Origin of the sequence: Clostridium sp. LS (genome assembly GCF_002760435.1) — a bacterium.
Classification (GTDB): domain Bacteria; phylum Bacillota; class Clostridia; order Clostridiales; family Clostridiaceae; genus Clostridium.
In genome coordinates this window covers 1-48358 of sequence record NZ_AUUU01000015.1, presented here as the reverse complement: position 1 = coordinate 48358, position 48358 = coordinate 1, and the positions used below count along the sequence as shown (strand labels likewise).

The window sequence follows — 48358 nt, the reverse complement described above, 5'->3', positions numbered from 1 at the left end:
TGTCTGATGAAAAATAATCATGGCATTTTGGACTTGTTATTTTCTTTCATGTGCCTAATATCTAGATTGGTTAGAACTCATATAAGATATTTATATTAAAACAATGAGGTGGCAGAATGAATTGGTTAAGAAAATTTATGTATGGAAGATATGGTGGGGACAATTTATCAAGAGCATTGGTTGCATTATCTTTTATTTTATTGCTGGTAGTAAACTTTTTACCAAGGTTCTTATCTAGTTTAATATTTATTGCATATATTCCTATGATTTTGTGTATCTATAGGATTTTTTCTAGAAATATATATAGGAGGCAGCAGGAAAATTATAAATATTTAAGAATGAGAAATTCGATAATGTCTTGGTTTAATCGTAAATTAAACAGAACAAAAGATTTAAAAACTCATAAGTACTTTACATGTCCAAATTGCAAACAAAAACTACGAGTACCAAGAAATCAAGGGAAAATTTCCGTAACATGTCCAAAGTGTAAAAACTCATTTAAAGGAAAATCATAAAATCTATAAATAGTTAAATTGGTATGTATTTATAGAACAAAAATATTATAAAGAATAAAGTGAAAATTTAATAGAATGTAGGATAAAAGGGCCTTCCATAATATTTAATTGTTGTATTATATTATGGGAGGTTTTTGGTTTTAGAATCATAATAAGGAGGATGGAGGAAAATTAACTATTAAGTAGATGGATTGATATTTGGAAATGTGAACAATAAATTTACATAATGTATTTAAATGTCTAAAGATAAAAATAAATGGTTCGATATTTAAAATGTGGTATATATAAACTTAATCATTAACTTAGTGAAAATTATTACAGCATATTAATTTATTAAATTATTCTCAAAGAGGTACATAAAATTCTTACAAAGCAGTTATGTCATATATTTGGTGGTTTGCACTTTTATATTAAGCACCTATTGACTCAAGAATACCAGTAAGAGTAAAAGTATGCAGAGCTAATATGATAATAGATTGATATGATAATATAAATAACAAAATGACCGTTTTTTTAATTTAAGGTTTAATTTTACAATATAGGAGGACGACAATAATGGAAAAGTTGAAAAACAGGTTTTTAGCATTATTAATAGCATTTACAAGTATTACATCATTTTTTCCTGCTAGTTTTATTGGCCAAGTAGCTAATGCAGCAACTATAGGCACGGATGCTAAAACAATACAAGTAAGTGCAGATGGAACAACGCTTACGTCTAGAACAGATGGGAATGAAATAATTTATTCCACTGCAAATGTAACAAATAAATTTGCAATAACACTTAATGCTAGTGATATAGTAACGTCTGACACACTTTATGATAATGCTATGTTAAATAATACAGCTACAAGTGGTATTACAGCAAAAAAAGTTGAAATAGTATCAATAAACGGAACAAGATGGGATACTTCTGATGGATATGGTATTTTACATGATCAAATGGGAATAGATGTTACTACATATAGTAATCCAAGTAGTTCGAGTTCAAACAGAACAGGTGTAGTAATAAGTAACCTGCCATTTGGTGTTAACAAGATAGAATATAAGATAACAATAACTACAGTGGATGTAAAATATACACCAGCATATACTGATCCTACGGATCATACAAAGGATACACCTGAAAGTGCAGTTATTCAAAGTCCTGTTGATACAGTATATGACAATGATGACATTACAATCGAGCATGGAACTCAATATGTTGTTGGTAAAATAGATAAAATGATCTTTAATGCGTACGTAGGTGATTCAACAGTTTTTGACCCTAACACAGGGCAAGTTCTAGATACTAAATTAAGTCAAAACAATACAGTACCATTTTTATATTCAACTGTTACAGCACCTGATAAAAGCATGCCACTACGATATAATTTCGATGTACCTGACTCTACTTCAACTTTGAAGTATAGCATGATGTTTGGTTCTCAAATGGTATTAACAGGTGCAAAGGTATATAAAAACGGAAAACCAGCGACAGAAGGTACAGAATATCAAATTGATGGTCATACATTAAATGGTAGCTTAGAAAGATTGGGGAAATCGGATTTAATTGTTGTTAAATTGGGGAATACTCAAGATAATATTCAAAAAGTTTATTCTATAGAAATTAAGTACAATAATTTAAATTCAGATTCTGACTATAGTTTGTATGACGCAGGAATAACAAAAGCTGATTATAATGATGATACAAGTGTATTAGCTTATATAGGAAAAAAATTTGATGTTACAACTGATACTAGTGGATTTAAGATATTTAGTGGAAATATCTATATAGATCCAAGAGCAAGACTAATAAGTATAGATCCTATCCTTACTAAGAATAAACAACAAGATAACGTGGCATATATAGTGACCAACAATTATGTGGATTCTACTGGATCAACAAGAGTTGCAAAATCTCAACTTAAAAATGGAAAGCAGTATATTGATTTTATGGCTGGATCTCAAAATACTATACAAGTCGATGTATATCCAGGACAAAATGGAAATGTAACAGATTCTTCGAAATTATTAGCTAGGTACCAATTAGCAGTTAATAAGTTGTCAGGTAGTTCGTTCAGCATGGATTTAGCTTTTGATGGCGATGTTGATGATGGAACTTATTTAACTCAACCAGGTGTAAAAGAAAATATTATTAGTAAATTTACTACAGATAGACGTACTTACGACTTATATACTAAAGATCCAGATGTAGTAAATGTAGCTTTCACTGGAGCAAGAAGCAATAAAAATGAATATATAAGAGTTTGGCTTGCAGATGGTGTTAATAGCACTAATTTAGTAGAAGCAGATGCTTCTGTTAAGAATACAATGGATAGCAATAACTTGAGACAAACTAGCCTTGATATTGCATTAAATAAGTCTCAAAAAATGGTGGTTCAAGCATACTATGATGATATTGACACAGCTAAGTCAACAACCTCAGGTGGAGTAGTATATACTAGCGAACCATTAGGAGATAAATACGTATTCTATTTACCAAGTAACTATACAGAAACTCCAACACCAAGTCAGGATTCAAATGAGGCTTCATTAAATTCTTTGAAAATAACAGGTTATACTTTAGAAGATAGTAATGGAAATAAAGGATTCTCAAGCGATACGTATGATTATACAGTTACTGTAAATAAAGAAGATACAACTGAAAAAATAACTGTAGTACCTCAAGACTCTACTGTTAAGTCTATTACTGGAGCTATTGCTGGAAGTGATGAATCTTATGATTTTGTTTCAGGTGAGGCAAGTGATATTACTTTAAGCAGCACTGGTAAGACAACTCTTAAGATAGTAGTTACCGCACAAGATGGAGTTACCACTAAAACTTATACAGTAACAATCAAAAACAATACTAAAGGCAGCAATGTTAATTTAAAGAATGTAATTCTTAGCACAGGAGATTATACTTTTGACCCTAAGGCAGACGTTACTAAGGTACGTGTAGACCAAAATGTAAATAGCATTAAAATAACCCCAGTATCAGAGGACTCTAAAGCAACAGTTACTGTAAACGGAGAAGTTTATACAAGTACTCCAATTACTGTAAGTCTTAAAGGCACACAAAAGACTGATATTCAAATAGAAGTTACATCAGAAGATGGTACTGAAAATAAGACTTATACTTTAGAAGTAAATAGAGTAGATGCATCTGATTGGGATAATAATGACAATGGTGACAAATATGATAATGATCAATTCTACGATGAATATAATGATTGTTGGGTAGATTTATCAAAATATGATGAATGGGGTACAGTAAACGGCAAGCCTGTTTATTTCGATAAAAAGGGTAGACAAGTTAAAGATGCTTGGATATCAACTGGAGGAAAGTATTATTATTTAAATAATTTAGGTTACAAAGCTTCAGGCTGGAAAGTTGATGATAAAACAGGACAAGCATACTACTTAGATCCAGCTACTGGAGAAATGAAAAAGGGTTGGATAAACCTAAATAATACATGGTATTACTTAGGTCAAAATGGAATAATGCATAAGGGATGGTTATACTTAAACGGTAAGTGGTATTATTTCACTCCAAATGGACAAATGGTAGTTAATCAATCTATGTATGTAGATGATAAAGTATATAATTTCGGACAAGATGGAGCTGTTCAGTCCTAAATAATATGAAGTTATTTGAATTTAATAGGATGAATAAATTAATTTCTTAGAAATAATTAGATGGCAGGTTGCATTGATTTTGCACAAACCTAGAAATAGTGTATGGCAAAATAGTGACCTGTCATTTATTTTATTTAGTGCATCTTATTGACATCCAGAATTTTCAGGAATATAATAAATTATAGTTCAAATTTCGAACAGTGAATAATTTTATTACTTAAAAAGGGGAGTTAAGAATAGCATGTTAGAAGATAGAATAGAAATTTTGAAAACATTAAATGATAATTTTAACATTAACCAAAGAGAATTATCAAAAAGGACAAACATATCTTTAGGTAAAGTTAATGCTGTTTTAAAGGAATTCACAGTAGATGGGTTTATAGATAGGATCACTACTAATAATAGAGGAACATTATATAAGGTAACAGAAAAGGGAATGAAATATTTAGAAGAAAATATAGCTTCAGCAAAAAGTACAAGGCTAAAGCTTCATGAAGAGGACAGAAAAATTGTAAAACAAGCTGTAATACTTGCCGCTGGAAGAGCAGAAGAATTTGGTAAGCCAGTAGGTATGCTTGAAATTGAAGATTTTAAGTTAGTAGATAGAACTTTAAATATACTAAAAGAAAATGGAATAACTAAGATTGTTATTGTTACTGGTTATGAAAGTCACCATTATGAGGAATGCTTTAAGAATAGTAAAAATATTATCTTAGTAAAAAGTGATACATATAAATGGACAGGGACTATGCATTCATTATCTTTAGCTAAAGACTATATTGATGATGATTTCTTACTTATTGAAAATGACCTGATATTTGAAAAGAGGGCAATTAGAGAATTAGCTGAAAGTCCAAATCGTGACTGTATACTTTTTACAAATGAAAGTGGATCAGGAGATGAAGCTTTCGTTGAAATTAGAGATAATCATTTATTTAAAATGTCTAAGGATATCCACCAATTTAACAGAATTGATGGGGAAATGATAGGATTAACTAAAATATCTTATAAATTGTATACAATGATGCTTGAAGAATTTAAGGGGAATGTTAATCCTTACTTAAATTATGAATATGTATTATTAGATGTGGCAAGAAATTATAATATAGGATTTGTCAAAATAGACGATCTTGCTTGGGGAGATGCAGATAGTACTAAAGAATATGAAAAGATTAAAAATTATCTCTACCCAACAATAAGAAGAAGAGAATTGAGCTATGAGATTAACAATATTAAGAATATTGTTCGTGAATCATTAAAGGTAAATGATGAAGACATTACAGAAGTTGAACCAGCAGGTGGTATGACAAATAAAAATTACAAAATATGTGTAAAAGGTAATAGATACATATTAAGAGTTGCAGGTGTTGGAACGGAGCAAATGATTAATAGAAGTACAGAAATGTTTAACTCTGCAATTGCTTCTGAAAAGGGGTATAATGTAGAAGTACCATATTTTAATCTTGAAACAGGAGTTAAAATATCTAAATTTATAGAAAATGCAGAAACATTAACGCATAGAAGTATTAAAAAAGAGGAAAATTTAAAACAGGTTACAGCAATATTAAGAGATTTGCATGAGTGCACTGATTTCCGTATGGACAATGAATTTAATATGTTCAGAGAACTTGAAAAATATGAAAATATTTTAAGAAAAGATGGTGGAGACTTCTTTGAGGACTATGATGAAGTAAGACCAAAGATAATGGCACTTGAAGAAGAATTAAAAGTTTGCAATAGAGTATTTATTCCATCTCATAATGATTTAGTTTCTGAAAACTTTGTTAAAGATACCGAAGGCAGAATTTATTTAATTGACTGGGAATATAGTGGTATTAACGATGACATGTGGGATCTAGCAGCTCTTTCTTTAGAAAATGAATTTTCGGAAGATGATATTGAGTTAATGTTTAGATTATACTTTAAAGGAAAAGAAGCAGACAAGGATTCAAGGAGAAGGCTGCTAATTCACCAAATTTGTCAAGATTTCTTATGGGCAGTTTGGACATTAATAAAAGAAGCTGAAGGAGATGACTTCGGTACCTACGGAATTGATAGATACAATAGAGCAAAGGAAAACCTTATACAGTTAACAGTTAACAGTTAACGGTTTACAGTTAAGGATAAAAATCCTTTGGGATTTTTTAAAATATATTTAGAGAAATTCTGAAAGAATTTCTTCCATAACTGTTAATTGAATTGTGAACTGAACAAGGATTGTAAAATAAAAAAAGATTATTAACAGTTGATAGTAGAAAATTAATAGTGTAAGGAAAAAATTTCAGGATTTTTTAAAATATATTTAAAGAAATTCTGGAGGAATTTCATCCATAACTGTTAACTGTGCACTGTCAACTGTTAACTGAACTAACGAGGTGTAATATGAGAGCAATTTTAATGGCAGCAGGAATGGGGACGAGGTTAAGACCATTAACAAATGACACTCCAAAGTCACTAATAGAAGTTAATGGAATGTCTCTACTTGAAAGACAAATTATAAATTTGAAAGAAATCGGAATTGATGAGATTATAGTGCTGACAGGTTATTTGCATGAAAAGTTTGATGACATAGTAAAAAAATATAATCTTATCAAAGTTATTAATAATAAATACGATGTTTACAATAACATTTATACTATGTACTTAGTTAGAGAATATCTTAAAGATGCATTTGTTATAGATGCAGATAATTATATTACTAGAAATTTTTTACCTAAAATTAAGCCTGAAACATCCATATATTATTCTGCTTGTAAAGAAAACATATCAGGAGAATGGATTTTAAAATATGATGAAGAGGGAAGAATATTTGGCGTTGATATCGGAAAAGAGGAAGATAAGTCAAGTTACATAATGTCTGGTGCATCTTTTTGGACAGCTAAAGACGGTGCTTTGATTGCTCAAAAAGTTGAAGAAGCAATAAATAAAGGTGATTTTAGAGATTTATACTGGGATAGTATTGCTGTAGATAACCTTAATCAGATGGATGTATATATTGAAAAAATACAGTCAAATGATATTTTTGAAATAGATTCACTTCAGGATTTAGAATATCTAAAAAATACACTAAAATTATAGATTGATTAGTTTAAAATGGATTTTTAAAAGTTGTTAATGGAAGATTGTCTACTTTGTTTGTTTTAATAAGTTTTTTGAGCAAGCACGAGTAAGATAATCTTCCATTTTGTGTTTTTATTCTAATTTTTATAGAGTAATAACAGCTATTGTAACTCAATTTAGTGTTATAAAATTTTTAAATATTTTTACCATGGTGATAGCATGTTTGTCTCTTCCAGCTATTTATATCAATAACATTATAGTTGCTGCTGGTTTTAAGAGCAGTATTGATTTTTGGAGAGACTATCTTACTTAAGAGTGATGATTTTAAAGGTCGAGGACTGAGATATAAATCTAATATTTTATATGAAAGTTTAGAAATTTGTTTACTTATCTTTTTTCTAGTTTTATAATTTACATTTTCTAAGTTAGATTCATAAAGGGTTTTATAAAATTTAAATGTATTGTTAATTCCTAAATGTTGCAAGCTTTTTTTTAGGGTTTTGGCGGTATAAGGCAGCCCAGCACCTGCTGAAGTTGAAATTACTAATCCGATTTTATTATTCATTAATGAATTTAAACTATTTTCCATTCGATGATTAGATAAATTATTTAAGAGGATCTTCATTTCAGAGCTTATATCACACATGAATACAGTAGAAGCTAGAATTATTAAATCAGAATTACCTAATGATTTGATAATTGAATCAGTAATTGTAGTATTAGAATATATATTTAAATAATTTTTGGTATATGTATAATAATTATTGTCAAAGTAGCTTTCTGGCAAAAAGAATTCATTAGTTTTTATCTTAATGTTTTTCTTAAGGGTATTTAGTAATAATTGTACACAATCATATGTATTAGTGTTCTTTATATTTCCATAAATTACAGTAACATTCACAAATTATCACCCTTTCGTTATATAAACATTCTTAAATTCTGAAATATGATTTTCTAAAGACATACGTTCTTTGCTAGTTATATTTTCTAGTTTATAAAATAGTAAAAAAACTGGAGAGTAAAATTGGAGAGCTAAAGTGTAAGGATCTCTTTTAACGAATATATTTGCATTCATAAGCTCAGTAAAAACTTTCATTTGAAAGTCCAAAACATCATTAATAAATATCTTATTATATAAATTGGCAAGCCTTAAATTACTATACTGCTCTATTGTCAGTAATCTTCTTAATTTAATCATGTATTCATCTTCCAAATAAAATTTAAAAATTTCTGAACTCCCTTTTATGAATTCTTCCCCAGAAGCTTGATTAGCTTTATCATTTGAACTTGAAAGCTTACTTAACGAATTGCTTTCTATACGTCTAAAAAACTTAGTTACCCGTTCTGAATATCTTTCAATTATTGTATCTAAAATATCTTGTTTATTCTTAAAATGATTGTAAATAGAACTAGCCCTAATTCCAACAGCCTTAGCAATATCTCTGACAGATATAGCATCAAAGCCTTTTTTTGAAAAAAGATTTAATGATTCGTAAATTATTTTTTCTCTTGTAGTCATAAACAACTCCTTACAAAGTTATATTTGTGATTTTTATATTCTGGATAACAAATAATTTCAAACACTAAAACCTATAATAATTCAAAGTGTTTGAAAAAACATATTAATATCTAAATAAATACATTATTATATTCAAACTAACAATTGTTAGTTTAATTATAAACCATAATGAGGAAAAAGTCCATTGAATTTCAATATTTTGCATGTATTTGGTACGTAAATTGACAATAGATTGAGTAAAATGTACAATTGAAAAAGTGAAAATTTTTGTTTTCCACAATATATCTTAAATCGCATGGAATATACAATATTAATTAAAATATATATTTATGGAGGCTAAATAATGGCTAAATCTATTTCTAAAAATGCAATTTTTAAAGCTATGCTTAATTTGTTTAATATAATTTTGCCTATACTGGTTATGCCGCTGGTAACCAGATCAGTTGGAAAAGAGCTATATGGATATATGGGATATGGTGATTCATTAACTGCATATTTTTTGATATTTGCTAGTTTTGGAATTTATCAATATGGTTTGAGAGAAATAAGCAAAGTTCGTGATAATAAAGTTAAACTAAAACAAACCTTTACAAGCTTATTTCTTTTTACGAGTGTTACTAATATAGTAGCGTCTGCTGCTTATATGGCATTTGTAGGCATTTATTATAGGAATGAACCATATTTTTATACATGTATAATTATGGGGTTTAGCGTGGTGGCTAATCTTTTTTATGTTGAATGGATTAATGAAGGTTTAGAAAACTATGATTTCATTGCTATTAAAACTATGGTTATAAGGATTGTATATTCGGTACTTATTTTGCTATTTGTAAGGGATCAGGGGGATTATTTATTTTATTTATATTTAGTTGTAGGGTTTAATTTTATAAATAATGTAATTAGTTTTATATATGTAAAGAAAAAGCTCAGTTTTGATTTTTCCAATTTAGAATTTTTTAGGCATATAAAGCCTATGATTTATGTTGTAATTCTCTCTAATACAAATATTTTATATACTCAACTTGATAAAATCATGTTAAAGGATAGTGTGGGCGGGACTACAGCAGTTGGATATTATTATATGGCTCAAAGAATAATGACTATAATAAATACATTGCTTCTTACAGTAATTCAGGTAACTATGCCTAGATTATCTAATTACCTGGGTAATGAATCTAAAGGGGAATACTTAGTATTACTAAAGCGGGTAATAAAGATTTATTTCTTATTCTTATTTCCAGCTTCTATAGGGTTATTATGTCTTTCAAAAGAAGCAATATACATATTTGGAGGAACAGAGTTCCTAGGAGTGGTTCCAGTAATGATAGTATTTTCTATATATATGCTGAGTATAGGTGTTGAAGGAGTAATAGCAAATCAGATGATATATCTTCATGGAAAAGAAAAAGATGATGCAATACTAGTACTTATAGGTGGGGTACTTAACCTAATATTTAATACGACTTTATTAGTTACAGGTACTTTTAATACGGTAACAGCTATAACAACAACACTTATAGCAAATTTAATAGTAATATGGTTAGAATATAGATTGGTCAAGAAAGTAATTAAGTTAGATATTCACCTATTCGCATTTGAAAATATGAAATATTTTTACTATTCACTTACTTTTATTCCAATAACACTAGGAATAAAATATTTTATATCGAATATCATAATTGGATTGCTGCTAGAAGTATTAGCATGTGGAATTGTATACTTAGGTATACTTGTACTAACTAAAGATCAAGTATTTTTTGAATTAGGTGATAAAATATTTGTAAAATTAAAATTGAAAAAATAGGTTCGAAAAAATTGTAGATATCTCTTAAGTAGAAGTTGTTTTATTTTTGTTTGCTCTGAGTCCGTATTTACGGCAGTCAGCAATAGGTACAACTTCTATTATTAGAAATCTACAATTTTTTTTGAAATAAATACGATAGTATAATCATTCTTTTGAGTATTCTTATAAAAATGAGAGGAAGAAGTTGCTTGATTTGCAAAATAATAATTTTTAAAATATTTTTTTGTCTGAACATATTGTCATGAACATTGAACAATGATAATATAAAGGTGTTCACAAAATGAACTTAACAAAATTGAACAAAAATAGCAAAATAACTATATAATAATTATTTTTAAGAATACATTAAAGAGGATAATTATCAAAAAATTATTAATAAGTATGTTATAGAAAATAAGGAATTATTATATGTGAAAGAATAATTAATTAAATTTAAGGGGGATTATTAAATGGAGAATAGAAAAAGCGACTATAAGGTAGGTGTATTGACTGGTATAGGTTCAGCAGTAACATGGGGAATAGATACTGTTTTAGTTGGATTAGTACTTGCTATGAGTCCATTTTCATCTGAGGGTGCAATAGTTTTAGCTCCAATTATAACAGCTTGCTTTCATGATGTATTTTCAGCAGTATGGACATTTATATATCTAGCGTTGAAGGGGCAATTAGGACCATTAGTTAAGGCTATGAAAACTAGGAGTGGATTAGTTGTTGCACTAGCAGCAATTATGGGTGGTCCTGTTGGGATGACAGGTTATGTAATGGCAATTCAATATATTGGACCATCTTATACATCTATAATATCTTCATTATATCCAGCAATTGGAGCAGTCTTAGCATATTTTATACTTAAGGAAAAAATAGGGAAAAAGGGATGGGCAGGATTGCTTGTTGCGATTTTTGGGATATGTTTAATTGGGTATTCACCAAATGAGGCAGGAATTAGTGTTGTTGGATTTATATGGGCTATAGTGTGCGCAATAGGATGGGGAAGTGAATCTGTTATATGTGCAATTGGAATGAAGGACGATGAAGTATCTGCAGAATCGGCACTTCAAATAAGACAATTAACATCAGGTCTTGTCTACGCAGTTTTAATAGTTCCTATAGTAGGTGGAATTGGAATAAGTTTTGAAGCTTTAAAAACAAATTCAGTTTGGTGGCTTATAGCAGTTGCTTTAGCAGGAACAGCATCATATTTATTCTATTATCAATCAATTGATAAAATTGGAGCAACAAAAGCTATGGGATTAAACGCAACAAATACTATTTTTGCAATAATATTCGATGTATTAATAAATGGAACTCAATTAAGTTTAAAAACAATTGTATGCAGTTTAATGGTTATGGGCGGAGTTTACTTTGTAGCTAAAGCATCTGCTGAAGTAGCAGTAGAAGAGGAAGAAATTTCTAGTCTTGTAGAAGCTGAATAATATAGAAATTAGTATAATTATATAAGGGTGTTAAATAGGTTAGATAAAAATAGCTTATTTAGCACTTTTTTTGTATAGGTATATACAATCTTCTAGGAAAAATATGATGAGAATCTTTCATTAGATAGAATTTTTTAATAAGGACAAATAATATAGAAATTTTTTGTATTTGTTGAAATTTGATTGCATGCTGATATACTAGTTATATAATTAAATATAAAATAATTATAACAATTAATTAAACTAATGAATAATTTGTCAATTGATGAGGTGAAAAAGTGAACATAAGAAAAAAATTCATTATTTTTTCTATTCTATGGGGGATAATCCCTATGATTATTTTGACAAGTATATATATTTCAAATTATAATACTAAGAATTTAGAAATGGTTAAGCAAAATTTGGTAACACTTGTAAACGATCAATCAATACATTTAGAATCTTTCTTCGATCAAAATATCAGTGAACTTAATATTGATTCTGGTATTCCTGCAATAAAGGATTTGTTAAATGATTCAAATCATGGAAGAGTTAGTGAAGATTCAAAGGAAAGTACTAAAGTATTGGGAGAAATTTTTAATAGCAGAAAAAACCAACAATTTTTTTTGAATACAGAATTGCTTATTAATAAAAGTGGAGCTATAATTGCATCTTGTGATAAAGAGTATATTAATAAAAAGGCTGCTCTTTCCGATGAAGAGACACGAAAGCTTGTATGTGGAGAAGTGGTTGTAACTAATATTATTCAGAGAGGCGATGTTAATAAAGGGATAAAAAGTGTAATAGTTGCAAGTCCGATATTTTTTGATAATGAGTATCAAGGGGCAATGGTTAGTGTAATAAATATGAATTATTTTGAAAAACTTGTAAATGAAGTTCATTCGTTTAGAACAAGGGAAATAATGGTTTTAGATAATAATGGTGTAGTTGCAGCTAGCAGTAGTGAATATGTAAAAGATAGTATTAGTAAAATTAATGTGCCAAATAACCTATATGAAGAATGGAAGAATGTTGATTTAAATAAAAATCCAAGTGGAACAATTGAATATAAAATAAATGGAGTAGAAAAAATAGGATATTACTCAAGAATTAGTAATTCTGGATGGGTAGTATTTAGTGGTGTCGAATGGAATGAATTAAAAACACCTATTAATAAAAGTATTAAGGATATAGTTATATTTTTAGTTCTTATTGTACTGCTAATAGTAAGCTCCTATGTTTTCACTATCAATTATTTTTCAAAGCCAATATATAAATTATTGCAAGTGATAAGAAAAATAAAGCAAGGTGATTATAAGGATAGATTTATATATAATGAAAATAATGAATTTGGAGAAATTGCTGAGGCATTTAATGATTTAATTGATAATATAGAAAAAAATAATAAATATCAGGAAGAGCTAAGGATAAGTGAAGAACGTTATGGTATAATTATATCCCAAACAGAGGATATAATTTTTGAATGGAATATAAATAAAGATACAATATACTTTTCAGAAAATTGGAAGAAGAAATTTGGTTATGAACCTATTACAAGCAGTATTAGTGAAAATATATCTAAGTCAAATAGTATTCATAAGGATGATGTTAAGCAATTAGGGAAAGTATTAAATGATATCATTAAAGGCAAAACTTATGCAGAAGCTGAGATTAGGATTAGAAAAGAAAAAATTGAATATATCTGGTGCAAAATAAGAATAACTGCAATGTTTGATGAGAACGGAAATATTTTTAAAGCTATTGGGATAATAATTGATATTGATAAAGAAAAAAAGGAAACTGAAGAATTACTATATAAAGCGCAAAGAGATAGTTTAACGAGTTTATATAATAAAGGAACTTCCCAAAGTATGATTGAAGAGTTTATTAAAGATAATAATAGTAGTGGAGCATTATTTGTGATAGATCTGGATAATTTTAAAGCTGTTAATGATAATTTAGGGCATTTGGCAGGAGATATTGTGTTGAATAATATTTCGCATATGATTTCCAAAAACTTTTATGATGATTCTATTGTAGGCAGAATAGGCGGAGATGAATTTATAGTATTTTTAAAGAATGTAGAATCAGAAGAACAAATTCGTGATAGAGCAGAAGAGTTATTAAATGTTTTTAGGAGAAATACGGCTAAAGAGATTTCGGATTATAATATTTCAGCAAGTATAGGAATTGCTAAGTATCCGGAGCATGGGGAAACTTATAAAGAATTATTTATTAGTGCAGATAAAGCAGTATATTTAGCAAAGAACAGAGGGAAGGATAATTATTGGATTTTTAAAAATTTATAATATAGTGGATATAGATTAAGTCAGTTAGTATCACAAATTTAGATAAATTTGAGCTTTATTTAGGGAAAGGATGCATATTTTAAGAGCTATTAATAGTCAGATAAGAGTACGATGGTATTTTTATCTGACTATTTTTAATTATAGAATTATTTTAAATGCAGATATTTTTTACTATTTTCTATAATTATTTGTATAAAAACTATAATTACTCGTGTTTTAAATTTTTTCATTAAGTTTTATCATAGAAATAAAATTATTATTTATTTTACTGTTTCTGGCACTGCAGATAAGATTAATTAATAAGGGATAGGTGATTTTATGAAAAAATTAAAAAGCGCAATTATACTTATGAATGTATTAATTGTGGGAGTTGTAACGTTGTTAGTCAGCATAATATCTATTAATCAATTGAGGCAAAGCAATCAAGAAGCTATTCACCAATATGAAGTTACCCTTAGAGATGGCTATGATAAAAACATAAAAAATCAAGTTGATAATGTAGTTACTCTGTTAAATGGAATAAATAAAATGCAAGCAGATGGAAAATTAACAGAAGATGAAGCAAAGAAACAAGCAAGAAATTTAATAAAAGATCTTCGATACGATGAAACAGGATATTTCTGGATAGATAATGTAAGTCCTTCTGTAAATGATAACTCAGAACTAAAAGCTGATGCTCAAAATACAAGTGAGTCAAATGGATCTTCAACTAATTTTAAGGAAAAAATAATGAGTGTTGTTCTTAAAGACGGTAGCGGGTTTACAAATTTTGATTTTCCGAAAGCAAATGGGCAGTCAGCAACAAAGAGGGCATATTCAGCATTATTTAAACCTTATAATTGGGTAGTAAGTACGGGTAATTACGTGGATAATATTGATGCTGAAGTAGCAGCAAAAACTTTCGAACTTAATAATATGCTAACAAGAACAATTATAGTATTAGTTATATCACTTGTAATATTGATAACCTTATCAATATTTATAGCAGTTAGAGTTTCTTCAAATGTTACAAGACCATTAACTAAGATTAAAGAATTAGCTGAGAGATTAGCTAAGTACGATTTTTCAGAGGATATAAACATAACCAGTAAGAATGAATTTGGACAAACAGCTAATGCATTAAATAAAGCTCAAAATAATGTTAAGAATTTAGTAAAAAATATAAGTAAACAAACTATGGAATTAACAGCTTCAACGGAAGAATTATCAGCTACAGCCCATCAAATTACTGATAGGGTTTTAAGTATAAATGATTCTACTAAAAATATTGTCAGCGATATGAATGAATCAATGGAATCAGCAAAGCAAGTAAACGAATCCATGAAAGAAATTAACGGAAGCATTACAGAATTATCTAAAAAATCAAGTAATGGAAGTGAAATATCATTAGGGTTTAAAGATAAATCTAAAAAAATTAAAAATGAAACAGGTGAAGCACTAGCGAATACTCAAAATATATATGAAGACAGAGAAAAGATGATTATAAGTGCAATTAAGGATGGAACTGTAGTGCAAGAGGTTTCAAAGATGGTAGAGGCAATATCTGCCATAGCTGAAGAAACTAATTTGTTAGCGCTTAATGCAGCAATAGAAGCCGCTAGAGCAGGTGAGCATGGAAAAGGTTTTGCTGTGGTATCTGATGAGGTTAGAAAACTAGCTGAACAATCGGCTAGTTCTGCAATGTCAATTCAAAATACAGTGGCAAAAGTTCAAGGAGCATTTAAGAGACTATCAGATAATAGTTATGAAGTCTTAAATTTCATTAATAACGATGTTACAAGACACTTTAACGAGTTTGTTTCATCTGGAGAATATTATTATGATAATGCTGATGAAATTAGCAAAATATCAGAGGATATAGCTGCAATGACAGAACAATTAACAGCATCAGTTCAGGAAGTAAATGCTATGGTTGACACTATGGCATCCAATTCTGAGAAAGTAACACAAAATTCAGCTGAAATATTGGATAGTATAGCTGATACAACTACAGGTGTTAAAGAAATTGCAGCTACAGTTAAAAGTCAAGCTGTGCTGGCACAAAAGCTTAATGAACTAGTTGATGAATTTAAAATATAAATATTTGATTAACAAGAAATAAAGAAGGTGGGTATTCTTTTATAAATTTGATTACTCGTCTTTTAAAATTTAGTATAAAAAGGAGAGTATAAATATGATAAATAAAAAAAGCAAAATGTATTCTTGTTGGCTTAGTCATACAGGAATTGGGAATAGCAATTATAAAGAATATCTTGGAAACATTGTGATTCCATATAAAAGCAGAATTGTTGAGTCTGCATTAACTGAATTTCAAAGAGCATTTGAAGAAATTTATAATGGGAAAGTAGAACAGAGCATATGGAGCAGAGAGGATGAGATTGAAAAAGATAAATATATAAAATTAGAGAAATGTGAAGATGAAAATTTAATTAGCGAAGGATACAAAATAAAGTATGAGACCACCTTAGAGAAAAAGCAGAGAATTACAATTTCAGCTAAAGATGATAATGGTATTCTTTATGGGGTATTTGCATTGCTACGTTTATTTGGGCAAAATAAACAACTTGAAGACAGAGAAATTATAGATAATCCAAAGAAGAGCATTAGAATGATAGATCATTGGGATAATCTTGATGGAACTGTTGAACGTGGTTTTGCAGGAAGTTCAATTTTGTTTGAAAGCTGCCGCAATAAAGATATAACGAAGTATATTATGGAGACCATAGGTATACCCGCTAGTAATGATTTAATAAGAAAGGCTTTTGATGATGAGTATAAAGCAGCTTCGGATTTAGATAGGATTAACGACTATGCAAGAATACTTTGCTCAGTTGGAATTAATGGAGTAGTTATAAATAACACTAATGTTCATGCCTTAGAAACTTATCTGATTGATAAAAGAATTAATATTGTAAAAACTATTAGTGATATATTCGATAAGTGGGGAATTAAAACATATTTAAGCATTAATTTTGCAGCACCAATTACATTAGGTGAATTAGAAACTTCTGATCCATTAGATGAAAAGGTAAAGGAATGGTGGAAGAAAAAAGCTCAATTTGTATATAATATAATTCCTAACTTAGGTGGTTTTATGGTAAAAGCAGATTCGGAAGGAAGACCTGGACCTTTTACCTATGGGCGTAATCACGCAGATGGTGCAAATATGCTTGCAAGTGCATTGGAGCCATATGGAGGAATATTAATATGGAGATGCTTTGTATATAACTGCAGGCAAGACTGGAGAGATCATACAATAGACAGAGCCAAAGCAGCTTTTGAATGTTTCGATCCTTTAGATGGACAATTCTTGGATAATGTGTACCTCCAAATAAAAAATGGTCCTATGGATTTTCAAGTTAGAGAACCTATTACCCCACTTTTTGGTTCAATGAATAAAACAAATAAATTAATGGAGTTTCAAATAACTCAGGAATATACAGGCCAACAAAGACATGTTTGCTTTTTAGTTCCTTGGTGGAAAGAGGTATTAAGCGCTCCAACTTATGCAAAATTTAATGATGAAGAGAACTTAAGTTGCTTATCACAAAGAATAGATGGAATTGCAGGAGTAGTTAATGTAGGAAATGATGAAAATTGGACGGGTCATTTCTTGGCTCAAGCTAATCTTTATGGTTATGGCCGTCTTACGTGGAATAGCGGCTTAAGCAGTGAAGAAATTGTAGAAGAATGGATTAAGCTTACATTAGGCGATAATCCGCTAGTTATGAAAAACGTAAGTGAAATATTAATGAATTCCTGGGAGACTTATGAGAAGTATACATCACCATTAGGTATAGGATGGATGGTATCACCAGGACATCATTACGGACCAGATATAGATGGGTATGAATTTTCTCCTTGGGGAACGTATCATAGAGCAGATTGCAGAGGCATTGGAATTGACCGTACGCTAGAAAGTGGGACATGTTATGTAGGGCAGTATAATGAACCGCTTAAAAGCCAGTATAATAATTTAGAAACTTGCCCGGATGAATTGCTATTATTTTTCCATCATGTGCCTTATACTCATGTATTGAAATCTGGAAAAACAGTAATTCAGCATATTTATGATACGCATTTTGAAGGTTTTGAGATAGTAGAAAAGTTCATTGATAATTGGAAAGGACTAGAAGGTATTATTGACAAAAATGTATATGAGCATGTACTTGAACGTCTTAATATACAATTAGATAGTGCTAGAGATTGGAGAGATCAGATTAATACGTATTTTTATAGAATGTCTGGAATAGAGGATGAAAAGGCAAGGAAAATATACTAGTTATTAAATGACATTTTTTAATAATTTTAAAATCTATAATTTCTAGTATTTTTTATATAATTTATTAGGTTGTTGGCTATATGCAATGATGATAAACTTTACATTGTAAGGACAAACGTTTACAAAGTATAAAAATGTGTAATTAGAATTAAGAATAGGGGGAAAATAAATGAAAAAAACTAAGTTAATTGTAAGTATGCTTTTGACAGGAACTTTAGCTCTGAGCTTACTTGCAGGTTGTGGCAGTAAAAGCCAAGAAACAAGTAATTCATCAGGTGATGGCAAAATTAAGGAATTCACAGCATTTTTCGCAACAGCAGGAAAGGAACTTCCGGAAAACAATAGGCTAAAAAATGTTATCGCTCAAAAATTTGGAGTAAAGATAAATGAGTCATGGCTTACAGGACAAACTGCTAAAGAAAGAATTGGAGTAATGATTGCAGGTGGCGAATATCCAGATATGATAGATGGAACAGATGGAACACAAGCATTAGTAGATGCAGGGGCTCTTATTCCATTAGAAGATAAAATTGATAAATATCCTAATATTAAAAATTTCTTAACGCCTGCTCAATGGGAAGCATTAAGAAAACCTGATGGACATATTTATTATATACAACAATTCGGAAATGTTAAAAATGAAGATACATCGACATTCTTTAATGATGAAGCTTTCTGGATTCAAAAAGATGTTTTAGCGTGGGCTAATTTTCCAAAGATTACAACTGTTGATGAATATTTTGATTTAATTGAAAAATATAAAGCTGCACATCCACAAATAGATGGACAACCAACTCAAGGGTTTGAAATTTTAAGCGATGACTGGAGATATTTCTGTTTAGAAAATCCTCCTCAATTCGTAGCAGGATATCCTAACGATGGAAGAGCGATTATAGATAAAGCTACATTAACAGCTCATAACTATAATACAATTCCAGAAGCACAAAAATACTTCAAGAAGATTAATGAAGAGTACAATAAAGGAATTGTAGATCCTGAAACATTTACAGCAAAATATGATCAATATATTGCAAAAATTTCTTCTGGTGCAGTACTTGGAATGGTTGATCAATATTGGGAGTTCAGAGATGCTGAATTAGCATTAAAGACAAGAAACTTAGACAATAGAACCTATATTCCACTCCCTTTAACTATTGACAAAAGCATAAAGCCAAATTATAGAATGAAACCAGCATTTAATTCAAGTGGTGGTCTAGGAATCACAACTAGCTGTAAAGATGTAGATGGTGCATTAAAAGCTATTAATGATTTATTATCAGAAGATTCATTAAAATTAAGATACTGGGGAGAAAAAGATAAAGACTATCAAGTAGATGATAAAGGCGTAATGTACAGAAATGAAGAACAAAGAGCAAATTCTAGAAACAAAGATTGGCAAAATGCTAATTTGTGCATGTACACATATTTACCTCAATATACTGCAGGCTACTTTGAAGATAAAATTAATACTATATTACCAGAACAACAATTAAGTGAGTTCCAAGCAACATTAACAGATATAGATAAAAAAGTTCTTGATGCATATGGACATAAGAAATGGTCAGACTTCTTAGATGATATGCCTGAAGAAAATGACCCTTGGTACCCAATTTATTCAGCAACGAATTCTTGGTCAGCAGATGAACCTGCAATGATGGCAATGACAAAGATGGATGATATTAAGAGACAATGGTTACCTAAAGTTATAATGACTACTCCAGATCAATTTGATTCCGTTTGGAATGAATATCAAAAAACACTTACAACTCAAGCTGACATAAAGGTATATGAAGATACACTTACTAAAGAAGTTAAGAAGAGAGTAGATATAGCTAATAAGGCAAAAAAATAGATATATAAGGAAGAATAAGGGATCTTTTTAGATCCCTATTCTTTAAAATTTATTATGTTAGATAAAGAAGGAGGAAGAACATGGAATTGGGAGTAAAAAATGCTGAAGGAAATGTAGAAATAAAAGTAAAAAAGAATATGCTAGAAAAGATGAAAAAACAAAAAGCCTTAATTATAATGTCTATTCCGTTTATCATATATACATTAATATTTAGCTATGCACCTCTTTTGGGATGGGTCATGGCATTTCAGAAATATAAGCCAGGAAAAGCTTTATTTAATCAAACTTGGGTTGGCTTAGATCAATTCAAGACACTATTTGCTGATCCGGTCTTTTTGGGTGTTATAAGAAACACTCTATGTATGAGTATAATTAATTTAGTTTTAGGAACTGTTTGTTCTATTGGTTTTGCTTTACTATTAAATGAAGTAAGGCAGTTGTTAGCCAAAAAATTTATACAAACAATTTCTTATTTACCTCATTTTCTTTCGTGGATAATTGTAACAGGAATTGTTGCAGATGTTCTTACAACAGATACAGGTATTGTTAATCAAGTTTTAATTGCACTACACATTATAAAGGAACCTATAAATTTTTTTGCTGAAACTAAATATTTTTGGGGAATTGTTGGGCTTACAAATGTTTGGAAAGAAGTTGGTTGGGGTAGTATCATTTACCTTGCTGCCATTACTGGTATCAATCCAGATTTATATGAGGCGGCAGAAATTGATGGTGCAGGAAGAGTAAAGAAAATTTTATATGTTACTTTACCTGGAATTAAATCAACAATATTTATACTATTAATAATGAACATTGGAAATATTGTTAACGCTGGTTTTGAACTACAATACTTACTTGGAAATGGCCTTGTTCAAAGTGTATCTCAAACAATAGATATCTTTGTATTAAGATATGGAATCAGTTTAAGTAACTATTCATTAGCTACAGCTGCAGGTATATTTAAGAGCGTAGTTAGTATTGCTTTAATATTTATTGCAAATCAATTTGCAAAAAGAGCTGGTGAAGAAAGGTTATTCTAGAGGAGGAGTATTAATGGCAGGATTAAAAAAGAGAAGTAAAAGTGATATTATTTTTGACAGTATTATAGGGATATTCATGGTATTATTCGTAATTGTTACCTTATATCCTATTTTAAATACATTAGCTGTTTCATTTAATGATGGTATTGATACAGTACGTGGTGGAATTTATCTATGGCCAAGAGTATTTTCCATGAAAAATTATCAAACAGTATTTAATAATCAGAACTTAATGCAAGGTGCATTTATATCAGTCTCAAGAACTGTAATTGCTACAGTGCTTAATGTGTTCTTATCAGCAATGCTTGCATATATACTAAGCAGAAAAGAGTTTATGTTTAAGAAACAGTTATCAATCTTTTATGTATTAACAATGTATGTTAATGGTGGAATGATTCCAATTTACGTTTTAATGAAAACCTTACATTTAACTAATAACTACTTAGTGTATATATTACCTGGTTTAGTTTATGTATTTAACATGATTGTAATCAGAACTTTTATAAATGGATTACCTGATAGTTTAGTTGAATCAGCTAAGATTGATGGTGCAGGAGAATTTAGAATTTTTGTTCAAATTATTTTGCCTTTATGTAAACCTGTACTTGCAACCGTTGCATTATTTGTAGCAGTAGATCAATGGAATTCATGGTTTGATGCAATGCTCTATAACTCACAAAATATAAATTTGACAACATTACAGTATGAACTTATGAAATTATTATCATCTGCAATGCAACAGGGAAATGGAGCAGGTGCAATAGATGCAGCTAAAAATGCAGGAAGCATGGTCACACCAAAATCTATTCGAGCAGCAGCTACAATCGTAACTGCATTGCCAATCGTTTGTCTATATCCATTCTTACAAAGATATTTTGTAACAGGGCTTACTATTGGAGGAGTAAAAGAATAAAGGAGACTAGACTTATGTGGTAGCTTACCAAATCATAAATATTTTTATTACGAAAAACTATAAAAATATTTATGATTTCTGGTGAAGATATACAAATAAGGTTTAGTGAATATACCATTGCATGCCTGTAATAAATCTATATGATAAATTAGATATTGAATAAAAGTTCAAGAAGAAATCAAATTTTCAATTATGTCACATGAGGAGTAGAAGTAGAATGAGTGCTTATGAAACAAATTCCTACCATAATGTCCTTAAAGAATATGGATATTCTGACGAGGAAATCGAAAAAAGATTAACTGACATTTATAATACTATTTTTTATGGAAATGAATCAGAAAGATTATATCATCCCGTTGGGGATGATATGGCTTACTTTGTTGATACAGGCAACAATGATGCTAGAACTGAAGGTATGTCTTATGCAATGATGATGTGTGTTCAAAGGAATATGAAAGAAGAATTTGACAGGCTTTGGAAATGGGCAAAAACTTATATGTATATGGATGAAGGCTGGAATAAAGGCTATTTTGCGTGGTCTGCTAAACTGAATGGAGAAAAGAATGCTTATGGGCCAGCACCTGATGGAGAAGAATATTTTGCAATGGCATTGTTTTTCGCCTCAAATAGATGGGGTGATGGAGAAGGAATTTTTAATTACTCAAAAGAGGCAAGAGAACTTCTTCATGAATGTATTCATAAAGGGGAAAAGGAACCAGGAACTCCAATGTGGGAACCAACAAATAAATTAATAAAATTTGTTCCAAACCTTGACTTTACTGATCCTTCATATCATTTACCACATTTCTATGAATTATTTTCTCTTTGGTGTAATGAAGAAGATCGTGAATTTTGGAAAGAAGCGGCTGAATGTAGCAGAGAATATCTGAAAAAAGCTTGTCATCCTATTACAGGTTTGGCACCAGAGTATTCGAAGTATGATGGAGTACCTTGCGATTCACCTTGGGCTAGGGAGTATCATGAAAGATATTATAGTGATGCATATAGAGTGCCAGCTAACCTAGGTTTATCTTATGAATGGTTTGGAAAATCAGAATGGGAATGTGTATGTGCAGATAAAATTCAGACTTTCTTCTGTGAAACAGTTAAAGGTAAGGCGGATTTAGTTTATGAGATAGATGGCACAATTATTGAAGAAAAAGCCCTGCACCCGGTGGCAATTATAGCAACTAATGCAATGGCTTCTTTAGCTAGTAAAGGAAAGTATAGAAAAGAATGCGTTGACTTATTTTGGAATACACAACTTAGAACAGGTGAAAGAAGATATTATGATAATTGTTTATATTTATTCGCATTCTTGGCACTGAGCGGAAATTATAGAATTTGGAAGTAGGGAAGTAAAAATGAATAAAATAAAAAATCCAATTTTATCTGGATTTTATCCAGATCCATCAATATGTGCGGTAGGAGAGGACTTTTATTTAGTAACTTCTACCTTTGCATATTTTCCAGGAGTTCCAATCTTTCATAGTAAGGATTTAGTTAATTGGAGACAGATTGGAAACGTATTAACTAGAAAATCGCAACTTAATTTAGAGGGCGCAGGTCATTCTCAGGGAATATTTGCACCTACCTTGCGCTATAACAATGGAATCTATTATTTAATTACCACAAATATCTCTCACGGAGGGAACTTTATTGTAACAGCAGAAAAGCCTGAAGGACCATGGTCTGATCCATATTGGTTAGAAGGAGCAATAGGCATTGATCCAAGCCTATTTTTCGATGATGATGGAAAGGCATATTATATAGGAACAAGACCAAATCCAGAAGGTGTACGCTACAATGGAGATTGGGAAGTTTGGATTCAAGAATTAGATTTGAATAACATGTGCCTTGTAGGTGATAGCCATAAAATCTGGAAAGGTGCACTAAGGGATGTAATATGGCCCGAAGGTCCCCATCTTTATAAGAAAGATGATTATTATTATTTAATGATAGCTGAAGGAGGGACAGGCCCTGAGCACTGTGTTACTATTGCAAGAAGTGCATTTATTTACGGAAAATATGAAGGATGTCCGCGTAATCCTATAATTACTCATAGACATTTAGGAAAAAGTTATCCAATAAAGCATGTTGGACATGGAGACTTAGTTAAAACACAAGATGATAAGTGGTTTATGGTAATGTTAGCAAGTAGAACCTGTGATGGATATTGCAATACTGGAAGAGAAACTTTTTTAGCTAAAGTTACCTGGGAAGGGGGATGGCCAGTAGCAAATCCAGGCTCTGGAATATTAGAATTGGAGCAAGATCACGAACTTTTAGAATATGAAGTAGAACCTAAGGAGTCTTGCTATCATTTTTATGGAAAAGAGTTAGATAATACTTGGGTATTTTTAAGAAATCCAAGTGAAAATTTATATTCACTAACAGAAAAAGAAGGTTGTCTGCGCCTATACTTGAAAGAGCAATCTTTAAAAGATTTAGATAACCCAGCTTATATAGGGATTAGACAAAAAGAGTATCATTATATTATATCTACCATGATGGAATTTAATCCGAATAATGAAAATGAAAGTGCAGGAATAGCTATTGTTCAGAGCAATGAATATCATATTAGATATGAATGTACTCAGAGAAATGGAAGAGAAGTATTACAAATTATAGAGTGTAATAATGGCAAAGATATATTAATTAATGAAGTTGAAATAAATTCTAGTAAACTCTGTTTGAAAATGGTAAGCAAGGGACAGAAATTAGATTTATATTATGGAATAGATGGTACTAGTTATAAGTTATTACAAAAGGATGTTAGCACTAAAAATTTAAGTACAGAAGTAGCAGGCGGATTTGTAGGATGTACAATCGGAATGTATGCAAGTAGTAATGGAAAAACCACTGATAATTATGCAGATTTCTACTGGTTTGAGTATAAATAATATACTTCAATATATGACTATTTCTCAAAAAATAATATTAAATATTACATTAAACATAAGAAAAGTTAATTTTTAATTGAAATTATATGTATGAATATTGTAATAAGGGGAGATATAGGTTGTTTAGTAAGAAAAAAAGATTAAAATTGATGAGTTTAATTATTGCAGGTTCTTTATTTAGTGGAATATATACAACTGTTAATTGTGAACCTGCATTAGCAGATGCAGGAAATACATCAGCACAAACTCAAGTAGTTAAACAAGATTATCAAAGGGATATTCCAGCATTAAAAGATGTATTTAAAGATTATTTCCCAGTTGGAACAGAACTTAATCCAAGTATGATGGATAGTAGTAATCCTCATTCTGGATTCATAAAATATCAATATAATGCATTAGTACCAGGTAACTTTATGAAACCTGATGCACTGCAGCCAACTGAAGGCAATTTTCATTGGGATGATGCAGATAAGTATGTAAAGTTTGGTGAAGAAAACAACATGATATTAAGGGGACATACTTTGGTTTGGCATAGTCAAATACCTGATTGGTTTTTCCAAAATCCAACTGATAAAGCTAAGCCTGCTACAAGGGAACAATTAAGAAGTAGAATGGAAAAGCATATAAAAACTGTAGTTGGCCGCTATAAAGGAAAGATAAAGTATTGGGATGTTGTAAATGAAGTTATTTCTGACAAAAGTGGTTTGAGAGGTGATGATGAAAAGTCAAAGTGGAAATCTATAATAGGAGATATTGATGGTGATGGCTACGATGACGATTATATTGAATTAGCCTTTAAGTATGCCCACGAAGCTGATCCGGATGCTACACTGATTATAAACGATTACGGCACTGAAGGAAGTACTAGGAAGAGAGATGATTTATATAATTTAGTTGAGAGAATGCTTAAAAAAGGCATTCCTGTAGGTGGTGTAGGTCTTCAAAGTCATATTTCTATGTATAGTCCTTCAGCTGGGCAAATCAAAGATGATATTGAGAAGTTTGCAAGTTTAAAAAAATATAATCCCAAATTCACTGTTCAAGTTACAGAATTAGATATGTCTATTTATAGTGGTAATAATGAAGGTACAAAGACAGTTACAGATGATATTCTAGCACAAGAAGCAAGTCAATATAAAGCAATATTTGATGTCTATAAAGAAGAAGCTAAAAAAGGTAATTTAGGCTTGGTTATGTTCTGGGGAGGTTCAGATGATGATACATGGTTAGATAATTTCCCAGTAAAGAATAGACCAGATTCTCCACTACTTTTTGATAGAAGCTTACAGGCTAAACCAGCTTATTGGGCACTTGTTGATCCCTCAAAGGTTAATGTGTTTAAGCAAAAAACAAGTATTTCAAATGGAGCACCTGTTATTGGAAATGCTTTGGATCCAAAATGGATGATGGTTAAGCCTTTTGATGTTAACGCATATATAAGAGGAATAGATGGAGCTACAGCTAAAGTGAAAACCATGTGGGATTCAAATAATCTATATGTTCTTGCAGATGTAAATGATGTGACAGTTGCAAATAATGATGGAGCAGATATATTTATAGATGATGGTACAGGTAAATATGTGAAATATTCAGTTAAACGTAATACTAATAGTGATACAGTTAAAGTTATTTCAACATCAAAAGGATATCAAATACAAGCTAAATTACCATTAGGTAGTATTCAGCCTAAAGTGGCAACTGAACTTAAATTTGATATGAAAATTAATGATTATGATACTTATGGAATCTTAAATTCCTCAGTAGTTTGGAATGATTATGTAAGTGATGGAATAATGAAACCAGAAAATGGTGGAACTTTAGTATGTAATCCTGAGTCAAAATCAGTAGAAACTAAAAAAGGAACTCCTGATATTGATGGTAATATCGATGATATATGGAATAGTGCTAATGTTATAAGCACAGATGTGAGTGTACAAGGTAATAATGCAGCTAAGGCTAAGGTTAGAACTTTATGGGATAAGGATTATATATATGCATTATATGAAGTTACAGATAGTAATTTAGATAAATCTAGTAAAAATGCATATGAGCAAGATTCAGTTGAGGCATTTATAGACGAGAATAATGCAAGAACTTCAGCCTATGATAATGATGATGCTCAATATAGAGTTAATTATGATAATGAACAAAGTGGTGGTGGAAGCAGGATTACTGATAAATTCAAATCAGCCACAAAAGTAACTGATAATGGATATATAGTAGAAATGGCCATACCTTTACACAACGAGGCTGTAACTAATCAAATTATAGGATTTGATGCTCAAGTAAATGACGCTGCAGGAGGTGTAAGAAACGGAGTAAATATCTGGTCTGATTCAACTGGTCAAACTTGGTCTACTATGAGTAATGTAGGCAATTTAAAACTTGTTGATTAATTTTAAATATTCAAGGGAAATAGTAGTATGAATATGAAAGGGAAGTAAATTGTTATTCTAATCCAAGTATCCGCTAATTTTTTACTAAGCAAACTTATAACTTTGATGGATCATAGCATAAGAAGAATTATCAGGGAGGAGTGGCTGGATATCAGCAACTCCTTCAAAAACACTAAGTTTTAGAGATTTAGTGGATAAGCATGTAAGTAAGAAAGGTAAGAAGATAATATATGATTAAACATTATTCAATAATAAAGGGAAAAAAATTTTCATTTAACAATAATGCATTGTTTTGTATTGGAACGGGAAGAATGGGACTTGCACTTCATAAAGCTTATCAAGAACAATTAAAATATGTTCAGGATAACATACATTTTTCCCATATTCGTGGACATGGATTGTTTTCTGATGACATGGCAATTTATCAGGAGTATAAGGATGATCTTGGCAATATAGCTGCAGAGTATAATTTTACGTATCTTGATATGGTTATGGATTCTTATCTTGAACTTGGGATACGTCCATTTTTGGAATTAGGATTTATGCCAGAGAAGCTGGCTTCTGGAGATCAAACGGTGTTTTATTGGAAAGGAAACGTGACACCACCCAAAAGTTATGAGGGATGGAAGGCTCTTGTTCAAGCAACATTAAGCCATTTAATGGAACGCTATGGTAAAGATGAAGTGGTAAAATGGCCGATTGAGGTATGGAATGAACCGAATCTGAGCGTTTTCTGGAAAGATGCAGACAAGCAGGAATATTTTAAATTGTATGAATTCACAGCTAAGGCAATTAAAGAGCTTGATAAAAGATTTAAAGTTGGAGGGCCTGCAATTTGTGGCGTTGATGATGTTAACTGGATGAAGGATTTCGTGAATTTTTGCCACGAAAATTCTGCGCCCATAGATTTCGTGACAAGACATGCTTATGCAACAGAAGCGCCGGAATTCATCGGGCACTATGGATATCAAGAGTTGCGTGAGCCAGAGGACTTAATTAGAGAATTGCAAATAACTAGAGATATTGTAGATATCTATGAAGAATATCGAGGCATTGATATTCATATAACGGAATTTAATACTTCTTACATTCCAAATTGTCCATTACACGATCAAAATGTAAATGCTACTTATATTGCTAAGCTTCTTTCTAGCTTAGGTGATTGTAATGCCTCATACTCTTATTGGACGTTTGGAGATATTTTTGAAGAAAATGGAGTTCCATTTACTCCATTCCATGGTGGATTTGGTCTTGTTGCTAATGGTGTAATCCCTAAACCAACCTTTTGGACATTTGCATTCTTTAAAGAGCTACAAGGCGAGTGTGTACACCGATCTGAAGAAGCCGTTATAGTGCAGGCACAAGACGGAAGTTATAGAGGTGTTGCATGGAATTTAATAAAAAATACTGAGGCAGACCAAAACTTGGAGCTAAATATTACGTTACCGATGGGCCAAGAGTCTCATGCCTATTAGTTAAAACTGTTGATGAAACATGTTGTAATCCACTTAAGATTTGGCATGATATTGGAGAGCCAGCATATCCGACACCTGCACAGAATGCATTACTTCGTGCAAGCTCAATGCCATTAGTTGCTACAGAGCGAATGCTTGCGGATGAGGAGAAGATTACGATAAAGCTAAATCTAAGCAAGAATGCTTTGACATATTTTGAAGTATTTCCAGTAAATCAAAAAAGTGATAGAGGATATATATATTTAAAATAAGAGAGGAGGCTCTAATATGAGAAATAATCCCATTATTTGGGCTGACTATCCAGATCCAGATATAATACGAGTAGATGATACTTATTATATGATTACTACAACAATGCATTTTATGCCAGGCTGCGTCATTATGCGTTCTTATGATCTTATAAACTGGGAAGTGGCAACCTATGTATATGAAACTTTAGATGATACACCAAATCAAAAATTAGAAGGTGAAAAACATATTTATGGAAAGGGTATGTGGGCAGCCTCTCTTCGTTACCATAAGGGCAGATTTTATGTGTGTTTTGTAGCAAATGATACGCAAAAGACATATCTGTATACAGCTACTGGTATAGCTGGACCTTGGAAAAAACAAATAATAGAAGGCTTCTATCACGATTGTTCATTGCTATTTGACGATGATGACAGAATTTATATTATTTACGGTAACACTGAGATTTATCTCACAGAATTAAATGAGGAGCTTTCGGGTCCTAAACCAGGTGGAATAAATAGAATAATTGTAAAAGAGACACAAGAATTTTACCTTGGTTACGAAGGTGCTCATTTCTATAAAATTAATGGTAAGTATTATGCATTTTTTATTCATATATTAAAGGCTGGGCATCATCGCAGAACTCAGGCTTGTTTTGTGGCTAATTCTTTAGAAGGTGAATTTGTTGGTGGAGATGTTTTTGATGATGATATGGGATATCATAATTTAGGTATTGCTCAAGGAGGAATCGTAGATACTCCAGAAGGAAAATGGTATGGAATGTTATTTCAAGATCACGGTGCTGTTGGCCGTATACCTGTTCTTGTACCGATGCATTGGGAAAACGATTTTCCGGTATTCGATAAAAATGCTCCTGAATACATTGAGATTCCGAGTACACGACCAAATTATAAGTATAAACCGCTTGTTGGAGATGATGATTTTATTTATAAACTGGATGAGAAAGACAAGATTCATATAAAAGATATCTGGCAGTGGAATCATACACCATCAAATAATTTATGGTCAGTAACAGAAAAGCCAGGAACATATCGTATCCATTCAGGAAAAATAAGTCCGAATTTAAATTATGCAGTAAATACACTGACACAACGTGCTATGGGACCTGCGTGTGAAGCAACTGTAAATTTAGATGGTAGCGAGCTTAAAAATGGTGATTATGCTGGTTTATGCTTCTTGATCAGTTCATACGGGTTGATTGCACTCACTAAAGAAGAAGACAAATATTATTTGGTAATGTTAGCAAGAGAAACTGATGACAAATCTGTCTTTGGAAACTTGATAGACAATGAACCTGGAGTTGAATATGCTAGGGTTCCTATAAAGGGAAATAAAGTTATGCTTAAGGCATATGGATATTTCGTAAATAATAAAGACGAGTGTGAGTTTTATTATCAGGATGGAGAAGAATGGATTAAATTAGGTATCACACACAATATTGTATGGAAAATGGATCAGTTTGTGGGATGCCGTTTGGGATTGTTTTTGTTTTCTACAAAAGAAGTTGGGGGAATCGCTGAATTTTCAGAGTTTAGATATAGCATTCTAAAATAAAAGAGTAAATTTAATTAATAACCACGAATATTCAAAATCAACTGAGTAGAGAGACGTTTTTATGTTACTAAGATAATATTTATTTTTGCAAAAAACAAGTATTTGCCTATAGCGGTTTAATGTTATATCATAGAATGTAAGAGAGTGATAAATTAAAAAAGAGGTAATAGAATGAAGAACCTTAAAATACTGAATAATTATAGTATTAGATCAAAATTATTACTAATATATCTTGTTTGTGTATTAGTTCCTATGATTGTTACTAACTCTATATTCTATATTACTATAAGAAATAGTGAAGAAAAAGAACAGAGAATAAACATGGAGCATTCTATTGATAGAGTTAAGTATAATTTAGATGCAGTATTTGATGATTGTGTATTAGTATCAGATCACTTATATAAAGACATAACTTTAAATGATTTCATTAATAAAAGATATAATAGCCTTCTCGCCTACTATGACAGATATATTTTTTTACTACAAAACAATGTAATAAAGTATTACTATGGGCCGCAACATGTATATCAAGTTACAATTTTTACAGACAATAGCACAATAAGTGATAGCGATAATTTTGTAAAGTTAACGCCCAAAATACGTGAAAGTGAGTGGTACAAACAGTTTCAGAATAATAAAGAGGCTATGACTATATCTGTGTTTTACGATGAGGATAAAAAATTATCTATAAATAATATGGCTAGGACAATTAGCATTATTCGAAAATTGGACAACTTTGATAAAACCCATGAAAATATTTTGAGAATAGATGTTGATTATAACGTAATATTGAATAATATTTTAAATGAAAAAATGGAAGATAATATATATATATGTAATAAAGATTTAGTTTTATTTTCTAATCAAAAATATGGTGTAGGAGCAGATGAATTTGATTCTATAGACTCCATAAAAGGCGAGAAGGTCAAATTAAACGATTTCTATAAGTTTAAGATGTCAAAAGAAAAGTGGAATATAATGATTACTGAAAAAGGAACGAGCCCATTTTTGAAGATAATTGAAAAAAAAGAATTATTTATTGAATTGATAATATTAAATCTACTGCTGCCTACAATAATTATAGCTTTAATTTCGCATTCAATTGGTAATAGGATTGCTTTACTTAATATATATTTAAGAAAAGTGGAAAATGAAGAGTTTTCCATAATAGAAGAATATAGTTATGGAAAAGATGAAATAGGGAAATTAATTCGAAGTTATAATATGATGGTTTTAAGGATTAAAGAACTAATAGAAGTGGTATTTAAGAGAGATGTAGAAAAACAGCGCCTTGAACTAGCTAAAAAACAGGCAGAATTAAAAGCGCTCCAAAGTCAGGTGAATCCTCATTTTATGTTTAATACCCTTGAAAGCATTCGTATGAGAAGTTTAATTAAAGGGGAAGTTGAGACTGCTGGAATAATTGAAAATTTATCATCATTGCTGCGAAAAACAATAAATTGGGGAGAAGATAATATTGCTATTGAAGATGAAATGCGTTTTGTAGAAAATTATCTCCAAATTCAAAAATACCGTTTTGGTGATAAATTATCTTATAGTTTTTATGTCATGGAAAAGTGCAAGAATATAAAGATTCCAAAGCTGTCTATTTTAAGCTTCGTTGAAAATGCTTGCGTTCATGGAATTGAGGAAGTGTCTCATAATGCAAGTATTAATGTAGCTATATTTAGATATGATAATAATTTAATTATTGAAATTTCAGATACAGGAATTGGAATGGATAAAAGGCAGCTCAATTCAATTAGGGAAAAACTTAATAATGCAGAAATAGAAACTCTAAATAATAGTAAAAGTACAGGAGTTCTTAATACTTGTATGCGTTTACAAATGTACTGCAATAATAGTATGCAATTTCAAATTGAAAGTAAATTAGGAGAAGGTACAGAAGTCACCATACAAATTTGTCTTGATGAACTAAAGTTAAACAATCATGCAGTTAAAGAAAATGAAAATACTAATTGCTAATATTAGGGGGAGATTTATGATTAAAGTTTTAATAGTAGATGATGAACCATTTATTAGACAAGGCTTAAAGATTTTAATTGATTGGGAACAATATGGATACGAAGTTGTTGGAGAGGCTGCGAATGGTATTGAAGCCATTAAAGAGTTAGAAGTAAAAGATATTGATTTAATAATTGCAGATATAAAAATGCCTGAAATGAATGGTCTTGAATTAATTGAATATGTACGTGGTAATATGTTAAATGAAGTGAAATTTATTGTACTAAGCGGTTATTACGAGTTTGAATATGCTAAAAAGGCAATAAAATGTAATGTAACTGATTACATTTTAAAACCAATTAATAGAGAAGAACTAATTAAGGTTTTGAGTGGGTTTAAGGAAGAGCATATTAAGCGGGAACAAAGGCATATAATACAAAAAATAAAAGATAAAGCTATTTATGATAGATACTTAAATGAAATCATATATGGAAAATGCAATGATTCTAACCTAGAATATATTAAAAGGCATCAGAATTTTTCTTCTGAATTACGATATATGATTATTGAAATTAATTATGAAATGAGCGTATCAGATAGTGAGAAAAGAGAACAGCAATTAATTTTTCATAAAAATGTGGTCGAATGGCTAGGCGAAAATTATTACAATGTAATTATTGATGTAGGACAGTCTAAAGGCTGTTATGATATTGGTTTTATTTATGATAAAAGGTTAGCTAAAGAAAAGGAAATGAGTGAAAATGAATATATATTGAGCTTTAAAACTCATATGAAGCAAATTCAGAAGTACGATTTTTTCATTTATATAGGACAGAAAGTTAATAGTATTGAAGAAATAGCATTATCATATAAATCTGCATCTGTGGCTAAATTATTTTCTGATTTTTCAATTGGTAATAATATTGCATATTATGATGAAATGGCTAAGAAGAAAGAATTCAGCTGTAATAAGGGAAAACAATACATGGATTATTTAATTCATGAAATTGAAGATAACAATCAGGAAGAAATAATAAAGTGCGTTGATAAAATTTACGCAAGTTTTAGAGAATATAAGATAAATTTAGATATTATAAAAATTAATATAAATTATTTATTATGCAATTTAATTAATATTGCAAAGGAGTTAGATTCTGAAGTTGATCAAGAGGAAGTAATGCAGTATATTAGTTCCGTTTCTTTTGAACAAATGATAAGTAGAGGAAGTGCAAATCATTTAAAGGACTTTTCTTTAGTTTTTGCGGAATATCTAAGCCAGTTAAGACAAACCTCATTTCAGGGAATTCTATGTCAGATTGACAAAGAAATTTCAGAGCATTACATGGATAAATTAAGCTTAAAATACTTAAGTGAAAAATATTATATAAATAGTGCATACTTGGGGCAAATTTTTAAAAAACAATACAATGTATCATTTAAAGACTACCTAAATGCATATAGAATTGAAAAAGCAGCAGAATTACTCAAACGAGGTGATGAGAAAATTTATAAAATTGCAGAGAAGGTTGGCTATAATAATACCGATTATTTTATAAATAAATTTGTTCAATTAAAAGAAAAGACACCACTGCAATATAGAAAACAATTTTGTTGTAGTAAATGATAATTATAAATGAAGAGTACGAAAAGCTTAATAAGGAGTGATAATATTATGGCAAGTATATTGTTAAGGTTCCCCGAAGGTAGAGCAAAAGCTCTTACGTTGAGCTATGATGATGGAGTAGAGCAAGACATTCGTCTAATTGAAATCATGAATAAGTATGGACTTAAAGGAACTTTTAACTTAAACAGCGGGGTGTATGCAGAAGAAGGTACTGTTTATCCTGAAGGGCAAATTCATCGAAGGATGACCGAAAAGAAGGTTGCAGAAACATATATAAATTCAGGTCAAGAGGTAGCAGTACATTCACTAACACATCCATTTCTTGAACAGTTGCCAAGTAATTTAATTATCAAGGAAATAATGCAAGATAGGGAAAACCTTGAAAAGCAATTTAATACAATTGTACGTGGAATGGCCTACCCGTATGGTACATTTGATGATAAAGTTGTTGCGGCTCTTGAGGCATGCGGAATAGTATATGCAAGAACTGTAATATCAACAAATGATTTTAGAATTCCTAAAGATTGGATGAGATTAACTGCAACTTGTCACCATGATGCACCAGAACTTCAAGATTTGACTAGAAAATTTATAGAAGAAAAAGTGTCTCATACACCATATCTGTTCTATTTATGGGGCCATAGTTATGAATTTGAAGCTAATAATAATTGGCATATAATCGAAGATTTCGGTAAATATGTAGGTGGAAGAAAAGATATTTGGTATGCAACTAATATAGAAATTTATGAATATATTGATGCGTATAACAGACTAATATTTAGTGCTGATGGCAAATATGTGAAAAATCCATCAAGCAGAAAAGTATGGTTTGAATATGGAGAGAAGATTATTGAAATAGAAGGCGGAGGATTAAAACAATTATATACTTTGAATCTAAACTAAGGCAAAATATAGTTATTTAATATATAAATTCATATTTTTCCCTAACAGTACAGAGATGTATTGTTAGGGAATTTTTTATCTAAAATAAAATATGAATGGTAATATGTACAGCCTGTTATTTTATATGACTAATAGCAAATAAGTATAAAAATTCGTATAAAATCTATAATTTTATGGGTTTTAAATTTATGGTAATTTTAGTAAAATTATTTTGAAATTAATTCAAATTAACCCAAAAAATATAACTAGCTAGTATAACCACATGGTTTTATTATAAACGTGGGAATGATGATAGTTATAACCTTCAATTTTCTAATTATACTTATCTTTTTATTCAAAGTATCACTTACAATCAGAAAAACAATAGTACCATTTTTGGAGAATTTAATTGTAGCATTAGCAAATTTTAATTGATTTATTGACAGAATAGATTAAATTAATATTTTGAAGTTATTATTTAAAGAGAATTTCTTTCCATAAAGGAGGTGATAGTTAGAAGTTCACAGAGTATGACATAGGATAAGTTATGTACTACAAAGAAAAGCGACTGACAAAATAGAAAGAGAGTGATTTATAAAGGGTAATATTCAAGTAGTATGCAGGTAAGTAGTAGCAAATAGAAATATTTAAGATTATAAAGTAACTGAATAGTTATAATTAGGGGGAATGTAGAATGAAAAAAAGAGGATTAAGATTATTTTTAGCATCGTTAATGTGCTGTACACTTGCGCTTTCTGTTGTAAACGTAAACGCAAATGCAGCTACAGACTATTGGCAAAATTGGACTGATGGTGGTGGAACAGTAACTGCTACTAATGGATCTGGTGGAAACTATAGTGTTACATGGTCAAATTGTGGTAACTTTGTTGTTGGTAAAGGATGGACTGCGGGATCATATACCAGGGTAGTAAACTACAATGCCGGTCAATTTGCACCTTCTGGCAATGGGTATTTATCTCTATATGGATGGACAAGAAATTCACTAATAGAATATTACATTGTTGATAACTGGGGTACTTATAGACCTACTGGAACTTATAAAGGTACTGTGACTAGCGATGGAGGCACATATGATATATATACTGCAACTAGAACTAATGCACCTTCTATTGACGGTACTGCAACTTTCCAACAGTTCTGGAGTGTTAGACAATCAAAGAACTCAACGGGTGCTAACCACACTATTACTATGAAAAACCACGCTGATGCATGGGGAAGTAAAGGAATGACCTTAGGATCTAGCTGGGCATACCAAATAATAGCAACAGAAGGATATCAAAGTAGTGGAAGCGCTAATGTAACAGTATGGTAGAAGGTCACTTGCAAGTAGACAACTGACTGGAACTTAACCGTTTCTGGACTTATTAAGAAAGTTTTTTATTTATTGTTAAGGCCGACTGATACTATAGCAATCGACCTTATATAAAAAACAACACTTACCTGCATATTGCTTAAATATTACCTTTCAGAAGAGTGAAGAGACTCATGCGAAATCATCTTGGTCGACAAGGGATATAAATTTTTATACAAGATAGGAGATATATCTAATGAGAAAACTTCTAATTTTACTTTTAGCAGCAATAATGATTGTTTTCAACGCTTGTTCGCAAGTAAAACCTGATAACCTTGTATTAGTCAAAGGTGGGACTTTTATCAACACAAAGTCCAACTATTATGGAAAAGGTGCAGCGACATTAAACTTTTATATTGGAAAATATGAGGTAACTCAAAAAGAGTGGATTGATGTAATGGGAAGCAATCCCTCACAATTCAAGGGTGACAGCTTGCCAGTAGAAATGGTAAGTTGGTATGACTGCATAGAGTACTGTAATAAAAGGAGTATAAAAGAGGGATTAAAACCCTATTACAATATAGATAAGAATAAAAAGGATCCAGATAATAAGAATAATAACGATGACATAAAATGGATAGTAACGATCAATGAAGGAGCTAATGGTTATAGATTACCGACAGAAGAGGAGTGGGAATATGCTGCGGGTGGAGGTCAGATGAGCAAGAGTTACACATACAGCGGAAGTAATAATTCAGATGAAGTAGCATGGTATTGGAGAAATGCTGGAGATAAATATTTATCTGGAGACTGGAACTGGCCGGCCATACAAAGTAACAATAGTGAAACAAAATCTATCGGTTCCAAGAAACCTAACGAATTAGGGCTTTATGATATGTCAGGTAATGTAAGAGAGTGGTGCTGGGACTGGTACAAAGGATTAGATACTAGTGTTGTTTCTGTTCGAGTTTGCAAGGGCGGTGGCTGGATTGGCGATGTCACCAGCTGCGAGTCGTCTTTCAGGGGGAAGTATGATGCAAATGGAAAGGGCCCTGACCAAGGTTTTCGTGTGTGCCGAAGCGAGTAAACGGGAACAAAATATATTGAGAATAATAGAAGCACTACAAGGCTAAAAACCTTAAAATCACCTATAGAAATCAACGTAAGTTAAGATCTATGGGTGTTTTTTTATGGAAAAACAACCTGTTATATAAAAAAACAAGTAACTAAAAAGTAGTATGTGTCACTAAAATCTCAAAAATAAAGTAATTATTATTGAGTTATGATATCTTTTAGGTAAAGAAATTAAGTCAGTTTACAGTTAACAATTAACAGTTAGCAGTTAAGGAAGAAAAGCCACAGGATTTTCCTAAATTAATTTTTCGGAAATCCCCAAAATGGATTTCATCCATAACTGTAAACTGACTAAGTGGGGGATGAGACTATGAAAAAAAAGAAAATCAAAATAGTTACTATTGGTGGAGGATCAAGCTATACTCCTGAATTAATTGAAGGATTTATAAAAAGAAAAGATGAACTTCCTATTAAGGAAATATGCCTTGTAGATATTGAAGACGGAAAAGAAAAACTTGAAATAGTTGGAGCAATGGCTCAAAGAATGGTTAAAGCAGCTGGTCTTGATTGGAAAGTTAATTTAACTTTAGATAGAAGAAAAGCTCTTAAAGGAGCAGATTTTGTATCTACTCAATTTAGAGTAGGTCTTTTAGATGCAAGAATAAAAGACGAAAGAATTCCTTTAAGTCATGGGATTATTGGACAAGAAACTAATGGAGCTGGAGGTATATTTAAAGCATTTAGAACAATTCCAGTAATATTAGACATAATAGATGATATGAGAGAATTATGCCCAGATGCATGGCTTGTTAATTTTACAAATCCATCAGGTATGGTCACAGAAGCAGCTATTAAATATGGTGGATGGGATAGAACTGTTGGATTATGTAATGTTCCAATTAACTGTATAGAGGATGATGCTAAAAAATTAGGAGTGCCATCAAGTGAATTATTCTTCAAATTTGCAGGGTTAAACCACTTTCATTGGCATAGAGTGTGGGATAAGCAAGGTAATGAAAGAACTGCAGAGGTAATAGATAAATTATATGATCCAGCCCAAGCTGAGAAAAAGAAGGATGCTGGAGTTGCTAACATTAAAGATATTAAATTTAATTATGAGCAAATTAAAGATTTAGGTATTTTACCTTGCCCATATCATAGATATTATTATATTACAGACGATATGTTACAAGAGGAATTGGAAAGCTTCTCAAAAGGCGAAACAAGAGCAGAAGTAGTTAAAAGAACAGAGGCAGAGTTATTTGAATTATATAAAGATCCAAAACTTGATTATAAACCAGAACAATTAACCAAAAGAGGAGGAACTCATTACAGTGATGCCGCTTGTGAGTTAATTTCTTCAATCTATAATGATAAGAGAACTACTATGGTGGTTAGTACAAAGAATAATGGAGCATTAGAAGATCTTCCTTATGATTCTATAGTAGAAGTTTCAAGTACAATAACATCTCATGGGCCAGAGCCAATTAATTTTGGAAAATTTGATCCAGCGCCAAGAGGAATGGTTCAAATAATGAAGGGTATGGAGGAAACAACAATTTCGGCAGCAGTTACAGGAAACTATAATAAAGCTCTTCATGCATTTACAATAAACCCATTAGTTCCTAGTGGAAAAATTGCAAAGGTATTATTAGATGAAATGTTAGTTGCACATAAAAAGCATTTGCCTCAGTTTGCTGATAAAATAAAAGAATTAGAGGAAAATAAGTAACTTTATACAGTTAACAATTTACAATTAACAGTTTACAGTCGAAGGATGAAAAGCCGTAGGCTTTTCTAAAATATATGTTTAGGAAATCCCCTAAGAGGGATTTCTGCCTTTAACTATAAACTAGAATATCGGGGGGATAAAGATGTTTAACAATAAATTTCAAGGATTTCCAAAGGATTTTTTATGGGGAGGAGCAACAGCTGCAAACCAATTTGAAGGTGGATACAGAGAAGGCGGCAAGGGGCTGAGCACTGCTGATGTTATGACAGGCGGCACTCATACAACTCCAAGAAGAATAACACCAGAAATAGAAGAAGGAACTTATTATCCAAGTCATGAAGCAATAGATTTTTATCATCACTATAAAGAAGATATAAAATTATTTGGAGAAATGGGCTTTAGAACTTTTAGAATGTCAATAAATTGGAGTAGAATATTCCCAAATGGAGATGACTTAGTTCCAAATGAAGAAGGCTTAAAATTCTATGATGATGTTTTTGCAGAATTAAAAAAATATAATATTGAACCTTTAGTTACAATCTCCCATTATGAAACTCCATTCGGATTGACTAAGAAATACAATGGATGGGCAAGCAGAGACGTTATTGATTGTTATATCAGATATTGTGAAACTATATTTAAAAGATACAAAGATGTAGTAAAGTATTGGTTAACCTTTAATGAAATAAACATTTTGACTACGCCATTTGGTGCATTCATGGGTGGCGGAATTTTATTAAATGGAGGTGGTGAACTCTCATTTGATAAAGAAGCTGGCGATAGTAAACAAATAAGATTTCAAGCACTTCATCATCAATTTATTGCAAGTGCAAAAGCTGTTAAATTAGGACATGAAATTAATAAAGATTTTAAGATAGGCTGTATGATTGCATATATGACAGCATATCCATATACATGCAGTCCTGAAGATGTATTTTTAGCTCAAGAAAGAGATAATTTAAACAATTTCTTATGTTCAGATGTTCAAGTAAGAGGAGCATATCCAAGCTTTGCAAAGAGATATTTTAGAGATAATGATATTATAATAAAAATGGAAGAAAATGATGAAGAAATTTTAAAGGAAGGCTGTGTCGATTTCTATACCTTTAGTTATTACATGTCAAATTGCGCAAGTTCAGATCCAGAATTAGAAAGGACTTCAGGAAATATACTTGGAGGAGTAAAAAATCCATATCTTAAAGCAAGTGACTGGGGCTGGCAGATTGATCCTAAGGGCCTAAGATGGACGCTAAATAATATTTATAATAGATATCAAATTCCACTAATGATTGTGGAAAATGGATTGGGTGCTGTAGATGAAGTTCTGGCAGACGGTTCAATTAATGATGATTATAGAATCGACTATTTACGATCACATATAGAAGAAATGAAAGAAGCTGTAAATGATGGTGTTGAATTAATAGGGTATACTCCATGGGGATGCATAGATTTAGTAAGTGCTTCAACAGGAGAAATGAAAAAGAGATACGGTTTCATTTATGTTAACAAAGATAATGACGGAAATGGAGATTTAAGCAGATCAAGAAAGAAGAGTTTCTATTGGTTTAAAAAAGTAATAGAAACTAATGGAGAAGAACTTTAATATAAAGTCTTATGAATAAAAAACCATGCGTATAAGGAGAACTTTTTCCTTATTACACATGGTTTTATATTGTATTAGGCTACAATAAAATGTAATTGAATTCTAACCTTATTTTTTGTGTATTATAGTATATAATAAAATATATATATGAAATTGAAGAATTTAGATGAGTGAACGTGGAGGAATTAATATATGATAAAGCTTATCGCATCTGATATGGATGGTACGCTGCTTAATAGTAACCATAAAATATCAAGAGGAAATATAGAAGCTATTAAAAAAGCTGAAAAAATAGGAGTAAAATTTGCGATTTCCACTGGTAGAATGTATGAGGATGTTAAGCCACTTCTTGAGGAATGCAATTTAAAATGCCAGTGTATAGTCTTAAATGGTGGCGAGTACATAGACGAAGAAGGAAAAGTTTTAGAAGGAATTTATATTGATAAAAAAGAAGCAAGAGAAGTCATAAATATGATAATAAAGGAAAAAATTGTAGCAGAGATGTATACTAATGATGGATTATATAGCGTTAATACTGAGGAAGAAGCATTAACACAAGTTGCATATAGAATTAGAGTTTTTGATCCAGAAACAAGCCTTGAAGATGCTTTAAAACTTGCAAAATTGCACCCGCATTTTGTTAATTTAAAGTATGTTAAAAATATTGATGAATTTTTAAGCAGCGATGTTAAAATTGGAAAATTTGTTGCATTTTATAATGATGAAGAAACTACTAGAAAAGTAAAAAGAAAATTAGAGTCTATTGAAGGACTTGTTATTGCTTCTACTTTTACAAAGAATATAGAAATAAATAATAAGGAAGCTCAAAAAGGTCTCATATTAGCAAAAGTTGCAGAAAAGATGGGTTTAAAAAAAGATGAAGTTATGATAATTGGAGATAGTTTTAATGATTATTCCATGTTTACAGAGTTTACTGAGTCCTTTGCGATGGAAAATGCGGTTCCTGAAATAAAGGAAATAGCAAAATATATAACCGATACCAATGATAATGATGGGGTAGCTAAGGCCATTTATAAAGTTTTAAACTTATAAAGAAAGCTGTATTTAGATATACATTAATATTAAAATTATTATAAACCATTTTTTTAGTAGCAGAGTTAATTATTAACCAAAGAGCGCGCTGAAAAGAATGGTTTTTTATTTTTAGTTATAATAGTTTTGAACTTTTTTACAAATAATACTTGACATCTTAAATTGAAAGCGTTATCATCTAAATGTAAGATAGTTAACCGGTTAACTAAAACGATACACATAGCTTTTTTATGTAAAAACTTGAAGATAGCTATCTTTAAGCTAGTTTAGGAATAATAGGAGGGAATAATTATAAATAATAATAATTAAGAAAATGATTTAAGTGGATCACAAGTTTTTAAAACAAATATGATGCTGACTAGACTATAAATAGAATTGTCTTTAACTGACAATAGATACAAAATAAATTATTATGGGAGGATATAAAATGGATAAATCAAGTATTCAATTAACTTCTAAAAGATGGAAAAGACTAATACCAGTAGCATTTATAACTTATAGTTTAGCTTACTTAGACCGTGCAAATTATAGTTTTGGTGTTGCAGGGGGAATGGGTGAGTCATTACACATTACTGCATCAGTAGCTTCATTATTATCTGCATTATTTTTCTTAGGTTATTTCTTTTTTCAAGTGCCAGCAGCATGGTTTGCAGAAAAGAAAAGCGCTAAAAAATTGGTTTTCTGGAGTTTAATTCTTTGGGGGATGCTTGCAGCTTCAAATGGTTTGATAACAAATGTAAAAGTTTTAATGGTCACTAGATTTATGCTTGGAATAATTGAGAGTGCCGTTATGCCGGCAATGCTAATTTTCTTAAGCAATTGGTTCACTAAAAAAGAACGTTCAAGAGCTAACACATTTTTAATTTTGGGTAATCCTGCTACTGTTTTATGGATGTCAATTGTATCTGGTTATTTAGTAAATTCTGTTGGATGGCGTTGGATGTTTATACTTGAAGGAATACCACCAATTCTATGGGCATTTTTCTGGTTAAAGCTTGCAGATAATAAGCCTAAAGAAGCAAAATGGTTGACAGATCAGGAAAAGAAAGATATTGAAATAGTAATGGAAGAAGAACAAAAGGGAATAAAACCAGTAAAAAATTATAGAGAAGCATTTAAAACACCTGCTGTAATAATTTTATCATTTCAATATTTCTTTTGGAGTATAGGAGTTTATGGATTCGTAATGTGGCTGCCATCAATTCTTAAGGCAAGTCCACAAATTGGTATTGTTTTAGCAGGCTGGTTATCTTCATTACCATATGCTTTAGCCATAGTACTAATGTTAGCATCATCTTACTATTCTGACCGTACAGGAAATCGTAAGACTGTTGTATGGGCTTATTTACTAATAGGTACTATAGCGTTTTTTGGTTCTTATCTAATTGGAACTTCAAACTTCTGGTTATCATATATTTTACTTGTAATAGCAGGTGGAGTAATGTATGCGCCTTATGGTCCATTCTTTGCAATAATTACAGAAATATTACCTAAGAATGTATCAGGAGGAGCAACTGCTTTAATTAATAGTATGGGAGCATTAGGTTCATTTGTAGGTTCATATATTGTAGGATATCTGAATGGTGCAACAGGTTCAGTGAATGCATCCTATATATTTATGTCGGGTTCATTACTATTATCAGTATTTCTTATGGCCGCTGTAAAAAATTCTAAATCTTCAAAAAAAGCAAAAAATATAGTAGAGGTAGAAGCCTCATAATACTAGATTTTTTATTTAATTAAAAAAGATACACAAATAAAATGAGACTAGGGGTAACCTTTTAATTAAATCAATGTAAAGGATATCTAGAGTGAAATTTCCAAACATGTTTGCATGGTACTTAATTTTATAAAAAAGTGCTGTTATATAAATTAATCTTTAGAACTAAGGCTTGACATTTTTTGGTGAAAGTCTTAACATTAAATTGTCAATTTAGAAACCGGTTAACTAAAACGATAAACTAGTTAAATATAACCATACTAGAGTATATTTAATTTTATTAGATTAATTTGGAAATATGTTAAGGAAAAATAGAGAATAATAGCATAAATTATTGAATCTTTAACATTTAAGATTGATAATAAAAGTATTGAATGGAGGAATAAGTTATGCTAAAAAATTCTACAGATAAACAAAAAAATGTCACAATTGCAGATGTTGCTGCTTATGTAGGAGTCTCTAAAACAACAATATCTAGATATTTAAATAAAAATTTTGAATTTATGTCACAGGAAACTCAAGAAAAAATAGACGAGGCAATTAAAGTGCTAAAATATAGACCAAATCGTATCGCACAAACACTAAAAGCCAAAAATTCTAATATAATAGGTGTAACGATTGCAGATATAGGAAATCCCTTTTCTTCATTACTTATAAAAGGTATAAACGACGTATGTCGAGCAAATAACTATCAATTACTTGTTACAAATGCAGATAATATGGCTGTGCGCGAAAAAGAAAATATAGAGTCTTTATTAGATAGTCAAGTGGATGGCTTGCTAGTAAATACTACAGGTAACAACTATGAATATTTAGAGGAATTTAAAAGCAGAGACAATTTTAAACCAATAGTGCTGCTAGATAGATTTGTAACCCCATTAATTTATGATTCAGTGACCATAAATAATGCAGATGTAACAAGAAATATATTAAATGAACTGCTAAAAAATGATTATGATTACTATGTATATTTTACAGAAGATATAAATGGTATAAGTTCTAGATTAGACCGAAAAAAGACAATGGAAGAATTTTTATCTCAACATTCATTTGTATCAGGAGAAACCGCTATTATTAAAAAAAATGAGGTGGGAGAGATACAAAAGAAAATAAAAGCTATCTTAAATAAAAATAAGGATAAAAATATTTGTTTCTTTGCAAACAATGATGAAATATTAAAAGTTCTTGTAGAGTGCATATATGATTTACAAATAAGAATTGGAATAGATATAGGCATATTTGGTTTTGCTGATGAAAAATGGGCACGTTTAATTGGCCCAGGCATTACATCAATAGATGAAAATCCATATGAAATGGGAGAAAAAGCTGCTAAGTTACTATTTGAAAGGATAGAAGGCAGCAGAACAGAAGAGTTTATTTTAGAAGAAGTTCCAGTTAAAATTCATTTAAACTACTCAACAAGAAGTATAAAAAAGTAAGTGGTGATAAGTATGAATCAACTAGGTATAAATTTATTGGTCTTTAAAAATGACTTAGATAATGGAAGAGAGCAAGAAAAAATATTAAGTGAGATAGGAAACTTAGGAATTTCTATTGCTGAAATAAGAAGAGAATATTTAAAAAACACTAGTGAAGAATTAAAAGAAATAAGTAAGTTAGCTAAAGAACTCGACATAGAAATTTATTATTCAGTTCCTGAGAAAATAGCTTGTGAAAAAAGAATAAATTCTAATATAAAAACTTATTTTGAAGAAGCAAAACAGATGGGTTCAACGCATATCAAATTTAACATCGGTGACTTAGAAAATTTAGATGTAGATGAGAGAAAAAAAATAGAGGATATTATTGGATATTTCAATATAAAAGTCACGATAGAAAATGATCAAACAGTTGAAAATGGAAATTTAAAATGTGTAAAAAATGCTATTGATTTTATTAACAGCAACTCATTACCAATTGGCTATACTTTTGATTTAGGTAATTGGTACTGGCAAAATGAAGATCCTAAAAATGCATTTGATCTATTAAATTTTAATATTAATGTATTTCATTTAAAGAACGTAAGTTTTTTAAACAATACTCCAAGTACTACATTAATTTCAGAAGGAAAGATTGATTGGAAGTTGATGTTAAATAAATTATCTAAGGATATACCAGTAATTATTGAATACCCAATTAAGAGGGAAGATATTTTGGGAGAAATAGCGCAAGTAAAAGAAGTTTTAATACATTAACATGGGGAAGGTGAAAAAAATGAGTGAGATAATAACAATTGGGGAGCCAATGGTAATGTTTTTAGCAGATACCAAAGAACATCTTAGCAGTGTGGAGCACTTTACAAGGTTAATCGCTGGAGCAGAGCTTAATGTGGCTATTGGACTTAGAAGACTTGGGCATACTGTAACATATATAAGTCAAGTTGGAGATGATCCATTTGGCGAATACGTAAAGAACTATTTAGAATATGAAAATATAGATGCAACATTTGTAAAGACATATAAAAAGGCTCCAACAGGATTTCAATTTAAAAATAGAATTGATGAGGGGGATCCAGAGGTACTGTATTTTAGAAAAGGAGCAGCAGCTTCAAAGATAACTAAAGATATTTTAGATGAGGTAAGTTTTTCGGATGCAAAGGTTCTTCATATTACAGGAATCTTTCCAGCATTAAGTGAAACTACTTTAGAAACAATATTTAAAGCTATAGAAAAAGCTCATGAACAAGGAATGCTCGTTACCTTTGATCCTAATCCAAGACCAGTATTATGGGAAAGCCAAGAAAAAATGATTAGAGTGACTAATGAATTGGCTATTAAATCAGATATTGTATTACCAGGCTTTAGAGAAGGAAAATTATTTACGGGAAAAGATACAAAAGAAGAAATTGCTGACTTCTATTTAAGCCAAGGAGTAAAAAAAGTAATTATAAAAATGGGTACTACAGGGTCATATTCTAGAGAGAAACTAGAAAACGGACAAGTAAAGGAATATGAGTGTCCAAGCTTTGAAGTTCCTGTTGTAGATACAGTAGGAGCAGGCGATGGATTTGCAGCAGGTGTTATTAGTGCTACTTTAGAAGATCTTGATGATATTAAAATTTTAGAAAGAGGAAATGCTATTGGTGGCATTCAAGTAATGAATTTAAGTGACAATGAAGGTCTACCAACAGTTGGGGAATTAGATGATTTTATTAAAAATTATAAGAGGAAGGTTTCATAGTGATTAAGGGGGATAAAATGAAGTTACAAGTTGCTATAGATAGAGTTCCTTTCGACAAAGCAGAAAATTTAGTTAAAATCTTTGATGGGTTAGCAGATGTTATTGAAATTGGAACATCTTTAATAAAAGATTATGGACTTTTTAAACTAAAAGAGTTAAGTGGTAAAAAAAAGATATCAAAATTATTAGGAGATATTAAGACTAGTGATGAAGGTGCTTATGAGTTTAAACAAGGGTTTAAACAAGGTTTTGATATTCTAACTGTAATGGGAAGTGCATCATTGGAAACTATAGAAAAATGTTATGAGGTTTCTGAACAAAGTAATGGAGCAATGATGATAGATTTATTGGAATGTTCAGATGAAAAGATTAAAGAAATAGCACATTTTAAAAATGCTATTTACTGTATACATGCGTCTATTGATAGTGAGAAATTATTAAATCCGGGTAAAACAGTAGAAGAATTTAAAGAAAGATTTCCGCAAGTTAATAAAATTGCAGTTGCAGGGGGGATTACTTTAGATTGTATCCCAGAATTAAATAAGCATAATATAGAATTAGTTATAGTAGGTTCTGCAATTACTGGTGCAGAAAATCCAGTAGAAAAAGCAAAACAATTTAAGGAGAGAATAGGAAAATGAGAACAATAGACCAAATATTAGAGGAAATTAAGGATGTAATAGCAAAAGTAGATGAAGAGGAAATAAAAAAAATAGTAAGCATTTTTAAAAAGGAAATGAGGATTTTTGTTGATGGAGAAGGCCGCAGTGGATTCCAAGCAAAAGGATTTGCAATGCGCTTAATGCATATTGGTTATAACTCGTATGTGATGGGAGAAACAATTACACCTGCTCTAAAAAAAGGTGATATATATGTTGCAATATCAGGTTCTGGAAAAACCAAAAATACATTAAGTAATGCAAAAGCAGCAAAAGATTTAGGACTAACTATAATTGGAGTTACAAGCAAAAAGGATTCTCCTCTTGCAGAAGTATCGGATCTAGTACTTGAGGTCCCAGGAAAAACAAAAAATGATAATGGTGTTGCATCAATTCAACTTTTAAGTTCTTTATTTGATCAATCTGTCCATATAGTATTAGACGATCTATGCTTATTAATAAGTAAAAAAGATAATTTATCTGATAGTGAAGCCGCAAAAAACCATATTAATGTAGAGTAATAGTGTATTTTATATAGATGCAGTAGAACAATAAATATATTATAAGAAATTGTTAATAAAGGGGAGAAAATAGAATGAGATTTTTTTTAGACACAGCAAACGTAGAACACATTAAAGAAGCAAATGAAA

At 30.6% G+C, this 48358-nt stretch carries 34 protein-coding genes; 32 read left to right on the top strand and 2 right to left on the bottom strand.

What is annotated here, in order from left to right; genetic code table 11:
• Positions 1-116: 116 nt before the first annotated feature.
• The 4 genes from COL3_RS04465 (at position 117) to COL3_RS04450 (ending at position 7211) form a co-directional block, all read left to right on the top strand.
• Positions 117-515, top strand: a complete 399-nt coding sequence (locus tag COL3_RS04465) for a hypothetical protein (protein ID WP_008429089.1) — start codon at positions 117-119, stop codon at positions 513-515.
• Between the two features lie 555 nt (positions 516-1070).
• Positions 1071-4133, top strand: a complete 3063-nt coding sequence (locus COL3_RS04460; RefSeq protein ID WP_008429087.1) for a cadherin-like beta sandwich domain-containing protein — start codon at positions 1071-1073, stop codon at positions 4131-4133.
• A gap of 241 nt (positions 4134-4374) precedes the next feature.
• Positions 4375-6240, top strand: coding sequence for an NTP transferase domain-containing protein (locus COL3_RS04455; RefSeq protein ID WP_008429085.1), 1866 nt, complete (start codon positions 4375-4377; stop codon positions 6238-6240).
• 275 nt (positions 6241-6515) lie between these two features.
• Positions 6516-7211, top strand: a complete 696-nt coding sequence (locus COL3_RS04450; protein WP_008429083.1) for a CTP--phosphocholine cytidylyltransferase — start codon at positions 6516-6518, stop codon at positions 7209-7211.
• Between the two features lie 175 nt (positions 7212-7386).
• On the opposite strand, the gene COL3_RS04445 is transcribed toward COL3_RS04450, so the two are convergent.
• Both COL3_RS04445 and COL3_RS04440 read right to left on the bottom strand, forming a co-directional pair.
• A complete protein-coding gene (locus COL3_RS04445) occupies positions 7387-8094 on the bottom strand; it encodes an NAD(P)H-dependent oxidoreductase (protein ID WP_008429081.1) in 708 nt (235 codons plus the stop codon).
• A gap of 6 nt (positions 8095-8100) precedes the next feature.
• A complete protein-coding gene (locus COL3_RS04440) occupies positions 8101-8712 on the bottom strand; it encodes a TetR/AcrR family transcriptional regulator (protein WP_008429079.1) in 612 nt (203 codons plus the stop codon).
• A gap of 343 nt (positions 8713-9055) precedes the next feature.
• Between COL3_RS04440 and COL3_RS04435 the strand changes: the two genes are divergently transcribed.
• The 28 genes from COL3_RS04435 to hxlB all read left to right on the top strand — a co-directional run bounded on the left by COL3_RS04435 (position 9056) and on the right by hxlB (position 48229).
• Positions 9056-10516: an oligosaccharide flippase family protein gene (locus COL3_RS04435; protein WP_008429077.1), complete on the top strand. Its 1461-nt coding sequence runs from the start codon at positions 9056-9058 to the stop codon at positions 10514-10516.
• Between the two features lie 449 nt (positions 10517-10965).
• Positions 10966-11949 carry a DMT family transporter gene (locus COL3_RS04430; RefSeq protein ID WP_008429075.1) on the top strand — a complete coding sequence of 328 codons (984 nt, stop codon included), beginning with the start codon at positions 10966-10968 and terminating at the stop codon, positions 11947-11949.
• 332 nt (positions 11950-12281) lie between these two features.
• On the top strand, positions 12282-14237 hold the full coding sequence (locus tag COL3_RS04425) for a diguanylate cyclase (protein ID WP_008429072.1): 1956 nt from the start codon (positions 12282-12284) through the stop codon (positions 14235-14237).
• 348 nt (positions 14238-14585) lie between these two features.
• On the top strand, positions 14586-16316 hold the full coding sequence (locus COL3_RS04420; protein ID WP_180277918.1) for a methyl-accepting chemotaxis protein: 1731 nt from the start codon (positions 14586-14588) through the stop codon (positions 16314-16316).
• Positions 16317-16410: 94 nt separating this feature from the next.
• Positions 16411-18519: an alpha-glucuronidase family glycosyl hydrolase gene (locus tag COL3_RS04415; RefSeq protein WP_008429068.1), complete on the top strand. Its 2109-nt coding sequence runs from the start codon at positions 16411-16413 to the stop codon at positions 18517-18519.
• A 169-nt stretch (positions 18520-18688) separates the two neighbouring features.
• Positions 18689-20371, top strand: coding sequence for a hypothetical protein (locus COL3_RS04410; protein ID WP_008429066.1), 1683 nt, complete (start codon positions 18689-18691; stop codon positions 20369-20371).
• Positions 20372-20451: 80 nt separating this feature from the next.
• Positions 20452-21411: an ABC transporter permease subunit gene (locus tag COL3_RS04405; protein ID WP_008429064.1), complete on the top strand. Its 960-nt coding sequence runs from the start codon at positions 20452-20454 to the stop codon at positions 21409-21411.
• 13 nt (positions 21412-21424) lie between these two features.
• Complete coding sequence (locus tag COL3_RS04400; RefSeq protein ID WP_008429061.1) at positions 21425-22324, top strand: carbohydrate ABC transporter permease; 900 nt, start codon at positions 21425-21427, stop codon at positions 22322-22324.
• A gap of 217 nt (positions 22325-22541) precedes the next feature.
• Entirely contained in the window at positions 22542-23678 is a 1137-nt protein-coding gene (locus COL3_RS04395; RefSeq protein WP_008429059.1) for a glycosyl hydrolase family 8, read from the top strand.
• Positions 23679-23688: 10 nt separating this feature from the next.
• Positions 23689-25227, top strand: a complete 1539-nt coding sequence (locus COL3_RS04390) for a glycoside hydrolase family 43 protein (protein ID WP_008429057.1) — start codon at positions 23689-23691, stop codon at positions 25225-25227.
• A gap of 119 nt (positions 25228-25346) precedes the next feature.
• On the top strand, positions 25347-27623 hold the full coding sequence (locus COL3_RS04385; RefSeq protein ID WP_008429055.1) for an endo-1,4-beta-xylanase: 2277 nt from the start codon (positions 25347-25349) through the stop codon (positions 27621-27623).
• 230 nt (positions 27624-27853) lie between these two features.
• Complete coding sequence (locus COL3_RS04380) at positions 27854-29098, top strand: glycosyl hydrolase (protein ID WP_008429052.1); 1245 nt, start codon at positions 27854-27856, stop codon at positions 29096-29098.
• 107 nt (positions 29099-29205) lie between these two features.
• Positions 29206-29349: a hypothetical protein gene (locus tag COL3_RS29115; protein WP_242982097.1), complete on the top strand. Its 144-nt coding sequence runs from the start codon at positions 29206-29208 to the stop codon at positions 29347-29349.
• Between the two features lie 16 nt (positions 29350-29365).
• Positions 29366-30904 carry a glycoside hydrolase 43 family protein gene (locus tag COL3_RS04375; protein ID WP_008429050.1) on the top strand — a complete coding sequence of 513 codons (1539 nt, stop codon included), beginning with the start codon at positions 29366-29368 and terminating at the stop codon, positions 30902-30904.
• A gap of 171 nt (positions 30905-31075) precedes the next feature.
• Positions 31076-32890, top strand: coding sequence for a histidine kinase (locus tag COL3_RS04370; protein WP_008429047.1), 1815 nt, complete (start codon positions 31076-31078; stop codon positions 32888-32890).
• A 16-nt stretch (positions 32891-32906) separates the two neighbouring features.
• The gene (locus tag COL3_RS04365) at positions 32907-34493 is read left to right on the top strand and encodes a response regulator (protein ID WP_008429045.1); all 1587 of its coding nucleotides are present in this window, start codon (positions 32907-32909) and stop codon (positions 34491-34493) included.
• Positions 34494-34541: 48 nt separating this feature from the next.
• On the top strand, positions 34542-35396 hold the full coding sequence (locus COL3_RS04360; protein ID WP_008429043.1) for a polysaccharide deacetylase family protein: 855 nt from the start codon (positions 34542-34544) through the stop codon (positions 35394-35396).
• 673 nt (positions 35397-36069) lie between these two features.
• On the top strand, positions 36070-36708 hold the full coding sequence (locus COL3_RS04355) for a glycoside hydrolase family 11 protein (protein WP_008429041.1): 639 nt from the start codon (positions 36070-36072) through the stop codon (positions 36706-36708).
• A gap of 235 nt (positions 36709-36943) precedes the next feature.
• On the top strand, positions 36944-37774 hold the full coding sequence (locus COL3_RS04350; protein ID WP_008429039.1) for an SUMF1/EgtB/PvdO family nonheme iron enzyme: 831 nt from the start codon (positions 36944-36946) through the stop codon (positions 37772-37774).
• Between the two features lie 357 nt (positions 37775-38131).
• A complete protein-coding gene (locus tag COL3_RS04345) occupies positions 38132-39493 on the top strand; it encodes a 6-phospho-beta-glucosidase (RefSeq protein ID WP_008429037.1) in 1362 nt (453 codons plus the stop codon).
• Between the two features lie 142 nt (positions 39494-39635).
• Positions 39636-41096, top strand: a complete 1461-nt coding sequence (locus tag COL3_RS04340) for a 6-phospho-beta-glucosidase (protein WP_008429035.1) — start codon at positions 39636-39638, stop codon at positions 41094-41096.
• A 192-nt stretch (positions 41097-41288) separates the two neighbouring features.
• The gene (locus COL3_RS04335) at positions 41289-42149 is read left to right on the top strand and encodes a Cof-type HAD-IIB family hydrolase (RefSeq protein WP_008429033.1); all 861 of its coding nucleotides are present in this window, start codon (positions 41289-41291) and stop codon (positions 42147-42149) included.
• Between the two features lie 427 nt (positions 42150-42576).
• The gene (locus tag COL3_RS04330; protein ID WP_008429032.1) at positions 42577-43869 is read left to right on the top strand and encodes an MFS transporter; all 1293 of its coding nucleotides are present in this window, start codon (positions 42577-42579) and stop codon (positions 43867-43869) included.
• 389 nt (positions 43870-44258) lie between these two features.
• A complete protein-coding gene (locus COL3_RS04325; protein WP_008429030.1) occupies positions 44259-45308 on the top strand; it encodes a LacI family DNA-binding transcriptional regulator in 1050 nt (349 codons plus the stop codon).
• Between the two features lie 12 nt (positions 45309-45320).
• Complete coding sequence (locus COL3_RS04320) at positions 45321-46064, top strand: sugar phosphate isomerase/epimerase (protein ID WP_008429028.1); 744 nt, start codon at positions 45321-45323, stop codon at positions 46062-46064.
• Between the two features lie 19 nt (positions 46065-46083).
• Entirely contained in the window at positions 46084-47049 is a 966-nt protein-coding gene (locus COL3_RS04315; protein ID WP_008429026.1) for a sugar kinase, read from the top strand.
• Positions 47050-47066: 17 nt separating this feature from the next.
• Positions 47067-47690, top strand: coding sequence for an orotidine 5'-phosphate decarboxylase / HUMPS family protein (locus COL3_RS04310; protein ID WP_008429025.1), 624 nt, complete (start codon positions 47067-47069; stop codon positions 47688-47690).
• Complete coding sequence (gene hxlB / locus COL3_RS04305) at positions 47687-48229, top strand: 6-phospho-3-hexuloisomerase (RefSeq protein WP_008429023.1); 543 nt, start codon at positions 47687-47689, stop codon at positions 48227-48229. Before COL3_RS04310 ends, hxlB begins: the two co-directional genes overlap by 4 nt.
• Positions 48230-48358 lie beyond the last annotated feature (129 nt).

What these genes read in the sequence shown, in the direction of transcription:
- COL3_RS04435 (WP_008429077.1), top strand. Translation starts at nt 9,056, where the DNA reads ATGGCTAAATCTATTTCTAAAAATGCAATTTTTAAAGCTATGCTTAAT.
- COL3_RS04365 (WP_008429045.1), top strand. Translation starts at nt 32,907, where the DNA reads ATGATTAAAGTTTTAATAGTAGATGATGAACCATTTATTAGACAAGGC.
- COL3_RS04455 (WP_008429085.1), top strand. Translation starts at nt 4,375, where the DNA reads ATGTTAGAAGATAGAATAGAAATTTTGAAAACATTAAATGATAATTTT.
- COL3_RS29115 (WP_242982097.1), top strand. Translation starts at nt 29,206, where the DNA reads ATGCCATTAGTTGCTACAGAGCGAATGCTTGCGGATGAGGAGAAGATT.
- COL3_RS04310 (WP_008429025.1), top strand. Translation starts at nt 47,067, where the DNA reads ATGAAGTTACAAGTTGCTATAGATAGAGTTCCTTTCGACAAAGCAGAA.
- COL3_RS04335 (WP_008429033.1), top strand. Translation starts at nt 41,289, where the DNA reads ATGATAAAGCTTATCGCATCTGATATGGATGGTACGCTGCTTAATAGT.
- COL3_RS04390 (WP_008429057.1), top strand. Translation starts at nt 23,689, where the DNA reads ATGAATAAAATAAAAAATCCAATTTTATCTGGATTTTATCCAGATCCA.
- COL3_RS04350 (WP_008429039.1), top strand. Translation starts at nt 36,944, where the DNA reads ATGAGAAAACTTCTAATTTTACTTTTAGCAGCAATAATGATTGTTTTC.
- COL3_RS04340 (WP_008429035.1), top strand. Translation starts at nt 39,636, where the DNA reads ATGTTTAACAATAAATTTCAAGGATTTCCAAAGGATTTTTTATGGGGA.
- COL3_RS04405 (WP_008429064.1), top strand. Translation starts at nt 20,452, where the DNA reads ATGGAATTGGGAGTAAAAAATGCTGAAGGAAATGTAGAAATAAAAGTA.
- hxlB (WP_008429023.1), top strand. Translation starts at nt 47,687, where the DNA reads ATGAGAACAATAGACCAAATATTAGAGGAAATTAAGGATGTAATAGCA.
- COL3_RS04450 (WP_008429083.1), top strand. Translation starts at nt 6,516, where the DNA reads ATGAGAGCAATTTTAATGGCAGCAGGAATGGGGACGAGGTTAAGACCA.
- COL3_RS04345 (WP_008429037.1), top strand. Translation starts at nt 38,132, where the DNA reads ATGAAAAAAAAGAAAATCAAAATAGTTACTATTGGTGGAGGATCAAGC.
- COL3_RS04430 (WP_008429075.1), top strand. Translation starts at nt 10,966, where the DNA reads ATGGAGAATAGAAAAAGCGACTATAAGGTAGGTGTATTGACTGGTATA.
- COL3_RS04420 (WP_180277918.1), top strand. Translation starts at nt 14,586, where the DNA reads ATGAATGTATTAATTGTGGGAGTTGTAACGTTGTTAGTCAGCATAATA.
- COL3_RS04415 (WP_008429068.1), top strand. Translation starts at nt 16,411, where the DNA reads ATGATAAATAAAAAAAGCAAAATGTATTCTTGTTGGCTTAGTCATACA.
- COL3_RS04410 (WP_008429066.1), top strand. Translation starts at nt 18,689, where the DNA reads ATGAAAAAAACTAAGTTAATTGTAAGTATGCTTTTGACAGGAACTTTA.
- COL3_RS04370 (WP_008429047.1), top strand. Translation starts at nt 31,076, where the DNA reads ATGAAGAACCTTAAAATACTGAATAATTATAGTATTAGATCAAAATTA.
- COL3_RS04380 (WP_008429052.1), top strand. Translation starts at nt 27,854, where the DNA reads ATGATTAAACATTATTCAATAATAAAGGGAAAAAAATTTTCATTTAAC.
- COL3_RS04400 (WP_008429061.1), top strand. Translation starts at nt 21,425, where the DNA reads ATGGCAGGATTAAAAAAGAGAAGTAAAAGTGATATTATTTTTGACAGT.
- COL3_RS04440 (WP_008429079.1), bottom strand. Translation starts at nt 8,712, where the DNA reads ATGACTACAAGAGAAAAAATAATTTACGAATCATTAAATCTTTTTTCA.
- COL3_RS04320 (WP_008429028.1), top strand. Translation starts at nt 45,321, where the DNA reads ATGAATCAACTAGGTATAAATTTATTGGTCTTTAAAAATGACTTAGAT.
- COL3_RS04360 (WP_008429043.1), top strand. Translation starts at nt 34,542, where the DNA reads ATGGCAAGTATATTGTTAAGGTTCCCCGAAGGTAGAGCAAAAGCTCTT.
- COL3_RS04355 (WP_008429041.1), top strand. Translation starts at nt 36,070, where the DNA reads ATGAAAAAAAGAGGATTAAGATTATTTTTAGCATCGTTAATGTGCTGT.
- COL3_RS04395 (WP_008429059.1), top strand. Translation starts at nt 22,542, where the DNA reads ATGAGTGCTTATGAAACAAATTCCTACCATAATGTCCTTAAAGAATAT.
- COL3_RS04330 (WP_008429032.1), top strand. Translation starts at nt 42,577, where the DNA reads ATGGATAAATCAAGTATTCAATTAACTTCTAAAAGATGGAAAAGACTA.
- COL3_RS04375 (WP_008429050.1), top strand. Translation starts at nt 29,366, where the DNA reads ATGAGAAATAATCCCATTATTTGGGCTGACTATCCAGATCCAGATATA.
- COL3_RS04460 (WP_008429087.1), top strand. Translation starts at nt 1,071, where the DNA reads ATGGAAAAGTTGAAAAACAGGTTTTTAGCATTATTAATAGCATTTACA.
- COL3_RS04465 (WP_008429089.1), top strand. Translation starts at nt 117, where the DNA reads ATGAATTGGTTAAGAAAATTTATGTATGGAAGATATGGTGGGGACAAT.
- COL3_RS04325 (WP_008429030.1), top strand. Translation starts at nt 44,259, where the DNA reads ATGCTAAAAAATTCTACAGATAAACAAAAAAATGTCACAATTGCAGAT.
- COL3_RS04315 (WP_008429026.1), top strand. Translation starts at nt 46,084, where the DNA reads ATGAGTGAGATAATAACAATTGGGGAGCCAATGGTAATGTTTTTAGCA.
- COL3_RS04425 (WP_008429072.1), top strand. Translation starts at nt 12,282, where the DNA reads ATGATTATTTTGACAAGTATATATATTTCAAATTATAATACTAAGAAT.